Source organism: Methylobacterium sp. Leaf108 (assembly GCF_001423265.1).
Classification (GTDB): domain Bacteria; phylum Pseudomonadota; class Alphaproteobacteria; order Rhizobiales; family Beijerinckiaceae; genus Methylobacterium.
On record NZ_LMND01000023.1, the window covers coordinates 284,956 to 340,679 of the forward strand.

The following is a 55,724-nucleotide window of genomic DNA, read 5'->3' on the forward strand; positions in this document are numbered from 1 at the left end:
GGTGACCTTGGCGGCGTCGGCCTTGGCGGCCTTCTCGGCGGGGCGGTCGGCGCGCTCGACGATACGGGCCGACTTGCCGCGGCGATCGCGCAGGTAATACAGCTTGGCGCGCCGGACCTTGCCGCGGCGGACTACCGCGATCGAATCGATCAGCGGCGAGTAGATCGGGAACACGCGCTCCACGCCCTCGCCGTAGGAGATCTTGCGAACCGTGAAGCTCTCGTTGAGGCCGCCGCCCGAGCGCGCGATGCAGACGCCTTCGTAGGCCTGGACGCGGGTGCGCTCGCCTTCCTTCACCTTGACGTTCACGGTCACCGTGTCGCCGGGCTGAAAATCGGGAATGGTCTTGCCGAGCGCAGCGATCTGCTCCTGCTCGAGCTGTTGGATGATGTTCATGATATGCTCCGCCGCGTCGCGCCAGGCGCCCCGGCAAGGGGCACCCGCGTCAGGATTTCGGCATCCTGTTGTGAGTTGGCGCTGCCCATACAGGAGGAATCGCCCCTTGTCGATGTAGGCGCCGGCGAAATCGTCCCGCCCCGCTCGGTTGAGAAAATCCCCGGCACGGTCCACATGACCTGTGGCGGCGGGTCGTTCCCGCCGCCGTTCCCGGCCGGCCTTGAACCGGCGCAGCGGACGAGGATCGAAGAGCCCATGTTCATCCAGACCGAAGCCACCCCCAATCCGGCGACCCTGAAGTTCCTGCCCGGCCGCGTCGTGCTGCCCGAGGGCACCTTCGAGGCGCGCGATGCGGATGCCGCCGCCCGCTCGCCCCTGGCCCAGCGCCTGTTCGCGGTTCAAGGCGTCAGCGGCGTCTATTTCGGCCACGACTTCATCTCCGTGACCAAGGCCGAGGGTGACGACGCCTGGCCGCAGGTCAAGCCCGCCATCCTCGGTGCCATCATGGAGCATTTCCAGTCCGGCGCCCCGGTCATGGCGGAAGGAACGTCGACTGAAGACGACGAGGCCGAGGAGTTCTACGACGAGGCCGACCACGACACCGTCGTCACCATCAAGGACCTGCTCGAGACGCGGGTGCGGCCGGCGGTGGCCAGCGACGGCGGAGACATCACCTTCCGCGGCTTCAAGGAGGGGATCGTCTACCTGGAGATGAAGGGAGCCTGCTCGGGCTGCCCGTCCTCCACGGCGACCCTGCGCAACGGCGTCCAGAACCTGTTCCGGCACTTCCTGCCGGACGTGCGCGAGGTCCGCGCCGTCTGAACGTCAGGGGATCCGGCATCCGGTCTTCGCCGCAGGCCGCGGCGAAGCACCTGTGCAACACCCCGGCCATTAACGCCCGGCGCCGCCTCCTGCGGCGCTGACGCGGCGCCGGTTCTGGCCTACCCTTACGCTTGCCGCGGCGGGTCGACGTCATCGAGACCCGGTGCACCGTTGCCCGAGCGGGAGTCACGTTGCGTATCCTGGCCATCGACACGGCACTCGAATCCTGTTCCGCCTGCATCGCGACGGAGGAATCCGACGCGCTCCTGGCCGTCGAATCGATGGTCCTCGTCCGCGGACATGCCGAAGCCCTGCTCCCCCTGATCGAGCGGGTGGTGGCGCGCTGCGAGGGCGGCTTCGAGAGCCTCGACCGGGTCGCCGTGACCGTCGGGCCGGGCAGCTACACGGGCCTGCGGGTCGGCCTGTCCGCCGCCCGGGCCATCGGGCTCGCCACGGGTATTCCCGTCGTGGGCGTGACCACGCTCTCCGCCCTGCTGGCACCCGTTCTGGCGACCCATGGCGAGGGCCTGATCGCCGCCGCCATCGATGCCCGCCATGGGTCCATCTACCTCCAGGCGATGAACCCGGCCGACGGGATCATCGTGCCCCCGAGCCTCGTGCCGCTGGACGAGGCCGCCGCGATGATCGGCACCAGGGCCACGCTGGTGGGCTCCGGCGCGCCGATGCTGGCCGCCGCGATGTCCGCCCGCGGCGTCGAGACGACGATCGCCGGCACGGCCGCCCCCGACATCGCCTGGGTCGCCTCCCTCGGCTTCCTGGCCGATCCCGAACAGGCCCTGCCCCGTCCCCTCTACCTGCGCGGGCCCGACGCCACGCCCCAGGATCACGCCAGGATCGCCCGTCGATGAACCGGCCGCTGTCCCCGCTCTGGCCCCTCGACCTGTGGATGGCCTGGTGGTCGGCCTGGGGGGCCGAGCCCTACGTGGCGCCGCTGCGCGACTCCGGGCAGGCGCGCGCCCTCTCCCACCTCCACGCCACGGCCTTCGCCCGGCCGTGGGACGCGCACGAGTTCGAGCGCATGCTGTGCGAACGCGCGACCGAAGCGCATGCGCTCTGGCGCAACGGCGCCATCCAGGGCTTCGTCCTGTCGCGCAAGGTCGCCGACGAGGCCGAGATCCTGACCCTGGTGCTGTCGCCCTCGGTGCGGGGCGGCGGACTCAGCCATCGCCTCTTGCGCGATCACCTCGCGCATCTCGGGCAGGCCGGCGTGCGCAGCGTCCATCTCGAGGTCGACGAGGGCAACGTGCCCGCGCTTAAGCTCTACGCCCGCCACGGGTTCGAGCGGGTCGGCGAGCGGACCGGCTACTACGCCCGCAAGGACGGCAGCCGCGCCACCGCCATCACCATGAAGGCCTTCGTAGCGTGACCGGGACGAGGGGACGACCGGGCGGGCGATGACGCGGTTCGGCACCGCCCTGCGGCTCCTCGCCTGCGCCCTCGCCTTCGCGATCCTGGTGGGCCCGCAATGGCTGAGCCTGCGCTTGGGCCGCGGCCGGGTGGCGGCCCACCTGCCGACCTGGTTCCACCGGCTCTTCCTGGCGCTGTTCTCGGTGCGGGTCACCCAGAGCGGGACGCCGCCCGCCGTGGGCGAGCCGGCCCTGGTGCTCGCCAACCACGTCTCCTGGCTCGACATCCTGGTGCTCGGCAGCCTGCGGCCGCTGTCCTTCGTGGCGAAATCCGAGATCGCCGGCTGGCCGCTGGTCGGGCTTCTCGCCAGGCTTCAGCGCACGATCTTCATCGACCGGGCCCGGCGTGCGGCCACGGCCGACGTCAACGCCGCCCTGGCCGAGCGCCTGGCCGAGGGCGACCTCATCGTGCTGTTCGCCGAAGGCACCACCGGCGACGGTACCCGGCTGCTGCCGTTCCGCTCTTCCCTCGTCGGTGCGGCGCGCGCCGCCATCGACGCCGAGACCAACAGCCACACCCGCATCCGGCTGCAGCCCCTGGCGATCGCCTACCCGCGCCGCAACGGCATGGCCGTGACCCGCTCCGAGCGCCCCGACATCGCCTGGTACGGCGACATGGATCTCGCGCCCCACCTCTCGGTCTTCCTCTCGGGTGGGCCCATCGACGTCCACGTGGTCTGGGGCGAACCGATCCCGGTGGAGAGCGGCACCGATCGCAAGCGCGCCACCGCCATGGCCGAGGCCCGCGTCCGCGCCGCTCTCCGGCGGAACCGGAGCGGTCGACCCGAACACACCCAGCCGCAACACGCCGGGGGCCTGACGTCGGCGGCCGGCCTGCGATCCGAGCCGGCGTAGGCGGCGCGATCGGTCACAACGCGGGCGCGGGACGCGACCGTGCGGATGTGCTAACGCCCTGGTCATGAACGCCTGCGCGGGAGCGCGCGGCCTGCCGGTTCGGGACTCGCATCGTTTGAAGAAAGCCTTCGTCAAATCCTACGGCTGCCAGATGAACGCCTACGACGCCGGCCGCATGGCGGACGTGCTCGGCGCGGAGGGCTACGCCGCGACGGACACGGTGGAGGAGGCTGACGTCGTCATCCTCAACACCTGCCACATCCGCGAAAAGGCCGCCGACAAGGTCTATTCCGAACTCGGGCGCCTGCGCGTCCTCAAGGCCGAACGCCGCGAGGCCGGGCACGACACGCGGATCGTCGTGGCGGGCTGCGTCGCCCAGGCCGAGGGCGCCGAGATCCTGGCCCGCGCCCCGGCCGTCGACGTGGTGGTGGGCCCCCAGAGCTACCACAACCTGCCGGCCCTCCTGGCCGCCTCGCGCTCGAAGCGCGTCGTCGACACCGCCTTCCCGGTCGAGGACAAGTTCGACCACCTCCCCGCCCGCCGCACCAGCGCCGTGTCGAGCTTCCTCACCGTGCAGGAAGGCTGCGACAAGTTCTGCGCGTTCTGTGTCGTGCCCTACACCCGCGGTGCCGAGGTCTCGCGCACCGTGGCGGCGATCCGTGCCGAGGCCGAGGCCCTGGTGGCGGGCGGCACCCGCGAGATCACCCTGATCGGCCAGAACGTGAACGCCTATCACGGGCTCGGGCGGGACGGCACGCCCGCCACGTTGCCCGCGCTGATGCGCGACCTGGCCGGCATCCCCGGTCTGCTGCGCCTGCGCTACACCACCAGCCACCCCAACGACATGGCCGACGACCTGATCGCGGCCCATGCCGACATCCCGGCCTTGATGCCCTACCTGCACCTGCCGGTCCAATCGGGCTCCGACCGGGTCCTCAAGGCGATGAACCGCAAGCACGACGCGGATGCGTATCGCCACCTCATCGCGCGGGTTCGGCAGGCGCGGCCCGACATCGCGCTCTCGTCCGATTTCATCGTCGGCTTTCCCGGTGAGAGCGACGCGGATTTCGCCGAGACCCTGGGGCTGGTCACCGAGATCGGGTTTTCCAGCGCCTACACCTTCAAGTACAGCCCGCGCCCCGGCACGCCGGCGGCCGAGCGCGAGGACGCGGTGCCGGAGGCGGTCAAATCCGAGCGCCTCGCCGCCCTGCAGTCCCTCCTCGACGACCAGCGCCACGCCTACAACGCCGGCTTCGTCGGCACGACGGTGGAGGTGCTGGTGGAGAAGGCCGGCCGGATCGCCGGGCAGGTGGTCGGCAAGACCCCGCACCTCCTCACCGTGCAACTGGACGGACCGGCCGCGATCATCGGCACGGTCGTGCCGGTGCGAATCTCACGAACCGGAACGAACACGCTGTTCGGGGAGATGTCCGAGGCAGCGGCGGCGGCGTGAGCGTGGACCCCGATGGCTCCGATGAGGACGATGGCATGGCCGCACCAGACCCCATGACCGGACGCGGCGGTCCCTTGCGTGGGCGTGGGCCGGCCGCGCGGGGGGCGGAGGTCGCCGAACAGGTCGAGATCGCCCTGACCTTCGACGACAACCGCCTCGCGAGCCTCGTCTTCGGCCAATACGACCAGAACGTCGCCCACATCGAGCGCCGGATGGAGATCGTCGCCACCGCGCTCGGCAACCACCTCGTCGTCAAGGGCCCGGCCGATGCGGCCGAGAAGGCGCGGCGGGTGTTCGAACGGCTCTACGCCAGGGTCGGCGCCAGCGGGCAGCCCCTGACGCTCGGAGACGTCGACGGCGCCATCAAGGAGACGACGCAGCAGGGCATGCTGTTTCCGGCGGCCGAGATCAGCGCCGAGCCGGACCGGCCGGTGTTCGACCAGATCGCCACCCGCAAGCGCGGCGCCGTGCGCGCCCGCAACCCGGCGCAGGACGCCTACATCAAGGCCCTGCGCACCCACGAGCTCGTGTTCGCGGAAGGTCCGGCCGGCACCGGCAAGACCTGGCTCGCGGTCGGCCATGCGGTCTCCCTGCTGGAACAGGGGCACGCGGAGCGCCTGATCCTGTCGCGCCCGGCGGTGGAGGCCGGCGAGCGCCTCGGCTTCCTGCCGGGCGACATGCGCGAGAAGGTCGATCCCTACCTGCGCCCGATCTACGACGCCCTCTACGACTTCATGGAGGCGCGCCATGTCGACCGCGGCCTCCAGACCGGGCTCATCGAGATCGCGCCGCTCGCCTTCATGCGCGGACGCACGCTCACCAACGCCGTGGTCCTGCTCGACGAGGCCCAGAACACCACCTCGATGCAGATGAAGATGTTCCTCACGCGCCTGGGCGAGAACTCGCGCATGATCATCACCGGCGACCCGAGCCAGGTCGACCTTCCGCCCGGCCAGAAGTCCGGCCTCGTCGAAGCGGTCGGTATCCTCGACGGCGTCGAGGGTATCGGCCGCATCCGCTTCCGCGACGTCGACGTGGTACGCCACGACCTCGTGCGCCGGATCGTGACGGCCTACGAGGCGGCACAGGGAGCGAGCGCCGGCGACCGCGGGTCCCTGGCGCGGCGGTCGCCCCAGGCATGAGCGCCGTCGAGGTGGATGTCGCGATCGAGGACGAACGCTGGACAAGCGTCGTCGCCGACATCGAGTCCCATGTGATTCGCGCCGTCGAGGCCGGTCTTTCGGTGGCGCCCGAGCCGGTGACCGGCGAACGCGAGATCAGCGTGCTGCTGACCTCCGACGCGGCGGTACGCGAACTCAACCGCACCTGGCGCGGGCAGGACAAGCCCACCAACGTCCTGTCGTTTCCCGCGCCCCCGCAACCCGGCCATGCAGCGGGCCCGGCGCCGCTGGGCGACGTGGTTCTTGCGTATGACACGATGCTGCGCGAAAGTGAGGAGCAGGCCAAGCCGCTCGCCCATCACCTCGCGCATCTCCTCGTCCATGGTACCCTTCACCTCCTCGGCCAGGACCACGAGACCGGAGATGCCCAAGCCGATGCCATGGAAGCCCTGGAGATCGCGGCCCTGCGCGGCCTCGGCATTCCCGATCCCTATGCGGATTGAGCGGTACCCCGGACCGATCCGCCCACCGTCCCAGACCAGAGAGACATGACGAACGATCGAAGTCGCGGCGCGGCCCAGGCCGCGCTCGGTGCCACCGAGGGCGAATCCCCGGCGCGCGAGGTTCCGACCCGCGAACCCTGGTACGATCGCCTCCTCAACGTCTTCCACCTGCGTCCGCGCGACTCCCTGCGCGACGACATCGAGGGCGCGCTGGCGACGCCCGATTCCGGCGAGAACGCCTTCTCGCCGATCGAGCGGGCGATGCTGAAGAACGTGCTCGGGCTGCACAAGGTGCGGGTCGACGACGTGATGATCCCGCGGGCCGACATCATCGCGGTGTCCATCGAAACGAGCCTGAGCGACCTCCTGAAGCTCTTCCGTGCCGCCGGGCATTCGCGCCTGCCGGTCTACGGGGAAAGCCTCGACGACCCGCGCGGCATGGTCCACATCCGCGATCTCGTCGACCACCTCGTCGCCAGGGCCGAGGCGAGCCCGCGCCGGGCGGCCTCCGCGACGATGACGAGCGCGGAGGCGCCTCCGGCCGCTTCGCCGCGCCAGCGCCGCGGCACCCGTGCCCTGCGGGGCCTCGACCTCGCGAACGTCGACCTCTCCGCGAGCCTGGCCTCGACGCGCATCCAGCGCCCGGTCCTGTTCGTCCCGCCCTCGATGCCGGCCATCGACCTGCTGGTCCGGATGCAGGCCACGCGCACCCACATGGCCCTGGTCATCGACGAGTACGGCGGGACCGATGGCCTGATCTCGATCGAGGACCTGATCGAGATGGTGGTCGGCGACATCGAGGACGAGCACGACGTCGCCGAGGGCCGTCTGGTCCAGCGCGTCGACGGGGAGGCGGACATCTTCATCGCCGATGCCCGGGCCGGCCTCGCCGAAGTGTCGGCGGCCACGGGGATCGACCTCGACGCGGCACTCGGCCAGATGGCCGAGGACATCGACACCATCGGCGGCCTGATCGTGACCCTGGCCGGCCGCGTGCCGTTGCGGGGCGAGGTCATCGGCGGTCCCGGCGACCTCCAGTTCGAGGTCCTCGACGCCGACCCGCGCCGGGTCAAGCGCCTGCGCCTGCAGCACGGGCAGGCGCGCATCGGCAACGTGGTCCCCCTCGCCCTGCCGCCGCCCGGCCATCCCGCGTCCGCGCCGACGGACATCTCATCGCCGTGACGCCATCCCGATGATCCGTGACTCCGACGCCGCCGGTCCCGCGCTCCGCATCGGCCGGCCGGCGCCGGGACCGCTGGCCCCCCTCGCCCACCGCGTGATGCTGACCTCCGGCTGGCGCCGCCTCGCGCTCGCCTTTTCGGCCGGTGCGATCGGCGCCCTGGCGATGCCGCCGTTCGGGCTGTTGCCGGCCCTTTGCCTGTCCCTCGTCCTGGCCGTCTGGCTGATGGACGGAGCCGTCACCGGCCGGCGCGGAACCCTCGGCACCGTCATCGCCTCCGCCGGCATCGGCTGGGCCTGGGGCTTCGGTTATCTCACCGCCGGATTGTGGTGGCTCGGCTCCGCCTTTCTCGTCGAGGCGGAGGAGTTCGCCTGGGCCCTGCCGCTCGGCGTCATCGGGCTGCCGGCCGTCCTCGGGCTGTTCTACGGCGCCGGCTTCGCCCTCGCCCGGCTGGTCTGGTCGCCGGGGGGCGGGCGTATCCTCGCCCTCGGCGTCGGACTTGCCGCCAGCGAGTGGCTGCGCGGCCACCTCTTCACCGGATTCCCCTGGAACAGCCTCGGCATGGCGCTCGGTCAGAACCTCTGGCTCATGCAGGGGGCCGCCCTGTTCGGTCTCTACGGGCTGACCCTCCTGGCGGTCCTCATCGCCGCCGCACCCGCCACCCTCGCCGACGATGCCGGGGCCGGTGGGCGCTATGGCCCGAGTGCCACCGCGGCCGTCGGTCTGGCCGCCTTGGCGGCCTTCGGCGCCTGGCGCCTGCCCGCTGCCCCGGACCCCACCGTCCCCGGGGTGCGCCTGCGCCTGATGCAGCCGAACCTCCCCCAGGACGCCAAGTTCAGGCCCGAGAACCGCGAGGACATCCTCGACCGCTATATCGAGCTGAGCGACCGCGCCGCCGCGCCGGACCGGACCGGCCTCTCCGACGTCACCCATGTGATCTGGCCTGAATCGGCGTTCCCGTTCCTGATCCAGCGCGATCCCAGGGCACTCGCCCGCATCGCCGCCGCGCTGCCGCCGGGCAAGCACCTGATCACCGGTGCCGCGCGCGTCGAAGAGCCGTTGCCGGGCGAGAAGCCGCGCTTCTTCAATTCCATCCTGACGCTGTCGGCCGGGGCGACGCTGGGCGACGTCTACGACAAGGTGCACCTCGTTCCCTTCGGCGAATACCTGCCCGCTCCCCTCGACGCCGCGCTGCGGGCGGTGGGCCTGCGCCAGTTCGTGGCGATCCCGGGCGGATTCACCCCCGGCCCTCGCGCCAGCCAGCGCATCATGACCGTACCGGGCCTGCCGCCCATCGCCGCCACCATCTGCTACGAGGCGATCTTCCCCGGCGCGATCGTGCCGGTCGCCCCACCCGGTGCGCCGCCGGCGGTGCCCGGCTTCATCCTCAACCTCACCAACGACGCCTGGTTCGGCGACACGCCGGGGCCGCGCCAGCACTTCGCGCAGGCCCGCCTGCGCACCGTGGAGGAAGGGCTGCCCCTGGTCCGCGACGCCAACACCGGCCTGTCCGCGGTGGTCGACGGCCACGGCCGGATCACCGCCAGCCTGCCCCTCGGCGTCGAGGGCGTGCTCGACGCCGCCCTCCCTGCGAGGCTGTCGGGACGGACGCTCTACGCGGCGCTCGGCGACATTCCCTTCGCGGTCATGCTCGCGGGTTGCCTTGTGGCGGCCCTTGTCGCGGGGCGGCACCGCGCGTGACCGCTCACCACGCAAAGGCCACTCACCCCGTGCTGGTCGGGCTCGGGATCATGCTGATCGCGTTCAACATGCGCCCGGCACTCACCACCATCGGCCCGCTCCTCAACGACATCCGCGCCGAGACCGGGCTCACCGCGGCGGGGGCGGCCGTACTCACGACCCTTCCGGTGTTCTGCCTCGGGCTCGCCTGCGCGCTCGGCCCCTGGGTGATCCGCCGGTTCGGGCCCGACTGGGGCGTGCTCCTGGCGGTCGTCGTCGTCGCCCTCGGCTCGGTCCTGCGCGGCCTCGGCGGCCTCGCCGGCACCGGTGCCCTGGCGACGCTGTTCCTCGGTGCCTGCCTCGCCGCCGCCGGCATCGGCCTGTCGGGCGTGCTGCTGCCCGGCCTCGTGAAGCGGGATTTCCCCCGGCACGCCGGACCGATGACCGGCCTCTACACGATGATCCTGTGCCTGGGCGCGGCCACGGGCGCGGGCATCGTCGTGCCGATGGCGCATGGCCTCGGCGGCGGCTGGCCCCTGGCGCTCTCGCTCTGGGCCCTGCCGTGCCTCGTGGCGGCCCTCGTCTGGGCGCCCCTGGCGATGCGGGGCAGCGGCCTCCACCGCTCCACCACCGGGCGTCCGCCCTGGCGGGACCGGGTCGCCTGGCAGGTCACGGGCTTCATGGGCCTGCAATCGTCGCTGGCCTACATCGTGTTCGGATGGCTGCCGGCGGTGCTGCAGGCCCGTGGCCTGAGCGCCGTCGACGCCGGCTTCGTCACCTCGATCATGAGCCTCGGGCAGGCGCCGAGCGCCCTCCTGGTGCCGACCCTGGCGAGCCGCGCGCGCGACCAGCGCCCCTTCGTCGTCGGCCTCGTCGTCCTCTGTGCCGCCGTCTTCGCGGGCCTCGCCCTCGGGCCGAGGGGACTCGTGCCGGTCCTCGCGATCCTGCTCGGGGTCAGTCTCGGCGGCCTGTTCGGGCTCGGCCTCACCATCATCGTCCTGCGGGCGCGCAATGCGGAGGCCGCCGCCGGCCTCTCGATCCTGTCGCAGGGCGTGGGCTACACCTTCGCCTCCCTCGGGCCGTTGGGGTTCGGGCTCGCCCACGACGCCAGCGGGGGCTGGGAATGGCCCACCGCCCTCTTCGTCGCCATCGCGTCGGGAAGTCTCCTGTGCGGCCTGGGCGCGGGCCGCGACCGGCAGGTGGGGATCGCGCCCCGGCGGGCCGAGCGCGCCTGATCCCGGCGTCGCCGGTTGTGCAAGGGGACTTCCCGCACGCGATTCGTGCGGATAAGACCCGCGAACGCGCGGTGATCGTTGGCGTTTCCACGTCCCGGTGTGCTATGGCGTTCCGATCCCGCCCAAAGCCGATCCGCGCCAGGGTGTGTGGACTGCCTCGTTCCGCCTCGCGGGCCCTTTCGGGCACCCGGGTGGAACGGTCCTTCGACGTTCGGCCAGACATCGATCGGGGCGGCCATGCGCCCGCGGTCGCGCCGGAGACGGCGCACCGTCGCGTTTGACGAGAGGCATCGAGAGAGGATTGCAATGAGCGACGAGACCGACGCCCGGACCCGTTCCGAGGAGCGCGCCGAGCGCGCCGAACGCATGGCCAAGGAAGGCGCCCAGGCGATGGCCGAGCATCTGGCGTCCGTGAAGGCCGTCGACGAGCGCACCGTCAAGCTGCGCGCCCTGCGCCTGGCCCACGAAGCCGCGGAAGCCGAGGCCAAGGCCGCCGCGCCGCCGCCGGCCCCGAAGCGCAAGCGGTCCTGACGGGTCTGTAGGAGAACGCGATGGCATTCGATCGCACACGACGTCCCAGCGACCCGCGCCAGGCCGCCGAGGCCGCCTTCAAGGCCGCGACCACGAAATCCGTGGACACCCCGCGCCCGGCCGCCCCCGCCCCCTCGGCCGGTGCCGCCGTCCCCGGTGCCCGGGAGATGGTGACCCTGCGCATCGACCGCGCCGTCCTGGAGCATTTCCAGAAGGACGGGCCGGGCTGGCAGGACCGCGTCAACGCCGCCCTGAAGGTCGCCGCCGGCCTGTAGGCCCTGTCGGTCCCGCGCCGGCTCGCCGGATCCGGACCACGGGTCGCGCTTGATCGCGGTCGCCATCGGGGCGAAGGACGATGCCGCAATGCAGGATCCCGCCATGGCCGAGACCGCCCAGACCGACCGTCCCACACCCGCCGGGGATGCGTTCGACGTCGACCTCTTCGTGATCGGCGGCGGTTCCGGCGGTGTGCGTGCCGCCCGGATCGCGGCGGGCCACGGTGCCCGGGTGCAACTCGCCGAGGAATACCGGGTCGGGGGCACCTGCGTCATCCGTGGGTGCGTGCCCAAGAAGCTGATGGTCTACGCCGGCCGCTTCGCCGAGGAGTTCGAGGACGCCGCGGGATTCGGCTGGACGGTTCCCGAGCCGCGCTTCGACTGGAGCGTGATGAAGCGCCGCCGCGACGCCGAGGTGGCGCGCCTGGAGACGATCTACGACACCAACCTGATGCGCGCGGGCGTCGATGTGGAGCCCCAGCGCGCGGTGATCGAGGGGCCCCATGCGGTGCGCCTCGTCGACAGCGGCAAGGTGGTGCGAGCCCGGCACATCCTCGTCGCGGTGGGTGCGCGACCGGTCAAGCTCCCCGACGTGCCGGGCATGGATCTCGCCATCACCTCGAACGAGGTGTTCGAGCTGGAGACGCGGCCCGAGCGGATCCTCGTGATCGGCGGCGGCTACATCGCCGTGGAGTTCGCCGGCGTCTTCGCCGCGCTCGGCAGCCGCACCACCCTCCTGCACCGGGGCGACAAGCTGCTGCGCGGCTTCGACGACGAAGTCCGAGAGGGGCTCGCCGAGGCCTACGGCAAGCGGATGGACCTGCGCCTCGGCCGCACCCTGGCGCGCCTCGAGCGGCGCACGACAGGCATCCTCGCCACCCTCGACGACGGCGACACCCTGGAGGTCGATCAGGTCCTGGTCGCCACCGGCCGTCGTCCCAACGTCGACGGCCTCGGCCTCGATTCCGTCGGTATCGCTCCGAACAGGAGCGGCGCCATCCCGGTGGACGCTTTCTCGCAGACGGCGGTGCCGTCCATCTATGCCGTGGGCGACGTCACCGACCGGGCCAACCTCACGCCCATCGCCATCCGCGAGGGCCACGCCTTCGCCGACACGGTGTTCGGCGGCAAGGCGTGGTCGGTGGACCACGGGCTGATTCCCACCGCCGTGTTCTCGACGCCCGAGATCGGCACCGTCGGCCTCACCGAGGCGCAGGCCGGCGAGAGGTACGACGCCATCGACGTCTACCGGTCGAGCTTTCGCCCGATGAAGGCGACGCTGTCGGGCCGCGAGGACCGGATGCTGCTCAAGGTGATCGTGGACGTCGCCACCGACCGGGTGCTCGGCGTCCACATCCTCGGCCACGACGCCGGCGAGATGATCCAGGCGGTGGGGATCGCCGTCACCATGGGCGCCACCAAGGCCGATTTCGACCGCACCATCGCCGTGCATCCCACCGCCGGCGAGGAACTCGTCACCATGCGGGTGCCCGCCGTGACCAAGAGGCCGCAGAGCGTCGGGTAGGCGCGGCCGGAACACCCGGCTTTCCGGCTCCGTTGCCCTGGCGCAACCGCGAGCCGGAAAGTTCCCATGACCGACAAGATGGCCGAGCCGATCATCGCTCCCTACGACGGTCCCGCCGGCGGCTGGGGTTCCGCCGGGTCGCTCGCCGAGATCCTGACCCGCGAGCAGATCCCGCTCTCGGGCGCGGCGCTGCTCATGAAGCAGAACAAGCCCGACGGCTTCATGTGCACGTCCTGCGCCTGGGCCAAGCCGGCGAAGCCCGCGGCGTTCGAGTATTGCGAGAACGGCGCCAAGGCCACGGCCTGGGAGCAGACCGCCAAGCGCGTCGGCCCCGATTTCTTCGCCCGGCACTCGGTCACCGAACTCCTGACCTGGACCGACTACGCGCTGGAGGAGAAGGGCCGCCTCACCCATCCGATGCGCTACGACCCTGGAACCGACCACTACGTGCCGGTGACCTGGGCGGAGGCGTTCTCGCAGATCGGGACGGCCCTGCGCGGTCTCGATCCGGCCTCCGTCGTCCTCTACACTTCCGGCCGGGCCGCCCTCGAAACCTCGTACATGTACGGCCTGTTCGCGCGGCTCTACGGCACCAACAACCTGCCCGATTCCTCCAACATGTGCCACGAGCCGACCTCGGTTGGCCTCAAGGCGTCGATCGGGTCCCCGGTCGGCACCACGGTGCTGGAGGACTTCGAGTCCACCGACCTGATCCTGTTCTTCGGACAGAATGTCGGTTCGAACGCGCCAAGGATGCTGCATCCGCTCCAGGATGCCCGCAAGCGGCGCGTTCCGATCATCACCTTCAACCCCTTGCGCGAACGCGGGCTGGAGCGCTTCACCAACCCGCAGTCGGTGGTGGAGATGGCGACGCGGACCTCCACCGAGATCTCGACGCAGTATCTCCAGGTCAAGGCCGGCGGCGACATCGCGGCGATCACCGCGATGTGCAAGTGGCTGATCGAGGCCGATCGCGAGGCCGAACGGGTCGGGCGCCCGCGCCTCCTCGATGCGGCGTTCATCGCCGAGCACACCCACGGTTTTTCGGCCTTCGCGGCGTTCTGCGACGGCCAGGACTGGGCGACCCTGGAAGCGCGCTCCGGCCTCACGCGGTCGGCGCTCGAGGCGGCGGCGACGGTCTACGCCCGTGCGCGCGCCGTGATCGGCGTCTACGGCATGGGGCTGACCCAGCACCGCAAGGGCACCGAGGCGGTGCAGATGCTGGTGAACCTGATGCTGCTGCGCGGCAACGTCGGCCGTCCCGGTGCCGGCCTGTGCCCGGTGCGCGGGCATTCCAACGTGCAGGGCCAGCGCACGGTGGGGATCACCGAGAAGCCGGAGCTCGCGCCCCTCGACAGGCTGAAGGACCTCTACGGCTTCGAGCCGCCGCGGGAGAAGGGCCTCAACACCGTGGAGGCTTGCGAAGGCATCCTCGATCGTTCGGTGAAGGCCTTCATCGGGCTGGGCGGCAACTTCGTGCGCGCCATCCCCGACACGGTGCGGATGGAGGAGGCCTGGCGGCACATGGACCTCACCGTCCAGATCTCGACGAAGCTCAACCGCTCCCACCTCGTCAACGGTGCGGCCGCCTACATCCTCCCCTGCCTCGGGCGGATCGAGGTCGACGCCCAGGCGAGCGGGCCGCAGGCGGTGTCGATGGAGGATTCGACCTCCTGCTTCCACGGGTCTCGCGGCGTGACGCAGCCGGTGAGCGCCGAGGTCCGCTCCGAGCCCTGGATCGTGGCCGAACTCGCCAAGGCGACGCTGACCCCGAACCCGAAGGTCGATTGGGACGGATGGGTCGGCGACTATGCGAACGTCCGCGCGGCCATCGAGGCGACGTACCCCGACGTGTTCAAGGACCTCGAGGGCCGCATGTTCGACCCGGGCGGCCTGCGCAAGCCCGTTCCCGCCCGCGCCCGGCAATGGGAGACCCCGACGGGGAAGGCGACCTTCGTGGTGCCCGAGGGGCTGGACGAGAACCCGGACATGCCCAAGCGCCATGCCGACGTCCTCGACCTGATGACGCTGCGCTCCAACGACCAGTTCAACACCACCGTCTACGGTTACGACGACCGCTTCCGCGGCGTGAAGGGCACCCGTACGATCCTGTTCATGAACGCCGACGACATCGACCGCCTCGGGTTTCGCGACGGCGAGAGCGTCGATGTGCGCACCGAGGCGCACGACGGCATCGAGCGGGTCGTGCGCGGCTTGCGGATCGTCGCCTATGGGATCCCGCCGGGCAATTGCGGTGGCTATTATCCGGAACTGAACCCGCTCATTCCGCTTGGGCACCATGACGAACAGGCGATGACGCCGGCCGCCAAGGCGATCCCGGTCCGGATCGTGCGTGCGGGCCCCTGACAGCGACGTGATCTGGCGACAGGCTGAATGACCGAAGACGACGATGCGTACACGAGGCGGCAGGCGATCATCGACCGCCTGCTCGCTGAAGCCCTCGATCCCCTGCGCGCGTCGCGTCTGCCCAGCCACGACGCTCTATCCGACGACATGCGGCTCGCCCTCGACTCGCTGCTCCTGAAGGTCGACGCCATGAAGGTCCGGCGGCTGACCTACGAGGATCTCGAACAAGCCCTGCCGCCGCGCGACGTCACCGCGGAGGATCTCGAGGCGATCTTCTGGATCCTGTCCGAGCTCGGCATCGCCATCGAGGACGGCGATGCCATGGGATGAACGGCCCCTTCGGTCGGGAGCCGACGCGCTCAGCGGGCGTGTTCGTCGTCGCGATACCCGTTGTTCTCCCGCGCCGCCTCGACATTCCGAGGTTCGACGTTCCGGGGATCGCCATACGCCATGAACCGGCTACCGCCGCGCTCGCTCAGACGGGCATCGAAGGCGGGCGCCTGAACCTGTGAGGACGGGACGTCGACCTGGGCGCCCCAGACGGAGAGGGTCCGCGAACCGGCCAGGGCACCGCCGGTGGAAACGACCGCAAGAGCGGCGGCGACGACGATCGACTTGAACATGGCAATATTCCTTTCGTCTTCTAGCCTGCGACGATGGTTTCGCCGCATCTATCCAGTGTTTCGCATCGCCATCCCTCGACGTTACAAGTTATCTCGGTCGATTGTGCGTTGGCGCACGTCCGCCGTTCGATCGCGCCGGGCGTCGGGGTCGACCCATCCGAGGGGACCAAGGGCGGTTCGCGCTCGCATCCGGTCGCGAACCGCTCTATAAGCCGCGCTCCTCACACGAGATTCCCCTTCAGCGAAGCCGGCCGAGAGGTGGACGGGAGACGATCATGGGCGAGCGTTGGACACCGAAAACGTGGCGGCAGCTGCCGATCCAGCAGGTGCCGGCCTATCCGGATGCCGCCGCGCTCGAGAGCGTCGAGACGCAGCTCGCGAGCTTCCCGCCCCTGGTCTTCGCCGGTGAGGCGCGCAAGCTCAAGGCGTCCCTGGCGCGGGTCTCCACGGGCCAGGCGTTCCTGCTCCAGGGCGGCGATTGCGCCGAGAGCTTCGACGAGCATTCGGCCGACAACATCCGCGATTTCTTCCGCGTGTTCCTGCAGATGGCGCTGGTGCTCACCTTCGCCGGCGGCTCGCCGGTGGTGAAGGTCGGCCGTATCGCCGGTCAGTTCGCCAAGCCGCGCTCCTCGCCCACCGAGACGATGGATGGCGTGGTGCTGCCGAGCTACCGCGGCGACATCGTCAACGGCCTGACCTTCACGGAAGAAGCGCGCGTGCCCGATCCGCGCCGACAGCTGGAGGCCTATCGCCAATCGGCGGCGACGCTCAACCTGCTGCGTGCCTTCGCCACCGGCGGCTACGCCAACCTCGAGAATTCGCATCGCTGGATGCTCGGGTTCGTGAAGGATTCGCCGCAATCCTCGCGCTACGCCGATTGCGCGGAGCGGATGACGGAGGCCCTCGACTTCATGCGGGCGATCGGGATCAACCCCGAGACCCACCAGGAAGTGCGAACCACCGATTTCTACACGAGCCACGAGGCGCTGCTGCTCGGCTACGAGGAGGCGCTGACGCGCGTCGACTCCACCAGCGGCGACTACTACGCTACCTCGGGCCACATGCTCTGGATCGGGGACCGCACCCGCCAGCCCGATCACGCCCATGTGGAATACGCCCGCGGCATCAAGAACCCGGTCGGCCTCAAGTGCGGGCCGTCGATGACCGCCGAGGGTCTGATCCGCCTCGCCGACCAGCTCAACCCGGCCAACGAGGCGGGCCGGCTCACCCTCATCTGCCGGTTCGGTGCCGACAAGGTCGGCGAGCACCTGCCCGGCCTGATCCGCGCGGTGGAGCGCGAGGGCCGCAGTGTCGTCTGGGCCTGCGATCCGATGCACGGCAACACCATCTCGGCCGGCCGCTACAAGACGCGACCGTTCGAGCGGGTGATGCAGGAGATCGAGGGCTTCTTCGACGTCCACCGGGCCGAAGGCACCATTGCCGGCGGCATCCACCTGGAGATGACCGGCAAGGACGTCACCGAATGCACCGGCGGCGCCCGCGCGCTGACGGCCGACGACCTTCAGGATCGCTATCACACCTATTGCGACCCGCGCCTCAACGCGGAGCAGGCGCTCGAAGTGGCGTTCCGCACTGCCGAACTCGTCAAGCGGGAACGCAGCCACGTCGAGCGCCCGCGCCTCGACGCGGCCGAGTGATCCGTTTCCCGCGTGAATCGAGCGGGAACCGGATCACCGAGCCCGCGCGGCGCCTGAGCGAAGCCCATGTCCGCATCACGAAGTGATCACCCGGAAATGGTATAGGTCGAGCGGAGTTCCGGCACGGCATCCCCGGTCGCCTGACTGCGGATGCGGCGACACGAGCCTCTCCTCGATGCGGTCGGCCCGCACCTGTCCCCGGCCTGTTCCGAAGGACAGCCGAGGCACGGCCCTGCTCCTGGCGGCGCCATGACCCGACCTGCGGCCGTCATTCTGGTGCATGCGGCGACTCATCGGGATCGAACGCCGGATGAGCGGGAGGGCCGAGGTCCTTCCGGACTGCATCGACCGGACGGGCGGGCGCGGCCCGATGCATCGTGGTTATCGAGGACGACACCCGTGCGATCGCCGGCGTCTCTTCCGGGCGCGCTCCCGGCCAGCCGGACCTCGAACGGGGTCGCCGCTCTTTGTCCGACCGGCGAGCGCGGCGCGCCGGCCTAGAGGCGAAGGCGCTTGAAGATCGGCTCCGGGATGGCGCGGATGATCGCCATCACGAGGCGCCAGACCGGACGGACGTAGACGACGTCGGCCCGGCCCCGCTCGGCCGCCGCGTAGATGGCGGCGCCGACCTCCGCGGGCTCGGCGGTGAGAAGCGGCGGCAGCGACAGCGCCTGGGTCATGCGCGTGCGCACGAAGCCGGGCTTGACCGTCACGACCCGAACCGGCCCCCGGGCGAGCCGGTTGCGCAGGCCCGACAGGAAGGCGGTGAACCCGGCCTTGGCCGAGCCGTAGACGTAGTTCGATCCTCGGCCGCGGTCGCCCGCCACCGAGCTCACCCCGACGATCGTGCCGTGGCCCCGCGCCGCGAAGCGGTCGGCCAGGATGCCGAGGAGCAGCGATGGCCCGAGGTAATTCGTGGCCATGACCCGTGCGGCATGCTCCGGGTCGGCCTCGGCACGGTTCTGGTCGCCGAGTTCCCCGACGACGCAGACCACGGTGTCCGGAAGGACCGGCAGCGCGTCGACGAAGGCGGCGAGGGTATCGAGGGCGAGGACGTCGAGGGGCAGGACCGCGACGGGCTCGCCGGTGCGGACGCTGAGATCGTCGGTGTCGCGACGGGCCGCGCTCGGATCGCGCGCCGTGAGCACGATCGCCCAGCCCTCGCGGGCATAACGGGACGCCACCGCCCGACCGATGTCCGATGTGGCGCCTACCAGGAGGAGCGTCTTGCGGCCGGCCATCGTCGAGCACCTTGCAAGGGAGATGATGAGGAGCGCGGATCGAGGCCCGACGCCGAACCTTCTACACTCCGAGCCTTCTACAATCCGGGCCTTCTACACGCCGAGCCTTGCGGAAAGATGCGAGGTCAGGCGACGCTCGGCGCCGATCGCGTGCCGCAGGCGTCGAAACTCGCCGAGGCCGGGATAGCCGGCCTCGAAGGTGGCGCGGGTCTGCCTGGAATCCTTGGCGAGGTAGAGCCGTCCGCCGGCCGGGACCACCAGACGGTCGATCTCGTCGAGGAGAGCCAGGGCGGCGGCGTTGGCCGGCAGGTCGAGGGCGAGGGTGTAGCCATCCATCGGGAACGACAGGAGGCCGCTGCCCGGCCCGAGCCGCTTGAGCACGGCCAGGGGTGAGGCGCTCCCCAGGCGCGCCACGCGCTCGAGGATCTCGGCCAGGACGGGTTGGGCGGAGCCCGGCGGGATGACGCATTGATGCTGCACGAAGCCCCGCCGGCCATAGAGCCTGTTCCAATCGGAGAGGCCGTCGAGGGGGAAGAAGTACTGCCGCCAGGGCACGTAGGCCGGCCGTCGCGCCGCCGCCGCGCCGCGGCGATGGTAGAGCGCGTTGAAGGCACCGACCGTGAGCGGGTTGAGCGTCCAAGACGGCATGTCGACGGGAACCGGCACGGCGGCCCGGCCGGCCGCCCGGGGCGGCGCGAGGCCCGCGCATTCGGCGGCCGACGCATGCTCGCCGCGAAACACGAGGCCGCGCCCGAGGTGCCCTCCCCGGCTCTGGCAGTCGATCCAGGCGACGCAATAGGTCGCCTCGGCGCTGCGATCGAGCGCGGCGACGAGGCCGGACAGATTGGTGGCGACCTCGGTTTCCTGGCGAATCCAGCCGCTCTCGATCGGGCGCAGCCGAAAGGTCGCGTCCACGATGAGGCCGGTGAGGCCCATGCCGCCGACGGTGGCCGTGAACAGTTCGGGATTGTCCTCCCGCGAGCAGCGAAGCGGGCGCCCGTCGGGCAGGAGCAGGGTGAGCGCGTCGAGATGGTCGCCGAAACCGCCTTCGCGGTGGTGGTTCTTGCCGTGTACGTCGGCGGCGATCATCCCGCCCACGGTGACGAGGCGGGTCCCCGGCACCACGAACGGAAAGAAGCCGCGGGGCACGACCACGTCGAGGATGTCGGCCAGCAGCACGCCCGCCTCCACGGTGAGGCGGCCGCTGTCGGGATCGAAGCCGCGGAAGCGATCGAGGCGCCGCATCAGCACGGTCTGGTGGAGGCCGATGGCGGCATCGCCGTAGGCACGCCCGTTGCCACGCGCGACGTAGTCGGTGCCCGCGGCCACGAGCCCCGGCAGACGGTCGGGGGCCTCCGCCCGCAGGATGCGCGATTCGGCGCGCGGATAGCGGCCCCACCCGGAGAGGGTGCCGAGTGGTCCGGCAATGTCGCGGGGCCGGTCCGTCACCGCAAGCCGCCGGCGAGGGGCAGGCCATCGCCAAGCCGGGCCGGTGCCGCTACCGGACCCGCCGCACGGCTGAGGATGCGCCAGACCAGGACGACGATGGCCAGTAGGGCGAAACCGGCGAGGCTCGGCGGCCACGCCGCCGTTCCGGGATACGGAATGTCCTGCCCGACCATCCTGTCGTGCCAGACCGAGGCGAGGAGGCCGTAGCCGCAGGTGAAGAGGCTCAAGCCGAGGAGGGCGATCTGCTCGCGTGGGCTCGCACGCCGGATCAGGCCCGGCATTAGGAAGGCCAGGGCGATGCCGTAGAGCGTCAGGTCGTAATCGTAGGCGTAGGGGCTGACGAACAGGCCGGCCAGGGCCGTGGCGCCCAGCGCCGTCGCCGTGTCCCGCCGGCCCCGGATCGTGGCAACGACCACGGACAGGGCGAGGAAGGCGATGCCGGCCTGGACGGCGAGCGCGACGCCCGCCGGCACCGCGAGGCTGCGCAGCGCCGCGTAGACCGAGATCATCCGGTGCAGGGGATAGTAACCGGCGACCAGGAAGGCCTTCGCCTCGGCGACGGCGGAGACGAACGCCGGCCAGACCGTTATGCCGAGGGCGAGGGTGGCGGCCGCGCAGGCGAGCGCGACCACGCAGGCGGCGAGCCCGACGCAGCGCCAGTGCCGGGCCGCCACCGCATGCAGCGCGAAGGCGACGGCCAGATGGGGTTTGACGACCATCAACCCGAGGGGCAGCCCGGCGAGCGCTCGGCCCCCGGCGAAGGCCAGGGCGGCAAGACCGATCAGCGTGCCGCTCAGGAAGCCGTTCTGGCCGCAGCCGATGGTCACGACGATCGCCGGGAAGATCGCCAGCAGCACCGCCGGGAAGGCCTCGTCGGCGATGCGCTTGAGGACGAGCAGGAAGGCCGCGAGGGTCGCCCCGGTGAACAGGAGATAGGCGAGGCTCACGGGAAGGAGCGCGAGGCCGGCCACCACGAGATCGAACGGCGGCGGGTAGGTCCAGGGCATGAACGTGTCGCTGCCGCTCACGACCCGCTGCACCTCCCGCATCGTCCCGGCGTGATAGGCCTCCGCCGCTCGCCCCTGCCAGATCATGCGCCCGACGATATGGAAGGTCTCGAAATCCGTGAGCTCCGTCTTCTCGATCCGTGTGAGCCCGGCGAGGGTGGCCGCCTTGGCCAGCACCACCGCCGGCATGAGCAGGAGCAGGACGCGGGTGACCAGCGGTGTCGCGAAGCGTGTGATGATCACGAAGGGGAGCCCAATGCGCCGGTGACGCCGTTCGTCCGAGCCTTGACGCTTTCACGGGCGGTTTAAGGAAGGGTTAGGCGCGATCGCCGATAAAATCCGCCGAATGTCCCTCCATCGGGAGTGCCGGGCGTGGGTGGACGAACAGCGGTCGTCGGCGACGATGTCTTCGCGATGCCGGGGTGGGCCGAGCCCGTGCCGGTGCTGCGCGTCGAGCGCCCCCTCCCCCTCGTGATCGATCTCGACGGTGCCGGGCTGTCCCCGGCCTTCGTGGCGGAGGCGGCGATCCGTGCGCTGCGCGGGGGGCCGTCCGGCGTCCTCTCGCTCCTGTCCGTGGCGCTGCCGGGCCGCGGTTCGTTCGACCACGCGTTCGACCGAAGCGGCGCGGTCGACCCCGGCCCCGGCCTCTTCGACGCGCGCATGCTGGCCGCGGCCACCCGGGCCGATGCCGAGGGGCGTGAAGTCCTCATCCTGACGAGCGCCTTCCCCGCCCTTGCGCGGCGCCTGTGCGCCACGACGGCCTGGGCCGACGACGTCATCGTGGCGCCGCGCGGCGACGACATCGCCGAACTCGCCCGCCTGGCCGCCGTCAGGACGCGCTGCCCCGGCGGCTTCGTCGCGTTCTCCGGCGCCGACGAGGGCGCCTTGTGGGTCCGCGCCGCCGGCAGGCAGGCGGCCGAACCGGGGCTTGTCGACGCGGTGGCGCCGCCGGTCCGGTCCCGCTTACGCGTGTGGGTCAAGGCGGCCCGCCTGCACCAATGGACGAAGAACCTGCTGGTCTTCCTGCCCCTCGTCCTGGCCGGGCGCGCCTTCGACGCCTCCGCTTGGCTGATGGCGGCGATGGGATTCCTGGCCTTCGGGCTCGTCGCCTCGGCGACTTATCTCCTCAACGACCTGCACGACCTCGACCACGATCGCGCCCATCGCTCGAAGCGGCACAGGCCGCTGGCCTCCGGGGCGCTGTCGATCCCCGCGGCCCTCGTCGGAATCGTGTCCGGCCTCGGCCTCGGCTTGGGGCTCGCCGCCGCCAGCGGCCCGGCGAGCCTCGCCATCCTGTCCGTCTACCTCGCGGCGACCCTGGCCTACACCTTCCGGATCAAGCGTGTCGCCCTGCTCGATGCGGTGACGCTGGCGGGCCTGTTCACCTCGCGGCTGGTGGCCGGCGTGGTGTTCTGCGGGGTCGCCGGTTCGGCCTGGTTGTTCGTGCTCTCGATGTTCCTGTTCACGTCCCTGGCGCTGGCCAAGCGCTACGGCGAGATCAGGCACCTCGCCCCGTCCGGTGCGATTCCCGGCCGCGGCTACGTCGCCGAGGACGGGCCGGTGGTGCTGGCGTTCGGGACGGCCACCGCGGCTGCGGCGGTGCTGATGGTCTCGCTCTACATCGTCGAGGCCGCCACCCGGCAGGCCTTCTACGTGAACCCGGAGTTCCTGTGGCTGGCGCCGGTGGCGGTCTTCGTCTGGCTCGGCCGGATCTGGCTCCTGTGCGGGCGCGGCGCGCTGAACGACGATCCCGTCGAATTCGCGATCACGGACGGCCCCAGCCTCGCCCTCGGCCTCGCCGTGCTCACCGGCTTCTGTCTCGCTTGCATGCGGTTCTGACGTTGCGCCCGCAGGCGCCCGCCTACGGAGCGGGGCGTTCGCCTTCGGGCGGTGACGAACGCGCGGCGGGCACCGGCGAACGGCGCACCTCGCGCAAGGTGGTCCCATCCGCGAAGGCCGCGCCGGCCGACTTCGCCACGGCGATGCGCTGCGACAGGTAGATGCCGTGGTGGCCCGAGGCGAGATAGGCCATGACGCAGGCCGTCGCGATATAGACGCCGTGGGTGGCCCCGAACAATTCGATGCCCATCAGCGTGCATGCCAGCGGCGTGTTGGCAGCGCCTGCGAACACCGCCACGAAGCCGAGGGCCGCGAACAGGTCGAGGGGTGCGCCGAGCCCTCCCGCCACCGCGTTGCCCAGCGCCGCGCCGATGAAGAACAGCGGCGTGACCTCGCCGCCCTTGAAGCCCGCGCTCAGGGTCACGACGGTGAAGAGGATCTTGAGGGCCCAGCTCCAGGGATGGACATCGGGACCGAAAAAGCTCGCGATGGTGAGTCCGTCGGGACCGGCGGCCGACACCCCGAGCCCGAGGTAGTCGCGGGTGCCGACCGCGTAGACGAGGCCGATCACGGCCAGGCCGCCGACGAAAGGACGCAGCGGGCCGTAGGGCACGAACCGCTTGAACAGGCCCGACAGGCGATGGTTGGCCTCCGCGAAGACAAGCGCGGCGAGGCCGAAGGCGACACCGGCCAGGGCCACCTTGGCGAGCAGGACGGGCTCGACCACCAGGGCCTTGGCCGGGCCGGCGAGGTAGTCGATGCGGTAGTCGCCGTGATGGATGCCCCAGGCCTGGCAGACCCAGTCGCCGACCACGGCGGCCAGGAGGCACGGCGCCAGGGCGCCGTATTCGATCCGCCCGAGGGCGAGCACTTCGAGCGCGAAGACCGCCCCGGCGACGGGAGTGCCGAAGACGGCGCCGAACCCCGCCGCGATCCCGGCCATCAGGAGGATCCTGATCCCGGGCGGGTCCAGCCCCAGCAGCCTGCCGAAGGTGGCGGCGAGGCTGCCGCCGAGTTGCACGGCCGTCCCCTCGCGCCCGGCCGACCCGCCGAACAGGTGGGTGACGAGGGTGCCCAGCACGATGAGGGGCGCCATCCGCGCCGGAACGCCGGCGTTGGGCGCATGGATCTCGTCGACGATGAGGTTGTTGCCGCCTTCCACGCTCGCGCCGAAGCGATGGTAGAGCCACCCGACCGCGAACCCGCCCACCGGCAGCAGGAACAGCAGCCACGGATGATCGAACCGCGTCTTCGTCGCGGCGTCGAGGCTCCAGAGGAAGGCGGCGCACAGGGATCCGACCGTCGCCGCCATCGCCGCGAGAATCATCCACCAGCGAACCATGGCCAGCGCGTCGAGCAGCCGGCGACGGACGACGGCTCTCATGTCGTTGAACGAGGAGGAGCGATGGAGGATTTCGCGCACGGGCCTACCTTGGTTGCGAAGCCGCAAAAGGTAGGAATCATCAGCCCGAAGGGCGGTTCGGCCATGTGGCCCGGCAGAATCCATTGCCGTGGTGCATCATCCCGAACCGCCGGTTGGCCGTCAAGGCTGGGGCCGGCGTCAATAGGTATGCTCGTCGGCCGGGAAGCGGCCGGTCCTGACCTCCTCGGCGTAGCCGCGCACGGCCTCCTCGATCTGGTCGCGCAGGCTGCCGAATCGTTTGACGAACTTCGGCGCCCGTTCGCTCAAGCCCAGCATGTCCTCCAGCACCAGGATCTGCCCGTCGCAACTGGACGAGGCGCCGATGCCGATGGTCACCGTGGTGACGGCCGGATCGGTGGCGATGGCCCGCGCCACCGGTTCGACGATGCCCTCGAGCACGATGGCGAAGGCGCCGGCTTCGCTGATCGCCCGTGCGTCCTCCCGCAACCGGCGCTCGGCCGCCTCGCCCCGGCCCTGCACCTTGAAGCCGCCCATGGTGTTCACCGATTGGGGGGTGAGGCCGATGTGGCCCATCACCGGCACGCCGCGTTCCACGAGGAAGGACACGGTCTCGGCGAAACGCGCGCCGCCCTCCATCTTGATGGCCCCTGCGCCGGTCTCCTTGAGCACGCGCACGGCGCTCATGAAGGCCTGCTCGCGGCTGGCCTCGTAGGAGCCGAACGGCATGTCGACGACCACGAGGGCGCGGCTGGTGCCCCGCATCACGGCCTGGGCCTGGACGATCATCATCTCGAGGGTGACCGGCAGTGTGGTCTCCATCCCGTGCATCACCATGCCGAGCGAATCGCCCACCAGGATGAAATCGCAGTGCGGATCGAGAATGCCGGCGGTGTGGGCGTGGTAGGCGGTGAGCGCGATGATCTTGCGACCTTCGGCCTTGCGCGCGGCCAGATCGACGGCCCTCAGGCGCCGTGACGTGACAAGCTGCGACATCGGTCACTCACTCGATTGTCCCGCAATGGTCGTCTTGCGGCGTTACATCTTCGGCATCCGTCGCCGACCGGCAGGGCCGGCGCGATGGCCGGGATCTCCACAGGTGGTACGCCGTGAGGGTGGGACCCGCGAGGCCGGCCGGCGAACCCGTCCCGCCGGCTCGGCCTCCGATGCGGACGTCGCGATGGCGTCGCGCGTCCGCGCCCTTCAACCGGGCGTTTGCTCCCTAGACATCGTTCTGCCTCAAGCGCGCTGTTGTTCCGCCATAATCGCGAGGATGTCAACCGGTTCGGTCCGGCGGAGCCCGTTGAGGTCGTTGAGCAAAGTCGCACCTGTCGCAGGTCGTGGACGGCTCAGCGCAGCGGCTCGCCTGGCCGGTCCAGCCTGGGCCTCGCCTCCCACGCGGGATCGGGCTTCGTCGCCGTGGTGGGATGCCTGTCCTGCCAGCCCTCGATACCGTCGGGATACCAATAGACGTTGGCGTATCCGGCCGACAGGAGGCGCTTGCCGGCGTTCCAGCTTCCCCAGCATTCGGGCCGGCAGAACGTGACCACCGCCCGGGTCCTGTCGCCCCCGGTCAGCGCCTCGACGCGGGAGAGGAAGACGGCCTCCTGGCGGGGGTCGAGGGGGGCCGCACCGGCGTTCGGCATCCAGACACTGCCGGGGATCGAGCGGTGGGTCGGCAGCCACGGCCGGTCCGCGGGAAAGTTCGTCGGGCGCTGGTCGGCCAGGGCCACGTCGATGAGGACCGGCTTGTCCCTGGCGATGAGGGCGTCGAGCCCGTCGAGGTCGACGACCCTGGCCCCCTGCAGGGTCGCCGGCGTGTAGCCGCGTGCCGGACCGGTCCAGAGTCCGTCCGGCTCGGGCACGTTGACGGGCGAGTCGGCCGGCCCTGCCGCGATGATGGCGAAGGATGCGGCCAGCACCGCGAGTGCCCGGCCCCGCCGTTTCCACATGGCGTGCGCCATCCCGTTCAGTTGCTGGCCGTCGGCGCCGTGAAGCTGTGCTCCCACCGTCCGTTCTGGTTGTCGACGGCCACCACCCGGATCGGCTCCTGGCCCTCGGGGATGAAGGAAAACCCGATCACCGGGTTCGAGGCGATCGAGATGTCGCCGTCGAGGGTGAAGATGCGCGACGACCCGCGGCTGACCTCGACCTTCGTGATGTAGCGCGCCGGCGTGTAGTCGCGGGTGACCTGGTTCATCTGCATGCCGCTGAAGTTCGGGTGGCGGATCATGAGGGTCGCCTCCAGGGACTTTCCGGGGTTCGCCTCACCGGCGAACTTCATGCGCATGTCGCCCATGCCCTTCATCGCCTCCTCGTCGCTCATGCCCATCGGCGCCGAGCAGCCGCCGGAGGCCTTCACGAAACGGACCGCCTCCATCAGCTTGCCGTCCTTGGTCTCGGCCACCGCGTGGACGTTGGTGTAGTTGTTCACCCGCACCCGCAGCTTGATCTCGCTCGGATCCGCGGCGGGTCCGAAGGTGAACTTCGCCGCGTAGGGCGATGGGTTGTCGTCGATCACCAGGTGAAGACCCGCGATCTTATCCTTCTGCGGCATGCTCAGGGTGATCGGCACGAGGGAGGCGTCCATCGCGCGGCCGGGGGCGTCGATCGACACCAGCGTGTCCGTCGATTCCACCTTGCGGTCGCCGAAGATCGTGGTCTGGATCTCCTTCCAGCGGGCGAGCCGCTCGGAATCGTCGTCGCCCGCCCCGAGCGCGAGGACCGGCCCGGCGGCGGCGATGCCGGCGAGGACCGGGACGGACAGGCCGATGGCGAGGGCCAGACGGCGAGCGGCAAGATGTTTCATGGTTCGTCTCCTCGAAGAGAGATGTAGCGCATCATCATTCCCACTCAAGCTCCTTGTAGGCCTGGGTGACGTTGCGGCCGTGATAGGTGTCGAACAACGCCCATTTCCCGCGCTCGGACTGGCCGATGCTGGCGACCGCCCGCTCGATCGGCACGTCCCCCGCCACCGCCTTGCGGGTCTCGTCGCGCAGGGTCGCCAGGTAGCGGGTCAGGTCGGCCATGGCGGGGGTGACATCCACGAGGGTCGGCCCGTGCCCCGGAACGGCACGGGCGGCGCCGGTTGCCTTGAGGCGCTCGGCCTCCTTCAGCCAGCCGACGAGGCTGCCGTCGAGGGATGGGATGCGGGTCACGAACAGGAGGTCGGCGGGAAACAGGATGCCGCTGCGGGTGTCGAGCATGGAGAGGTCGCAGTTGGTGTGCGCCACCCCATGAGCGGTGAGCCGCAGGGTACGTCCGCCGAGGTCGATCTCGGCGGTGTCGGCCACCGTCATCGTCGGTTGGACGACCGGACCGGTCTTCTCGGCGCCCAGGATCTCGACGAGGCGCCCGCGATAGAACTCGCCGCGCGATTCGAGCGCGCTCGTCAGGGCGTGGTGGCCGACGAAGGTCGGGCGATCCTGCAGGAAGGCGCCGGCTCCGAAGCAATGGTCGGGGTGCACGTGGGTGAGCACGACGTAGCGGATCGGCTTGTCCGTGCGCTGGACGATCTGCGAGCGCAGCCAGGCTCCGTCCGCGAGGCTGCCGCCGCTCTCGGTCACCAGGACGGCGTCGTCACCGACGATGAAGCCGGTGTTGGCGATGGCATCGTCGTTGTCGGCGGTCGCCTCGGTGTCGGGGCCGCGCCGGACGAAGATTCCGGGGCCGACCTCGTCCATCGAAAAACCCTCGGCCGACCGCCCGAGGGTCGGCAGGCAGCACAGGCACAAGCCCGCCCACAGGGCCTGCCGGCGGGTCGAAGCGGCCCCCGTCGCGGCACGGCCGTCCCGTCCCACATGCTGCGTCCCGATGGAACCTGTCGGCAATCCCGTCCTCCCTCGCAATTTTTGAAGCGTACCAGACCCGGATATCCGCGAGCGGGCAAGGGGGCGTCCGCTCGCACACGAAGTGTTGCATCGGCAGCGTTGCACGCTGGCGGGCCAGGCATTCACGGCCGTGCGGTTCCGGCCCCGTTCATCGACCGATCAGTACGGTTCGGTATTCGCCGATGCGGCGCCCTTCCAGCCCGTCTCGTCGATGTGGCAGTTTCGGCGACTCCACGAATCACAGAGATCAGAGGACGAACCACCCGATGCAGGCCGCCGCCTTTCTCGCCGCCGCAACGGCCCTGCCCTTCGGCGACCTGCCGACGCTCCTGGGCGATGGCGGGCTCGTGGTGGTGGCCCCGCACGCCGACGACGAGAGCCTGGGCTGCGGCGGCCTCATCGCCGAAGCGGTGCGCGAGGGGCGCGACGTGCGGGTGGTGATCGTCAGCGACGGCGCCGGCTCGCACACCCATTCCGTGACCCATCCGCCCGATCGCCTGCGCGCCCTGCGCGAGACGGAGGCGCAGGACGCCGTCGCGATCCTCGGGTTGCCGCGCGAGGCCGTGAGCTTCCTGCGCCTGCCCGATGCCGGGGTTCCGAGCACGGGGCCGGAGGCGCAGGCGGCGGCGGATGCCATCGCGGCGCTGGCGCGCGACTGCGATGCCGGCGCGATCTGCGTCACCTGGGCCCACGACCCCCATTGCGATCACACGGCCGCGGCGGCCATCGCCACCCTGGCGCAGCGGCAGCTTCCCGAGGTCGGCCTCTACGCCTATCCCGTCTGGGGCTGGACCCTGCCGGCCGACCGCGAGGTCGGGGCGGCTCCGCAGGGATGGCGCCTCGACGTCAGCGCCCATTCCGCTGCCAAGCGGCGGGCCATCCTCGCCCATCGCTCGCAGACCAGCGATCTCATCGCCGACGACCCCAGCGGGTTTCGCCTCGCGCCCGAGATGATCGACCGGTTCTGCGGTCCCTTCGAGATCTTCATCCTCCTGTCGCCGAGGATCGAGGCATGAGGGCCCGCGCCACGGTCGTCACCCTGAACAAGGGACGCGACGACCACCTCGCACGGCTGCTGGAGGGCCTGTCGCGCGGAGCCCACCCGGCCGAATGCGTGGTGGTGGAGATGGGGGACGCGCCCGCGCCCTTGCCCGACCCCGGCTTCCCGGTCCGCCGCATCGTCCTGGCGAGCGACGGCCTTCCCCTGGCGCGCGCCCGCAACGCCGGTGCCGGGGCGGCGCGGACCGAGCACCTCGTCTTCCTCGACGTCGACTGCATTCCCTCGCAGGATCTCGTGGCGAGCCTCGACGAGGACCTCACCGAGGTCGACGGCCTGATCTGCTGCGAGATCCGCTATCTCCCGGCCGGAGCCGTCCAGGACGGTTGGACCGAGCCGGGACTGCGCGGCGCGGGGTTCACCCATCCCGTCAGACACTTCCCGTCATCGGGCCTCGCCCGTACCGACAATCCCGGCCTGTTCTGGTCCCTCGCGTTCGGTGTGCGCAAGGAGACGTTCGACCGGCTCGGCGGCTTCGACGAGAGTTTCGACGGCTACGGCGCCGAGGATACCGACCTCGCGTTCCGGGCGGACGCGGCAGGGCTTCCGATCGTCTTCAGTGCGCGCGGCGGCGCTTTCCACCAATACCACCAAGCCTACGACCCGCCGCTGCAGCACTTCGGCGATATCGTCCGCAACGCCCGCCGCTTCCATGCGCGGCACGGCCTCTGGCCGATGGACGGCTGGCTCGACGCCTTCGCCCGAATGGGCCTGTCGACCCCGCGCGGCGACGACATCGCGATCCTGCGCTCGCCGACGCCCGAGGAAATCGCGGCAGCGCGCTCGCCGACCGATCGGCCGTTCTGACCGACCGGTCGGGCGTTACCGTCCGGCCCCCGTCAGAGCGCTTGAGACGGAATGATCGTCCGACCTCGGGCGTATGGATCAGGCCGCGTTGTGGGTCTTGCCCGGCTCGGCACCGGGTACGGGCAGCACCACCGGCGTCGCCGTGCCGGATGCCATCGGCCCGACGTTTTTCATGGGAGCGGGAGAGGTCGAAGCGGGCGGGACGGCGATCGGCTCCGGCGCGGCCTCGGGCGCCGACGAGGAGAGTTCCGCCAGCCCGTCCTCGTCCGCGCCGGACGGAGGAGCCAGGACGTCGGTGGGCGTCTTCCAGACGAAGGCGTCGAGACGGCCGGTCACCGGCGACACCGGACCCCAGGTCTCCGAGGCGACCCCGTCTGCGATCCACAGGGGGTCGCGGCGGGCACGCGTAGCGCGCGCCAGCCATTCCCTGGCGCGACCGGAGGCGGGACCGTGCTCGACCTCCTCGATCCGCGCCATGGCGAGGCAGGCGCGAACCGTCGGCTGGTCGGACAGCAGCGGCGCCAGCGTCTCGCGCGCCTTGGCGAAATCCTTCGCGTCGAACGCGGCCTGGACCATGGCGAGGCGGGCCTCCGCATCCCACGACGAGATCCGGGCGAGCGTCTCGGCACGGGCCATCCGGTCGCGCACCGAATCGCCGGTGCGCAGGTTCATGTAGGTCTTGGCCAGATCCGGATGCGGGTTGGCACGCCAGGCCGCCTCGACGATCTTGGCGGCTTTCTTCAGGTCGCCGCGCCGTGCCAGCAGACGCCCGGCCAGCGCCGCGGCCGGCACCAGTTCCGGCGCGAGCTTGACGGCCTGGAGCACCCGCTCGGTCGCCGCTTCCGGTTCACCGGCTTCCCGGGTCTGGGCGGCCGCCGTGAGAAGGACGGCACGCTGGCGCCGCGACACGGATTTGTCGACGAGTCCAAGGGCGGCGCGACGCTCCACGGTCTCGGTGGCCGCACCCCAGTCGCCATCGGCACATTGGGCTTCGAGGACGGCCTCGTTGGCCCAGGTCACGCTGGGCGCCAGCCGCGCGGCCTCGGTGGCGTAGGCCCGGGCCGCGGTCTCGTCCGACCGGCGACGCGCTTCGACGAACAGCCCCCGCAGGCCGAGGACCCGCGTCTCGGGATCGTTGACCATCCGCTGGAAGGCATGCTCGGCCGCCTCGCGGTCACCGGAGATCTGCGCCGCCTGGGCCTTCAACAGGAGGGCCAGTGGCTCGGCGCCGAGCAGGCGCTCGGCGTCGCCGGCATGGCGCTTGGCCGCCAGGGGATCGCCGGATCCCACCGCGACCATCCCGCGCGACAGGGCCGAGAAGCCCTTGGCCCTGCGCCGGTCGCGCGAGCCGCGCACCAGGGCGTCCGGCAGGGTGATGAGCCCCCGCACGATCGCCCAGACGAAGCCGATCGCGATGGACGCGACGAGAACGCCGATGAGGGCGATGGCGAGGCTGGTGGCCACCTCGTAGCCGTTCCAGACGATCGTGACCGACCCGGGTCGGTCGGCGATCCAGACGGCGCCGAAGGCGGCAAGGGCGAGAAGGGCCAGGAAGGCGAGGGCACGCCACATGGGATCAGATACTCCTGGGAGCGGTGCCGCTGGCGCAGGCCACGCTGAAATCGGATGCCGGGGGTGCGAGCACCCCTTTGTGGCAAGGCGAACGACCGGGTGAGGCCTGGGTCAACGGGGTGACGGCGCGGATAGTCCCTTGAAGGCGTCCGACAGCAGGGCCTGGGCGGCCTCGCCGGCCGCGGCACGGGAAGCGAGCTTGGTGCCGAAATCGCCGGCTGAGGCCCTCGCCGCCTCGGGCATCGCGGCAAAGGCTTTGGCCGCTTCCGCGATGGCGCCACGGTCGAGGGCGGCCTGGACGGCCACGGTCGGATCGGTGTCCTGCGCGGCCTCGCTCGCCGGCGTGTCGACCTTGCGAACCTGCACGATCGACCCGGCCATGCTCATCAGACGCTGGCTGATGTCGCCGGTCTCGGCCACCGACTTCGCCTGGGCGGCCTTGCGGGCGGCCGACATCCTGTCGGCGATGGCGCGGAACTCGGTCGCCAGGGTGCGCGCGGTGGGAGCGCCCTTGTCGGCGAACACCGCCACGGCGGTGAGCTTGGCCGGATCGCCCGGCTCGAAGTTGCGCAGCGACGCCAGCGCGTCGGCATAGGGAGCGCCCGTGGACAGCGCGGTGGCGATCCTGTCGGCGGAGACGACCCGCAACGCCGCCTGGACGGTGCCGGCATCGGCGCGTTCCGACACCGCCTTGTCGAGGCCGGCGAGACGGTCCGATTGGGCCTGGAGCTGGCGTGCCACCGCCTTGGCGGCCTCCTCGGCCTGGGCCTTGTTGGCGTCCACGGCCTTCTGGCTCGCCTCCGTCACGGACTGGACGGCTTCGGTGGCCGCCTTCACGCGCTCGTCCAGGCTCGACTGCAGGGCCGCGAGCTTCTGGCCGAGAGCCTGCGCGGCTTCGGCGTTCGCCTTGGTCCGGCTGTCGACGTCGCCCTGGAGCGTGGTGATCCTGGCATTCAGGTCCGCCTGCCCGGTCGGCGCCTTGGCGACGCCGTCGATCTTGCCTTCCACCGCCTTGAGGCGCTCGTCGAGCTTGGTCACCTGTTCGGGGGCCACGCCGGGTGCGGTCAGCGCGGCCCTGGCATCCATGGACTGGTCGCGGCCCGGCTCCTCCTGCAGGGCGGCGAGGCGCTGGTCGAGGCTGTCGATCCGCGCGGTGAGTTCGGGCGGGATCGTGGCGGTTGCCGGGGATCCCTCCGCCGCCGGAGCGGTCGGCGACGCACTCGCCTTCTGGAGCGCTTCGCGGGCGGCGGTTTCGGCATTGCGAACCGCATCGGGCAGCGGCTTGAGCGCGGCTTCGTTGCCGGCGATGCGCTTGTCGAGGCTCGCCAAGGCATCGCGCGACGCGAGCGTGCCCACCGTCTGGTCGAGGGCTGCCAGACGGCCGGCGAGGTCGCCGTTCGCGGTGGGAAGGATGCCCGCGCGCTCGACGCCGAACAGCAGTCCGGCCCCGATCACGCCGCCGATCAGCCCCGCAGCCGCCATAGAGCCGAAACCGGCGCCGCCGCTGCGAACCGGGACGGGCTTGGGTTCGGATGCCGACGCGGTCCGCTGTCCGGCCTCCGACGACGGCGGCTTGGTCCCGGACGACGTGGCGCCGCTCGAGGCAGACGCGCTCGGAGTGGAGGCGCTCGACGTCGCACCGGCGACGGATGCCGCGGTCTTCGGTCCGGTCGCAGACGTCTTGTCGGTGGTCTCGCGCCGGGTCGCATCGCCCGCGTCCGGAACGCGTCGCGCCTTCAGATCGATGATCGGTCCATCCGCAGCGTCACCACCGGCACGTCCGGTGGTGCCGAAAGCGGACGGCTTGGCCGGATCGGGTTTCGCACCATCGGCCTTGGCGGCGTCCACTTTCGAGGGGTCGGGCTTGGTGGGGTCGGACTTGGCGGGATCGGACTTCGCGGGATCGGACTTGGCGGGATCGGACTTCGCGGCGTCTGCCTTCGACGTACCCATCTTGGCTGCATCGGCCGTGGCCGATGTCGAAGCACCTGGCTTGGTATCCGGCTTCGCCGGCTCCGACGGCAGGACACCGGGCTTCTGCGTGGCGCCGGGCGCCGGCGAGGCGGTGGATCCCGACGGGCCGCCGCTGCCGGTCGACGAAGCTCCCGTCGGTCCCGAGGCGCCGGCCGGGCCGGCCTGCGTCGCCGATTTCGGGCCATCGGCGTTCACGGGTTCGACCTTGCCGGGTCCGGTGGGCGACGAGGCTCCGGTGGGTGCGGCACCCGAAACCGTGGGGCCGGGCCGTCCCAGGTCCGGCTTGCCGGCTTCGGACTTGCCGGCTTCCAACTTGCTGGCTTCAGATCTGCCCACTTCCGTCTTGCCGGCGTCCGGTCGGGTCGGGTCGGGCCGCGATGAAAAGCCGGTCGCACCCGCACCGGTTGTCCCCTGCTGCGCCGAGGAGCCGGGTGAGGTCCGGTTCGAATCGTTGATGGGTGGCTTCACGAGACCCTGCTCCCTTCCCGATGCCTGCTCCCCGACCGGGCACGGCGCGAGATCCTCGCTGCGCGGCCCGGCGCGGGCAGTCTTGATTCTGTTGCCCGTCCTAGCACCACGAGGCTTGCCGGAGCGAGACCGTATCTCAAACGTCGTTCGCCAAACCTGCCAGGAGGTCGTCTTCGCTCGGCCGGGCCGCGATGAAATGGATGCGCCCGCCGGCCGCAACCAGGGGCGCGGCCACGTCCGCCGACAGGCAGTAATGCTTGAGCGCCCGGAAGGCTCCCCCGCGACCCGCAGAGATCGCCAGCGCCAGCGCCACCTCCGCACTCCGGCGCGAGTAATGCAGTGCCGCCGCGACGGGCTCACCCTGCCCTTCCGCCAGGGCCGTGGCGACCGGGGCCGGCAGGGCGGCAGCGGCGGTCATGCCGTAGGACACGTGGATCGCGACCACGTAGCCCGCCCGCTCCAGCGAGAGGCCGGGCTCGGCCTTGCGCTCCGCTCCGGCGAGGTGGAGCAGGCGGCAGGGCGGCCTCAGCGTCGCCGCGACGAGCCGCACGAGGTCGGCGGCATCCCCGCCCGCGTCGAGGACGGATCGGAAGCCGCGATCCCTGGCGGCCTGCGCGGTGCGGCCGCCGACGCAGAAGACGGGGGTCGTCCCGTCGCCGGGCAGGGCCGGCCCGGGCAGGGCGAGGATCGCGCTCGCGCTCGTCACCACCAGTCCGTCGAACCGCCCGTCCGGCGGCGCGTCGCCGGTGGTCGCCAGCATCAGCACCGGCGCGACGAGCGGATCGTGCCCGAGCGCGCTGACGCGCGCGGCCGTGCGGGACGCGCCGGGCTCCGGCCGCGCGATCCAGACCCTCATGCTCCCTGACCCCGGTGCGACCCCTCGGACCGGGAGACCCTGTGCGACCGCCCGGCCGATGGCAAGGCGACCCACCGGCGTCGATTCCGGCTGCGTTGCCCTGCGGCATGCTCGGGCGATAGAACGGGGGCCGGCCAGACCCAGCCGCAGCGGACACCACGCATCCATGATCGTCCTCGGCATCGAGACCACCTGCGACGAGACGGCGGTCGCCGTCGTCAGCCCCGGCGAGGGCGGGCGCGGGCGCATCCTCGCCAACGAGATCCTCAGCCAGATCGCCGAGCACGCGGCCTATGGCGGCGTCGTGCCCGAGATCGCGGCCCGCGCCCATGTGGAGGTGCTCGACCGGCTGATCCTGCGCGCCCTCGACCGGGCCGGGCTCAGCCTGGCGCAGATGGACGGCATCGCCGTGGCCGCGGGACCCGGCCTGATCGGCGGCGTCCTGATCGGCCTCGTCACCGCCAAGACCCTGGCCCTCGTGACCCGCAAGCCGCTGCTGGCGGTCAACCACCTCGAGGCGCACGCGCTCACCGCGCGCCTCACCGACGGCATCGGCTTCCCCTACCTGCTGCTGCTCGCCTCGGGCGGCCATACCCAGCTCGTGGCGGTGAGGGGGGTCGGCGACTACGTGCGCCTCGGCACCACCATCGACGACGCCATCGGCGAGGCCTTCGACAAGGTCGCCAAGCTTTTGGGCCTCGGCTACCCCGGCGGGCCCGAAGTCGAGCGACTGGCCGAGACCGGCGACCCCGAGCGGTTCGCCCTGCCGCGGCCGATGCTGGGACGGCGCGAGGCCAACTTCTCCCTGTCCGGCCTCAAGACCGCCCTGCGGATCGAGGCCGAGCGCATCGCCCCGTTGGCGCAAAACGACATCGCCGATCTCTGCGCGAGCTTCCAGGCGGCGGTGGTCGACGTCACCGTCGACCGCCTCCGGGTGGCGCTGCGGGACTTCGGGGCCGTCGCCGGCCATCCCACCGCCCTGGTGGCGGCCGGGGGGGTCGCCGCCAACGGCGCGATCCGGCGGGCGCTGGCGACCCAGGCCGGCGAGGCCGGACTCGCCTTCGTGGCACCGCCCCTGGCCCTCTGCGGCGACAACGGCGCCATGATCGCCTGGGCCGGCATCGAACGCCTGCGCCTCGGGCTCGTCGACGACCTCACCGCGCCGGCCCGCGCCCGCTGGCCCTTCGCCGAGGCGGCGGTGGCCTCGGCGTGAGCCCGGGGGGGGACGAGCCCGGCCTCCGGTCGCGCTGGCGCGACCTCGTCGAGCGGCGCCTGCCCGAGGCCGCGCCCCGGCGGCCGGACTGGCCGGTGGACCGCGATCACTGCTTCGCCCGCATCCTCCTCGACAACGCCTGCGGCGGACCGTGGCGGGCGTTCGTGGCGGCACCGGCCTGGGCCAACACGCCGGCCGACGACCTCTCGCGCGCCGTGGACCTCGGCGAGGCCGTGCTGGCGGGCAAGGCCGATCTCGCGCTCCTGAACCGGCGCTCGCTGGGCTTTCGCGGCAAGCTGAGAACGAAGCCCGTGCCGGCCTGCCTGCACGAGGGCGACCTCACCCTGCGCCGCTGGTCCCCCGCCGACGATGACGCCTTCGCCGCCCTCAACGCCGATGCCGAGGTGATGCGCTTCTTCCCCGCCCCGCGATCGCGCGGCGACAGCCTCGCCGAGGCCCGTGCCCACGACCGGCGGTTCGCGGCCGACGGCTTCGGCCCTTGGGTCCTCGACTGCGCGGACGAGGGCGTCGTCGGTTTCGTCGGCGGCCTGCGCCTCATGCGGCCGATGCCCTTTTCCGGTGCCGAGCGGCCCGGCAACGTCGTGGAGGTCGTCTGGCGGCTGGCACGGTCCGCCTGGGGCCGGGGGCTCGCCACCCGAGCGGCGCGGCTGGCCCTCGCCGACCTGTTCGGCCGCTGCGGTGTCGCTGCCGCCGTGGCCTTCACGGCCGCCGGCAACGCGCCGTCGCGACGGGTGATGGAGCGGCTCGGCATGGTGCCGGCGGGCGAGTTCGCCCATCCGGCCCTGCCGCCGGATGACCGCCTGGCGCCGCACGTGCTCTACCGCGTGTCGGCGGCCGACTTTTCGGCGGGGAGCATGCGCCCATGAACCATGAACCCATGAGCGACGAGGTGGCGGTCATCGGCGGCGGTGCCTGGGGAACGGCGCTGGCCAACGCGGCGGCGGTGGCGGGCCGGCCCGTGACCCTGTGGTTGCGCGACGGCGAGGCCGCCGCGCGCCTCCAGGAAACCCGCGAGAACGCCCGCTACCTGCCGGGCGTGCCCTTGCACGACCGCATCCGCGCCACCGCCGATGAGCGGGCCCTGGGCGGCGCCGGTATCGTCCTCGCCGTCGTCCCCGCCCAGACCCTGCGCGGGGTGCTGGCCGGCCTGGCACCGGCGCTGGACCCCGGCGCGGCCGTCGTGCTCTGCGCCAAGGGAATCGAGCGCGGCAGCGACGCCTTCATGAGCGCGGTCGCCGCCGAGGTCCTCGGCGACGGGGCCGCCGTGGCGGTGCTCTCGGGTCCGAGCTTTGCGGCCGACGTCGCCCGCGGATTGCCCACCGCCGTCACCCTGGCGGCCCGCGACGCGGCGCTCGCGGCGCGGTTGTCCGGTTCCCTGTCGGGGCCGACCCTTCGCCTCTACCACACCGACGACGTGCGCGGCGTCGAGATCGGCGGGGCCGGCAAGAACGTGCTCGCCATCGCGTCCGGCATCGTCGCCGGGCGTGGCCTCGGTGAGAGCGCGCGCGCGGCCCTGATCGCCCGCGCCTTCGCCGAACTGATGCGGTTCGCCCGCAGCTTCGGCGCTCGCCCCGAGACCCTGATGGGCCTGTCGGGCCTCGGCGACCTCGTGCTCACCGCCTCCTCCTCGCAGTCGCGCAACTTCGCCTTCGGCGAGCGCCTGGGGCGCGGCGCCTCGCCGCAAGAGGCCTCCGGCGGCAAGCTCGCGGAGGGGGCCTTCACGGCGGCCGCCCTCGTCGGCCTGGCGCGCCGAAACGGGATCGAGATGCCGGTGGCCGAGGCCGTGGCGGGCATCGTCGCGGGCAGCGCCAGCGTCGACCGGGTGGTCGCGGCCCTGCTCGCCCGGCCGCTGCGGGGGGAAGCGGAATGACCGCCGGCCCGCTCCACGCCTTCCTCGCGCGATCCGGCCGCGACGGCGCGGGCCGGCCGCTCGACGCGGTGGTCGCCTTCGACGACGCCCATATCGAAGGCGTCCACGATTTCATCCAATGGTGCTTTCCCCTGCCGGAGGCGAGCCGCGCCGTCCCCGGCGCGCCGGTGCTCACCGCCGCCGAGGCCGAGGCGATCCGCGCCGACCCCGCTGCCCGAGCCGGGCTGCTGGTCGCCCTCGACCGGATGACGCGGTTCTACGCCGGGACCGATGGATGGCTTCGCGCCTGCGATCACAACCACCTGCGCATCAGCCGGATCATCGCGGCCACCCGCGATCTCGTCGGCCAGGAAGCGGCGGCGGCCTTCCATGCCTTCGTTCTCGACCGCAACCGCGACGCCGGATCGCCGATCAACCGCGACAGCCTGCGCTACTGGGATCGGGCCCTCGCGGGGGCCTGACGGCCACGCTGCGCCGCGCTAGGAAAGTGCGACCGTTTCGAGGACACCGATGGCGTACTGGCTCTTCAAATCCGAACCCGCGACTTGGTCCTGGGAGCAGCAGGTGGCGGCCGGCGAGGCCGGGACGCATTGGAACGGGGTGCGCAACCACGGCGCCAAGCTGCATCTCCAGGCGATGAAGGTCGGCGACCGGGGCTTCTTCTATCATTCCAACGAGGGCAAGGCGGTGGTGGGGATCGTGTCGGTCGTCCGCCCCTACTACCCGGACGATTCCGATCCCACCGGCCGCTTCGGCATGGTCGACGTCAAGGCCGTGGAGGCGCTGCCCAAACCCGTCACCCTGCAGGCGATCAAGGTCGAGCCGCGTCTGGCCGCCATGGTGCTCGTCAACAACTCGCGGCTGTCGGTGCAGCCGGTCAGCGAGGAGGAATGGGAGATCGTGTGCGGGATGGGGGGCCTATGACACCCCCGGTCTTCACGACCCCAAAAGCTTCATGAAGGCTGCGGCGGCTCCGAAAATAGCGGCGCCGGCGGCCATTCCGGCAAATCCGATCGAGACGGGTGCCAAGGCGCGATCGCGCAAAAGCTTGTCGGATTCCGTTGCCAGCTTGATCCGCTCGGCCATGAGCTTGTCGGCCTCGGCAGCGAGCTTGGCCTGTTCCGCCATCAGTTTACGCTGTTCGGCGACGAACTTTTCCGTCTCGGTATTCGACCGCAGCACGCGTGCGACCTGCTCGGCCATGTCGAGTGGATCGTTTGGAGAAGCCGTACTAGCCATCGCATTCGTCCCTCGATCGGACGACGATCATCCTTTGGACAGGGTCTGAGGATGATAGATCGAGTACGGCCCAGCAAGGCTTGTCGGGTGTGGCCTTCGACGCCTCGCCGACTCCGTTTGGCTCGTCCACAGCGTAGGCGCGCCCTCACCCCTGACGCTGCGCCTGGGTCACCGCGATGTGGATCAGTTCCGCCAGCGTCCGCACGCCGAGCTTCTGGCGCATCTGGGAGCAGGCGTTCGTGATCGTCTTGTAGCTCACCGAGAGTTCGCTCGCGATGGTGCCGTAGGCCTTGCCCTGCGCCAGCCGGGACAGGATCTCGCGCTCGCGCGGGGTGAGCTGGGCTTCGGGGGTGCGGCGGGGCGCCATGCGCAGCATCGCGACCTCGGTGGCGAGGCGCCGGTCGAGGTGCGGTTCGCCCGCCCGCACCCGCGCGAAGGCCTCGAACAGTTCGGCCGAGGCGTGGTCCTTCAGGACGTAGCCCAACGCTCCCGCTTCCAGGGCGCGGGCGACGATCACGGGATCGTTGTGCATGCTGAAGACCAGGATGCGCACCTGCGGCGAGGCCCGGCGCATCCGGCGGATCAGGTCGAGGCCGGCGAGGCCGCTGCCCTGGAAGGTGAGGTCGCAGATCACCGCCGCCGGCCGCAGGCGGTGGAACAGGCGGTAGCCGGCCAGCACGCTGGTCGCCTCGGCGATCGCCTCGATCCCTGCATCCTCCAGCACGCGCCGGCAGCCCTGCAGGACGATGGGATGGTCGTCGATGACGAGGACGCGCTCGTGGGTCGTGGTGATGGCGTTCATGCGGGCGTTGCCGAAACCGTCTCCTCGCCCCGCTCGGGATCGATCGGGATCGAGATCCGCACAACCGCTCCCGGTGTGGCCGTGTCAAGCCGAAAGTCGCCGCCGAGTGCCTCGACCCGCTCGCGCATCCCCGACAAACCGAACCCGATGCGATGATCCGAGGGCACGCCGGCGCCGTCGTCGGTGACGGTGACGCGCAGCCGCCCGTCGTCCTCGCCGGCCTGCGCAAACACATGGCGGGCGTCGCCGTGGCGCACGGCGTTGGTCATGCTCTCCTGGATGCAGCGGAACACGGTGAGGTCGACGAGATCGCCGTAACCCTGCCCCAGAGCCGCGAACTCGCCCGAGAACCGCGTTTCGGGATGGCGGCGGGAGAAGTCGCTCAGGAGCAGGTCGAGGCAATTGGGCAGCGGGACCTGCCCGAGGCCGTGCGGGCGCAGGCGGTTGAGGAGGTCGCGGTTCAGGGCCTGGACCTGGCCGACGATGGCGCTGATGTCGTGGGCGCGGGCGGCCAGACGCGGCCGGTCGGGCTCGCCGGCGCCTTCCGCGATCCGGCTCACCGAGGCGGCGTTGGCCTCCAGGGCGAACAGGCAGGGGCCGAACTCGTCGTGCAGTTCGAGCGCGGTGCGGCGGCGCTCGTCGTCCTGCGCGGTGAGGAGCTGGCGGTTGAGGCGGCCGTTGGCGGCCCGCACCTCCTCCAGGGCCTGCGCGACGCGGTTGAAGCGGTCGGTGATAACCGCGACCTCCCGCGAGCCGGATGGAGCGAGGCGCACGGCGTAATCCTGCCGCTCGAGCTGGGTGAGGCCGTCGGCCAGCCGCCCGAGGGGGGCCAGCACCCGCCCGAGCGCCACGTAGAGGGCGGCCAGGAGGGCGAGGTTGAGGCACAGGCTGGCCAGCGACAGGGACGTGGCATAGCCCCAGATCTCGTCGATCTCGTCGCGGGGCTCCGTGGTGATCCGCGCGGTGCCGATCCGCTCGGTCCCCACGACGATCGGCAGTTCGTGGCGCTGCACCGGCGGCGCGATCAGGGCCGCGAACCACGCCGGGGCCGCATAGCGGTCGCGCCGCACCGACGGCCCGGTGGCCAGGCTTCGGCCCTGCGCGTCGAACAGGCCGACGCGGACATGGCGCAGGGCCTGGAAGCGCAGGTCGAGGGTGCGCAGCAGGCTGCCCGGGGCCTCGGCCTGGGCGAGGCCGACCGTATCGCTCACGAGCGGCTCCACGGTGGCGAGGGACGCCTCCATCTCCACCGTGACCGCGGAGCGGGCGTTGACGACGACGATGCCGATGGAGACGAGGGCGGCGATGGCGTCGATCGCCAGGACCACGGCGATCATTCGCGTGCGCGTGGCCCAGGTGGTCCAGAAGCGCGGCGCGGCCGGCGTCGCCGGATGCGACGCGTCGGCGGGACCGGGGGAGGACATGGCGTTCATCGGGGATGCTTGTACCCCAGTGCCGACGGTACGAAAGTCCGTGATGCGGGAGGGCGAGACATGACGACGGAGCGCCGCGACGTCGCCGACCTGCTGGCCACGGCCCTGGCCGACCCCGCCGTGACCTGGAGCCTCGGCGGCTTCGGCGCGCTGGCGACGTTTTCGCGAGGGTCCTGCGATCCTGTCGCATGGCTCGACGACGGCCGCCTCGGCCTCGTCACGGCCCGTGGCGGCATCGCTCTCGTGCCGGACCGCATCGTGCCCGTCGCCTACGAAACCGCCTTCGGTACCGCCTGGAGCCACACGGTCGCCCTGTGCCTGCCCGAGGCGTCCTGCCCCGCTTCCCCCCGGTCGAGGGTCACGGAATGCGGCCCCGACCGCGAGGCGCTGAGGCCCCAGGACCGCGGCGCCATCCTGTTCGACGGCGGGCTCGGGCTCAGGCAGGCGGCGATCGGCCTGCGCAGCGACATCCCGGCCGCGGTGGCGGCCCTGCGCCTGGCCTGCGGCGAGCCCCTCGCCCTCTCGAACCTGCGGCAATCGCCGGCACCCACGCATCGGGTCGCGACATCCCCCGGCGGTCGCATCGAGATCTTCTGCGCGGGGGACGGGCCGCGCCTGTTCGCCGACGAAACCGTCCTGAGGGCCGCGCGGACCCATGCCGCGACGGCGCCGATCCCGCCCGGCCTCGTGCCCTTCGCGCATCTGCATCCGCCCGCCAGCCTGGATCGGAGCGGGCCCGATCCAGGCGTCCATCGCGACCGTCACGAGGCGTTTCAAGCCCTTCTCCGGCGCTGGGGCGTGCCCGAACTGGTGGACCTGAAGGATGCCCTGGCGCGCGGGGCGCCGATGCCCGCGGCCGCAGGACGCCATGCCCGCATGGTCGCCAAGGTCGTGGCGGCCCAGAGTGCAGCCCGTCTCCCTTGAGCCGAATCGCTCCGACCGCGCGGATTCGATCGCGATTCGGCCGGACAAGTCGTGGTTGGTGATCCCTCGTTAAACCTGTGGACGTAATTCAGATTCGTGGCGCGCCGGTCGCGGCGGTGACTGTGTGATCCCGGCTCGACATCTTGACGCCCCATTGAGCGTGGCACGAATGCCAGTCCCGTTTCTGGACGGCGAGCGTTCGAGCGATGGGTTCCGCATCCGCGCGTTTTCGTGGTCGGCCGGTATCGGTCAAGCACGTTGGGTTGGTTCGAGGGTGATCCCGATGATGTCCGTGACGATCGACCCTTCCGAGACACGCCGGCCGTCCGAGACACGCCGCGTCGCGCCGGCCCGTGGGGCGAGGCCGTCGCCCGCGCTTCGCACGATCGTCCTGGCCGGCCTTGGAGGCCTCGGGCTGATCGGGTTCTCGGTGGCGGCCTATTCGACGCTCGGGCAACTCGCCGGACCGCAGCTCGCCAAGGCCACGATCGGGCGGCAGGCCTCGGCGTGGCCCGATCTCAAGGACGGGCTTCCCGCCGTGGTTCCGCCGGCCGGGCAGGCCCAGCCGGTCACTGTCCCCCCGGTTCCCGCCCCTCCGGTTGCAGGTCCTCCGGTTTCCGTCCCTCGCGAAGAGCCCGCGGCACGCGCCGCCGCGCCGGCGGCACCGCCGCGTCGGGCCTTGCCGCAGATGGAGGTCGCCGGCGTGGTCGACGTGTTGCGCGTCGCGCCGCTGGTGACGACCGCCCGGACCGCGGCCCTCGTCGCCCCGCGACCGGGCGAGACGGTACGGGCTCGGTCGGCCGAGGCGACGTCCCCGGCCCCCGAGCCCGCCGCATCCCCGGCACCACGGCCCGCGAAGAAGGTCGCCGTGGCGAGCCCGCGTCCGAAGCCGGCGGCGGGTGTGGCCGCGGCGCCCGCCGCCGAGGCCCCTCCCCCGCCGGTGGCGCCCGAGGCGGAGGAGACCGAGGTGTTCGGCCTCAAGGTGCCGACCCTCGCCGCGAGCGGACGCAAGCTCGTCGAAGGCGTGCAGTCCCTCGGCGACGCGGTCGCCAAGCAGTTCTGAGCCGACGCCGTACGGCTCGGCGAGGCCCAACCTTCAGCGCGGCTTTGCCCTCAGCGGGGCTTGCGCGGCGCCTTGGCGGCGACCCGCTCGTGGCGGGCGGCACGCGGGCTCTTGAAGCCCTTGGGGCCCTCGTGCCTCGGGCCGTCGGCCCGTGGCCCCCTCGCCTCGGCGGCAGGCTCCCCGTCGAGGAGCGCTTCCACCTGGATCTCGGGCGAGCCGTTCTTGGAAAACGCCGCGGCGAAACGCGAGGCCGCGCCGCCCCGGACCTCGAACTTGGTCTCGCGCTCGAAGATGCGGATGGCGCCGATCTCCTGGCGGCCGATGCCGCCGCGGCGGGTCAGCATCGGCAGGAGGCGGCGGGGGTCGGCGTTGTCGCGCCGGCCGAGGTTGAGCCGGAACCAGACCGAGGGCCCCTCGGCGTCGATCCGGGCGGTGTCGGCGGGATCGTAGACCGGCCGTTCGGAGCGCCGCGCGGGGCCGGCACCGGGATCGGTGACGTCCTCGGGGGCCGGCAGGCGCGAGCGGTAGATGCGGGCCAGCGCCGCCGCCAGCTCCTGCGGCGTGCGCTGGGCGAGCAGGGCCTCGCCCATGGCGACGTCCTCCTCGCTGGCAGCCTCCGTGAAGATCGGGTCCTGCCACATGCGTTCGCCGTCGAGGCGCCGGATCTCGTCGGCCGTCGGCGGCGCGTCCCATTCGGCGGTGATCTTGGCGATCATCAGCATCTGCTCGGCCCGCCGGCGCTTCGAGGCCGGGACCAGGAGCACGCTGGTGCCCTTGCGCCCGGCCCGGCCGGTGCGGCCGGAGCGGTGCTGCAGCACCTCCGCGTCGTTGGGCAGGTCGGCGTGCACCACCAGGGTGACGGTGGGCAGGTCGATGCCGCGTGCTGCGACGTCGGTGGCGACGCAGACCCTGGCGCGGCCGTCGCGCAGGGCCTGGAGGGCGGCGTTGCGCTCGCCCTGGCCGAGTTCGCCCGACAGGGCCACCGCCGAGAAGCCGCGCTCGGTCAGCCCGGCCTGGAGGTGGCGCACCGCATTGCGGGTGTTGCAGAAGACGATGGCGGTGGGCGCATCGACCACGCGCAGCGTGTTGACGACGACGTGCTCGATCTCGCGCGGCAGCACCCGGATCGCCCGGTAGGCGATGTCGGCGTGGCCGCGCTCCTGGCCCTTCACGGCGATGCGCAGGGCGTCGCGCTGGTAGCGCTCGGCCAGGGTGGCGATGGCCTTGGGCAGGGTCGCGGAAAACAGGAGGGTGCGCCGCTCCTTCGGGGTCACCGACAGGATGAACTCGAGGTCCTCGCGAAATCCGAGATCGAGCATCTCGTCGGCCTCGTCGAGGACGACCGCGCGCAGGGCGTCGGTGGCGAGGTTGCGGCGCTCCAGGTGATCGCGCAGGCGGCCCGGCGTGCCGACGACGATGTGCGCACCCTCCTGCAGGGCGCGGCGCTCGCGCTGCGGGTCCATGCCGCCGACGCAGGCGATCACCCGCGCGTTGGTCTCGGCGTAGAGCCAGGAGAGTTCGCGCTGCACCTGCAGGGCGAGTTCGCGGGTCGGCGCGATCACAAGGGCGAGGGGCGCGCCGGCGGCGCCGAGCGTCTCGGCATCGTCGAGGAGGTCGGCGGCAAAGGCGAGGCCGTAGGCGACGGTCTTGCCGGAGCCGGTCTGGGCCGAGACCAGGAGGTCGCGGCCGGCGGCCGCCGCTTCGATCACGGCGCTCTGGACGGGCGTCGGGTCCTCGTAGTCGCGCGAGGTCAGGGCGCGCGCGAGCGGGGCCGGCATGGTCGGAAAGGACACGGGGCAGAAGCCTTCAGGGGCTGACGAGGTCGGACCACGCCCTGACGACGGTGGGCCCGGATCGTGGCACCACGCATCCATCGGGCCGGCGATCCGGACGCAAACGGTTGCAGAAGCGTCAGCTTCTAGCCGGAACCGGCGTGTTGCGCTATCTCCCGCGGCGCATGGCTCGACGGTCCCCGTTTTTGCACGTGCTCAGTTTTGCCTGTGCTCACGTGGCCGCGGTGGTATTGCCCGGCGGCCGAAGCGGCATCTCAACACAAGGTCGGCCGATGACGGACATTCTGCGGCTCGTGGTCGCCTGGGCGAGCGTGGCCGCCTTCTTCGTGTTCGGCTCCGGCTGGCTCGGCGACCTGTCCTCGCCGCTCTGGGCGACCGGCCTGTTCGTCTGGCTGTTCGCCGTCATCCTGTGGGCGGCGTTCGGGGTCGTGCACGAGGCCGAGGAGATCGCCTATCGGCTGGGCGAACCGTTGGGCACCCTGGTGCTCACCTTGTCCATCGTCATCATCGAGGTGGTGCTGGTCTCCGCCGTGATGCTCTCGGCCAAGGCCGCCCCGACGCTCGGGCGCGATACGATGTTCGCGGTGCTGATGATTGTCATGAACGGCCTCGTCGGCCTCGGCCTCCTCATCGGCGGGTTCCGCTACCACCAGCAGTCCTACAATCTCCAGGGCGCCTCGGCCTTCCTGTCGGTGATCATCCCGCTCACCACCATCGCGCTGATCATTCCCAATTTCACCACCTCGACCAGCGGCGGCACCCTGACGGTCATGCAGGCGGTCGCCTTCTCGGTCTTCACGGTGGCGCTCTACGGAATCTTCCTGCTCATCCAGACCGGGCGGCACAGCAGCTTCTTCGTCCACGCCGAGACGGCCGCGGCCGGGGCCGCACCGGAAACGGAGATCGAGACGCCGAAGGCCACCGCGCCCAAATCGGGCGGCTCGGCGCTGACGCACACCGCCCTCCTCATCGCCAACATCCTGCCGATCGTGCTCCTGTCCAAGAGCCTGGCGGCGATCCTCGACCACGGCATCGAGGCGCTGGGCGCTCCCTCGGCGCTCGGCGGCGTGCTCATCGCGGCCATCGTGTTCACGCCCGAGGGCATCAGCGCCCTCAAGGCGATCGCCCGCAACCAGCTGCAGAAGGCGATCAACCTGTGCCTCGGCGCCGCGACCTCCACGGTGGGGCTCACCGTGCCGGCGATCCTCGTCGTCGGCATGGTGTCCGGCCAGACCGTGGTGCTGGGCCTCGCCCCCACCGAGATGACGCTGCTGGTGGTGACGCTGATCCTGAGCACCATCACCTTCTCTGGCCTGCGCACCACCATGCTTGAGGGCGCGGTGCACCTGGTGATGTTCTTCGTCTACCTGGTGCTGATCTTCAGCCCGTGATCAGGCGCCGAACCGCTCGGTGCGGATGACGCCGGGCGGCACGCCGGCGTCGAGGAGAAGGTTCGCGACCGCTTCCACGAACGCGTTCGAGCCGCACAGGAAGGCGTGGCGCGGCGCGCCCAGGCGCGACAGTGCCCGCTCGACGGTCGTGGCATCGACGCGCCGGCCGGTGTCGTCCCGTGTCAGGTTCACGATCAGGTCGAACCCCGGCTCGCTCCGTGCCCTGGCCGTCAGTTCGTCCGCGACGATGACGTCGTCGGCGGTGGCCACGGAGTAGAGCAGCAGCGCCGGCACGTCCGGCGCGGCCACGGCGCGGTGGCGCAGCATCGACAGGAGCGGCACCACCCCCGATCCGCCGCCGACCAGCAGCACCGGACCATCGTCCGCCGCCTGCCAGACGAACGAGCCGCCGATGGGACCGCGCAATGCGATGACGTCCCCGACCTCGGCCACCGTGTCGAAGAACACCGAGACCTCGCCGTCGCCGACGCTCTCGATCATCAACTCGACGCCGTCGCCGGGGGCGGAGGCGATCGAATAGCTGCGGCGGGCCTGGTAGCCGTCGGGTGCGGTCAGGCGCAGTTCCACGTGCTGGCCCGCCAGCACCGGCCGGTCGAACGAGACCGCGAGGCGGAAGGCCTTCACCCGTCGCGCGACGGGCGTGATCGAAACGATCCGGGCCTCGTGCCAGGGAAGCGGGCGGGCGGGGGCCGGCTCAATCACCGGTGAAACGCTGTTCGCGCCAGGGATCGCCGTACATGTGGTAGCCGCGCAATTCCCAGAATCCGCCCTCGTCCGCCCTCGTGAAGCGCAGGCCCTTCAGCCATTTCGCGCTTTTCCAGAAGTAGAGGTGCGGCACCAGCAGCCGGGCCGGGCCGCCGTGGTCGGGCGTGATCGGCCGGCCGTCGTAGCGTGTCGCCACCATGGCCTTGCCGCCGGTGAGATCGGCCACGGGCACGTTGGTGGTGTAGTCGTCGTACCCCTCGGCCAGAAGGAACGGCGTCGGCGCCGCGAGGCCGGCGTCGGCCAGGAGGTCGTCGATGGTGACGCCCTCCCAGGCGGTGTCGAACTTGGACCATTTGGTCACACAATGGATGTCGCCGGTCCAGGGGCTGCGCGGCAGCGCCTCGAACTCGGGCCAGGTCCAGCTCTTGAGTGGCCTCGACCCCTCCCTCAGGGTGAAGCGCCACCCGTCCGGATTGATGCGCGGCGTCGCCCCGATCTGGAGGACGGGAAAATCCTGCGTCAGGTACTGGCCCGGCGGCAGGCGGGCGGCCGCCTCGTCGCCCGGCCTGCGCCCGGTGAATCCGCGTGTCGCCATGTGTGCCGGTTCCGCCCCTCGTTGACCGTCGACCCGCTCCTACACCGATCCGGCCGGGACGGGCATCCCCTGCGGCGACGTCTCCGCCTCGATCGAGGGCAGCGGAGCCCGGGCGACGAACACGACGCCCTCGGGCCGGTACGCGATCTCGGCCTGACCGTTGAGCTCCTGCGACAGGGCCCGCTCGATCATCCTGGAGCCGAAGCCGGTGCGGGTCGGCGGGACGACGGGGGGGCCGCCTGTCTCTTCCCATCGCAGGTCGAGCTGCTCGGTGCCGCCCTGGTCGGTCAGGGTCCAGGTCAGGCGAACCCGGCCGTCCTCGTTGGAGAGGGCACCGTATTTGACGGCGTTGGTCGCCAGTTCGTGAAGCGCCATCGAGAAGGCGAGCGAGATCCTGGGCGGCAGGCGCACCGTGGGTCCCTCGACGAGGAAGCGCGAGCCGGATCCCGTCTGGAACGGGCCGGTCGCCTTGGCGACGATCTCGCCCAGGGTCGTCCCCTCCCACGCGTCCTGCGTCAGCATGTCATGGGCCGCGGCCAGGGAAACGAGACGGGACTCGAGGGTCTTGCGGGCGCCTTCCACCGAATCGGCGGACCGCAGCGTCTGGTTCACGATCGACTGGATGGTGGCGAAGGTGTTCTTCACCCTGTGCGTCAACTCGTTGGCCAGCAGCACCCGATGTTCCTCGACGCGCTTGCGCTCGGTGACGTCCATCGTGATGCCGGCGAGGGTCTCGGGCCGGCCGTCGGGGCCGGTGAAAGGCTGGCCGCGGGCATGGATCCATCGGTTCTCGCCGTTCGGCAGCAGGATGCGGTACTCGATGTCGTAGTCGATACCGTTGGCCAGGCTGAGATTGACCGCTTCGGCAACGCGGCCGCGGTCTCCAGGCACGACGCACGCCAGGAACGCCTCGTAGGTGAAGGACTCGTCGGCCGCCCGGCCGAAGTTCGCCTTGCAATCCTCGGACGTCACGAGATGCAGGCTCGGCAATGCCAGGGTCCAGGAGCCGAGGCGTCCGGCCTTCAGAGCGAAGCGCAGCAGGTTCTCGCTGCGGGTGAGGTCGGCCGAGCGGCGGGCCACCTCGCTTTCGAGATCGTCGCGGTCCCGCTCGAGGCTGACGAGGCGGTCCTTCTCGAGGCTCACGTCGAACTGCGACGCGAAGTAGAAGCTCAACGCGCCGTCCTCGTCCAGGACCGGCGAGATCAGCACCCTGTTCCAGAAGACGCTGCCGTCCTTGCGATGGTTGAGGAGGTCGATCTCGATCGGAACCCGGTCGGCGATCGCCTCGCGGATCGCGGCGACGGCGCTCGGGTCGGTGGCCGGCCCCTGGAGGAAGCGGCAGTTGCGCCCAAGGATCTCATGGCGCGCGTAGCCCGTCAGCCGAAGGAAGGCATCGTTCACGAACACGATCGGATTGTCGGGCAGGCGCGGGTTCGAAATGACCATCGGCATGCGGGTCGCGCGGGTCGCCGCGGCGAAGGGATCGCTCCCGTCGTGCGTCCGCAGGATCTCGCTGGCGATCCGGTTTTGCTCGTCGACGACCGTCATGATCCGCCAAGAACCGATGCGCCGGGGCCGATGCAGGCCGACGATTGCCCGCCGCGGAGACCGCGCGAAGTCGGTGCGAGAACCGGCCCGTGCGCTCGCGGAACGATGGCCTGTCGGGACGAACGCTGACGCGACGGTCGCGCATCGGAAATTCGTGGGTGTCGATCCGGCACGCTCGGTCTCTCGCTCGGAAGTCTCAGCGTCCTAGCGCAACCGCGACGCGACTCCAATTCTCGCGACGATCAAATGATCGACGAGGACCGAACGCCACGGCGCTCGCCGCTTCGTCGTCTTTGTCGTTGTAAAAATGACACACTAAATAGTAACCTGGTTTAACCCGCTTCTGTCGTCGATGCGGGTGTTCGCCCACATCACGAAGAAGGCCCGCCGATACGTTGTATCGACGGGCCTCCGTCAGAATCCTATGGCCGGCACGTGGGTCGCCGGCAGGCGATCAGCAGCCGTCCTGCTGAGCGGCGGTCGGCTTGCCTTCCTGCTGCTTGGCGACATCGGCTGCGGAGGTCGCGGTGTTGGCGCCGACGTTGTTCATCGCACCGACCGTTCCGGGCGACTCGGCCTTGGCGCCGGGGGTGACCTTGGCGGTCGAGCTCGGCTCGACGTTCGAGCTCTTGTCTTGAGCGGCCTTCTGGCCGGCGGTGCCGGTGGCGCAGGGAGCGGCGAAAGACGCGGTCGCCGACATGGCGACGATGACACCGGCGCCGATGAGGCTGGTAAGCTTAGACATGTTTCCTCCAAGAATTCTTGATCCGGTCAACAAACGGCTCCGAAATAGATCGGTTCCGATCGGCTTTTCCAAAAACGGATCTTGGCAAGCCCGCACGCTCGTCAGACATGTCGATATTCCAATGCTGCAATGCGACATGGATTCGAGGCCTTACGCAGCGACGATCGAGTTGCTTTCGGGACGATTCGTCTTGGCGCGTGCGGTCCCGCCGGTTTTTTGCCGCCGCGCAATGGCTTGACCGGTGATGCCGTTCAGCAGCGGTAAAGGCGAGACGCGGCATGAGGGTGGCACACGAGGGCTGTGACGTTCGACCCTCGTTCCGACCATCCGGTCCACAGCCGGATCAACCTCCGCCGTTCCTGCGCGATCCCGCACTGTGTTCTTGCGTGTCGCCCTCTCGTCCGGTGTTCCGGCCGGGTCGGGAATGGGGATCATCATGCCGGGTGTGCCGTGAAGATCGCGCTGATTGCCCATCTGAAGTATCCCATTGCCCAGCCGTTTTCGGGGGGGCTGGAAATGCATACGCATTTCCTCGCCTGTGCCCTTCAGGCGCGCGGTCACGCCGTCACGCTGTTCGCCTCGCAGGGCTCGCAGGCGACGTGTCGGGTGGAGGCGGTGTGCCCGCCCACGGGCAGTGCGGTCGACGACGCCTCGGCGATCCGGATCGATGCCGAGGAGGAGGCGGCCTACGTCGCAATCATCGATGCCATCGCCCGGGGCGGTTTCGACCTCGTCCACAACAACAGCCTCCATCCCATCCCCCTGCTGCGGGCGCCGGACCTGCGCATCCCCATGGTGACGGCCCTGCACACGCCGCCGTTCGAGCCCTTCGTGCAGGGTGTGAGGGCGCGCGCCGAGGACATGACCTTCGCCGTCGTCTCCGAGACCCTCGCCACCGAGTGGAAGCCGACCCTGCGCGACACGCTGGTGATCGGAAACGGCATCGATCTCGACGCCTTCGCGTATCGGCCCAAGGCGCTGGGCCAGCCCCATGCGATCTGGACCGGGCGGCTCGTGCCGGAAAAGGGGCCCCATCTCGCCATCGACGCGGCGCGCGCCGCCGGCCTGCCGCTGGTCTTCGCCGGCCCGGTCAGCAACATTCCCTATTGGACCGACGAGATCCTGCCGAGGCTCGGCCCCGACGTGACCTATCTCGGTCACCTCTCCCACAAGGAACTGGCCCAGCGGGTCGGCGAGGCCCACGTCGCCATCTGTACGCCGCGCTGGGAGGAGCCGTTCGGCCTCGTGGTGGCGGAGGCGATCGCCTGCGGCACTCCCGTGGCCGCTTTCGCCCGCGGCGCCATCCCCGACATCCTGGACGGCTCCTGCGGCGCGCTCGCCCTGCCCGACGACGTGGCCGACCTCGGCCGTGCGATCCGCGTGGCGGTGGACCTCGACCGGCACGCCTGCCGGCGGCGGGCCGAGCATCTGTTCGACGCCGACACGATGACCGACCGCTACGAGGCCCTCTATCGGGCGGAGATGATCCGCCCAACGGCGGGGCGCGCCCTCGCGCCCTCGCGCCCGGCCGGCGTCGAGACCGGCCTGCATGCGGAGCTCTTCGACAATGCGTAACCTCGGACCCGCCCTCGCGCGCGCCGTCGTCTGCGTGCCCGCCCGCAACGAGGCGCAGGTGCTGCCCCATCTGCTACGCTCCCTGAACGGCCAGCAGGGTGCGGGCCCCCAGGCCCGGCTGCGGGTGCTGGTGCTCGCCAACAACGGCACCGACGACATGCTCGATGTGGTCGAGCGGATGCGCGGCGACGGCGAGATCGCCAACCTCGACCTGCGCGTCGTGGAAGCGACCCTGCCCCGCGAGGTCGCCCATGTCGGTACCGCCCGCCGGATGGCCCTCGACGCTGGCGCCGCCTGGCTCGGTGAGGACGGCGTCACCGACGGCGTCCTTCTCAGCACCGATGCCGACGCCGTGGCGCCGCCGAACTGGGTCATGGCCAACCTGCGCGCCCTCGACAAGGCGGAACTCGTGGGCGGACGCCTCATCATCGACGAGGAGGGGCAGACCGGCGACGCCGGCCTCGCGGCCCTGCACGCCACCATCGAACGCTACTGGGCCGGTGTCCGGCGGATCGAGGACACCCTCGACCCGCCGCCGCACGATCCCGCTCCGCGGCACGGCGACCACGTCGCCGCGAGCCTTGCGCTCGGGGCGGACCTCTACGTCGCCGTCGGCGGGCTGCCGCCGCTGGCCTGCGGCGAGGACAACGCCCTCGTCTCCGCCGTCCGCCTGCACGGCGGCCGGGTCCGGCACTGCCCGGAGGTGTCCATCACGGTGTCGGCCCGCCGCGCCGGCCGTGTCGAGGGCGGCATGGCCACGGAGATGGCCCGCCGCGCCCGCGTCCTGAGCGACGGCGACGCCTATTGCCTGCCGCCGGCCCGCCACTGGCAGGCCCTGGTCGAGCGCCGCCGCGCGTGGCGGCGGGCGTGGTGGGCCGGCACGCCGGCCGCCTTTCGCGCGGCGGGCCTGTCGCCCGAGGACATCGCCGCCGCGCAGGTCGAGGCCTGCGTCAACGACATCGCCTTCGTCGAACGTCTCGAGGCCAGGATCGGCGATTCCGGTCTGCCGGCCTTCCGCGACGTTCCCCTCGATGCGGCGCTCGCCGGCATCGACGACCTGCTCGCCGCTCTCCACGCACCCGTCGAGGCGCTGTCGGCGTGAGCGTGCGGCCGATCGGGTACTACTGCCACCACCAGGGCGCCGGCCACTGGCAGCGGGCGACCCTGCTGGCCGACGCCCTCGACCGGCCCGTGACGCTGATCGGCACCGAGACGGGGCGTTCAGCCCATCAGCGCCTCGCCCTGCCTGACGACCGCCTCGACGGTTTCGATGGACGCGACGGCGAGGCCGGACGGCCGGAGGCCTTCCACTACGCTCCCCTGCGGGTCCCGGCGATCCGGGAGCGAATGACGCGCATCGCCGCCTGGGTCGCGCAGGCCGATCCGGTCCTGATGATCGTCGACGTCTCTGTCGAAGTGGCGCTGTTCGCGCGCCTGCTGTCGGTACCGACCCTGGTGGTGCGTCTGGCCGGGCTCCGTACCGACACGCCGCATCTCGAGGCCTTCCGCTCGGCCGAGGCGCTGCTCGCGCCGTTTCCGGCAGCGCTCGACGATACCGGAATGCCGGAGTGGGTCCGCGCCAAGACCATCCATGCCGGCTTCCTCGGGCTGCCCGCGCAGGCGGCCGCCGCCGAGGACGGCTCCATCCTCGTGATCTATGGGCGCGGCGGCGAGGGCGGGACCCTGTCCGACCTCGTGGCGGCCGCCCGTGCCGTCCCCGAGCGCGCCTGGCACGTCCTCGGCCCGGTCTCGCGCGAGGTGACGCCGGCGGAGGCACCGGCCAACCTCCATCTGCACGGCTGGGTGCCGGAGGTCGGGCCCTTCCTGGGGCGGGCCTCCCTGGTGGTCGGCGGCGGCGGCGACGGTGTCGTTGCGGCGGTGGCGGCCCGGGCCAAGCGTTTCGTCTGCCTCCCGGAAGCTCGCCCGTTCGAGGAGCAGACCGCCAAGGCGCGCCGCCTCTCGGCCCTGGGCGCCGCGGTGGTGTGCGAGGCTTGGCCGACGCCACACTGCTGGCCGGAGGTGGTGCGGGACGGCCTCGCCCTCGATCCCGGGCGCATCGCCGCCCTCGCCAGCCCCGACGCGGTGGCCGTGACGGCGGCGCGCATCGCGGCCCTGGCCGACCGCCTCGACCGGCACCGCGACTGAGAAGGCCGGCGGCGCCCTGTGGACGAGGGTGGACGACCGCTCTCGATCCCCGGTTCGGTCCCGCCCTTAAAGGTCGATTCACGTTACCCGTCCATAAGCATGACGGTGCGTCATCCGCGTGATCGAAGTCCTATGTCCTCATCCCTCGACGATGCGCCGGACCTCTCCGGTCTGATCGAACTGGCCCGGGTCGAGCATCTCGATCTGAAGCCGGTGATCCTGCGCGTGCAGACCGATCTCTTCGTGTCGACGGAGACCCGCGACCCGCGCACCGTGGCCGCCTTCGAAGCCCTGGCCGGCGGTCTGATTCCCACCGTCGACGACGCCACCGCCGAGACCGTCGCCCGCAAGCTCGCCCCCTTTCCCGGAACCCCGTCCTCGGTCCTGGCCAGGCTCGCCGCCCGCGGCGGCGCGATCCGGGACATCGTCATCGCCCAAGCGGCCGTGCTCAACGCGGAGATCCTCGACGCCGCGGTCGCCGATCGCGCCGACCTCGGTCCGGCCATCGCCGCCCGGCCGGATCTCAGCCGACACGTGCTCGCCGACCTCGCGACGCGGGCGGTGCCGGGGATCGACAAGGCCCTGGCGGCCAACACCCGGGTCGCCCTCCAGGGCGAGGTGCTGCGTCGCCTCGTCGACCGCGCCCGCCATGACGCGGACCTCGCCGCCGAAATCCTGCAGCGCCCCGACCTGTCGCCCGCCGATCTCGCGCCGTTGTTCCTGTTCGCGTCGCCCGAGGTGCGGGAGGAGATCGCCTCGGCTGTGGCCAGCACCGCGGCCCTGCGGCCGTGCCCGCCGGCACCGCGCGAGGCGGGCGCCATCCTCACGGGCTTCTCGGGCCGCCGGGACATCGCCGGGTTCGTCGGGGCGCTGAGCGACCTGCTCGGATTGCCCAAAGGCTTCCTCGCCTCGGTCCCCGACCCGTCGCGACGCTACGAACTCCTCACCCTGGCCCTGCGCGCTGCCGGCCTGCACGAGGAGGAGGCGGTCTACGTCTTCCTCACCCTCAACGAGTCAGTCGCCCGGTCGGTGGACCGGGTCTACGATCTCGTCAGGTTGTTTCGCACCACCGGCCGCCCGGCGGCCCGCGACCTCATCGCCGCCATCATCGATGCGCCGGTGGCCGAGCGCACCGGGGCGGCGGAGGCCCATCAGGCCTATCATGCGCCGGACGCCGCGCGGTCCCGCTCCGCCGCCGTCGAGCGGCCGTCGATCCGTCCGGTGCTGCCGAGCCGGGTGCGTAAGCAGTCCTGAGGGCTGCGCACGGACGGCTCCCGGTCGGGACCGGACCACTCACCGTTCGATCGCGTCGTGGTGCGGAGAATGGGCTTCGCGCGGGCTCGGTGAGACGGCGTCCGCCCGATTCGAGTGGGAGCCTTATCACTCGGCCAGGTCGAGCCGGTGGCGTCCGTCCCGATCGTCGATCTCGACGATCCAGAGATCGCCGTCGAAACGCAGCTCCTTGGCGATCCTGTCCTCGACATCGGCGGGTGAGGCGGCCGCCATCAG

Annotated in this window: 54 protein-coding genes and 1 riboswitch (2 of these 55 only partly in view); of the genes, 31 read left to right on the plus strand and 23 right to left on the minus strand. The window is 71.3% G+C overall.

Annotation, left to right across the window (positions count from 1 at the left end):
* Positions 1-396 carry the 5' portion of a 50S ribosomal protein L19 gene (rplS, locus tag ASF39_RS12395; protein WP_055885924.1) on the minus strand. It extends 63 nt beyond the left edge of the window, so the window shows 396 of its 459 coding nt (coding positions 1-396); it begins with the start codon at positions 394-396; the stop codon falls past the left edge of the window.
* A gap of 255 nt (positions 397-651) precedes the next feature.
* Here rplS and ASF39_RS12400 point away from each other — a divergent pair, with 255 nt between their 5' ends.
* The 15 genes from ASF39_RS12400 (at position 652) to ASF39_RS12470 (ending at position 15,700) form a co-directional block, all read left to right on the plus strand.
* Entirely contained in the window at positions 652-1,218 is a 567-nt protein-coding gene (locus ASF39_RS12400; RefSeq protein ID WP_055885927.1) for a NifU family protein, read from the plus strand.
* A 191-nt stretch (positions 1,219-1,409) separates the two neighbouring features.
* On the plus strand, positions 1,410-2,087 hold the full coding sequence (gene tsaB, locus ASF39_RS12405) for a tRNA (adenosine(37)-N6)-threonylcarbamoyltransferase complex dimerization subunit type 1 TsaB (RefSeq protein ID WP_056284274.1): 678 nt from the start codon (positions 1,410-1,412) through the stop codon (positions 2,085-2,087).
* Positions 2,084-2,605, plus strand: a complete 522-nt coding sequence (locus ASF39_RS12410; protein ID WP_055885933.1) for a GNAT family N-acetyltransferase — start codon at positions 2,084-2,086, stop codon at positions 2,603-2,605. The genes tsaB and ASF39_RS12410 overlap by 4 nt, the downstream gene beginning before the upstream one ends.
* A gap of 28 nt (positions 2,606-2,633) precedes the next feature.
* Complete coding sequence (locus ASF39_RS12415) at positions 2,634-3,500, plus strand: lysophospholipid acyltransferase family protein (RefSeq protein WP_082494536.1); 867 nt, start codon at positions 2,634-2,636, stop codon at positions 3,498-3,500.
* A gap of 115 nt (positions 3,501-3,615) precedes the next feature.
* Positions 3,616-4,953 (plus strand): tRNA (N6-isopentenyl adenosine(37)-C2)-methylthiotransferase MiaB, encoded by a 1,338-nt coding sequence (gene miaB, locus ASF39_RS12420; RefSeq protein WP_056284483.1) that lies wholly within the window; start codon positions 3,616-3,618, stop codon positions 4,951-4,953.
* A gap of 53 nt (positions 4,954-5,006) precedes the next feature.
* Positions 5,007-6,095, plus strand: a complete 1,089-nt coding sequence (locus tag ASF39_RS12425) for a PhoH family protein (protein WP_055885936.1) — start codon at positions 5,007-5,009, stop codon at positions 6,093-6,095.
* Positions 6,092-6,577 carry an rRNA maturation RNase YbeY gene (gene ybeY, locus ASF39_RS12430; protein ID WP_055885939.1) on the plus strand — a complete coding sequence of 162 codons (486 nt, stop codon included), beginning with the start codon at positions 6,092-6,094 and terminating at the stop codon, positions 6,575-6,577. Before ASF39_RS12425 ends, ybeY begins: the two co-directional genes overlap by 4 nt.
* Positions 6,578-6,622: 45 nt before the next feature.
* Positions 6,623-7,759 (plus strand): hemolysin family protein, encoded by a 1,137-nt coding sequence (locus ASF39_RS12435; protein ID WP_056284278.1) that lies wholly within the window; start codon positions 6,623-6,625, stop codon positions 7,757-7,759.
* A 97-nt stretch (positions 7,760-7,856) separates the two neighbouring features.
* Positions 7,857-9,458 carry an apolipoprotein N-acyltransferase gene (gene lnt, locus ASF39_RS12440; RefSeq protein ID WP_244472398.1) on the plus strand — a complete coding sequence of 534 codons (1,602 nt, stop codon included), beginning with the start codon at positions 7,857-7,859 and terminating at the stop codon, positions 9,456-9,458.
* On the plus strand, positions 9,455-10,672 hold the full coding sequence (locus tag ASF39_RS12445; RefSeq protein ID WP_056284281.1) for an MFS transporter: 1,218 nt from the start codon (positions 9,455-9,457) through the stop codon (positions 10,670-10,672). Before lnt ends, ASF39_RS12445 begins: the two co-directional genes overlap by 4 nt.
* Before the next feature lie 306 nt (positions 10,673-10,978).
* Positions 10,979-11,203: a hypothetical protein gene (locus tag ASF39_RS12450; RefSeq protein WP_055885946.1), complete on the plus strand. Its 225-nt coding sequence runs from the start codon at positions 10,979-10,981 to the stop codon at positions 11,201-11,203.
* Positions 11,204-11,223: 20 nt separating this feature from the next.
* Positions 11,224-11,478, plus strand: a complete 255-nt coding sequence (locus ASF39_RS12455; protein WP_055885949.1) for a BrnA antitoxin family protein — start codon at positions 11,224-11,226, stop codon at positions 11,476-11,478.
* A gap of 103 nt (positions 11,479-11,581) precedes the next feature.
* Complete coding sequence (gene gor / locus ASF39_RS12460) at positions 11,582-13,003, plus strand: glutathione-disulfide reductase (RefSeq protein WP_056284489.1); 1,422 nt, start codon at positions 11,582-11,584, stop codon at positions 13,001-13,003.
* A 66-nt stretch (positions 13,004-13,069) separates the two neighbouring features.
* Positions 13,070-15,370 carry an FdhF/YdeP family oxidoreductase gene (locus ASF39_RS12465; RefSeq protein WP_156648478.1) on the plus strand — a complete coding sequence of 767 codons (2,301 nt, stop codon included), beginning with the start codon at positions 13,070-13,072 and terminating at the stop codon, positions 15,368-15,370.
* A gap of 27 nt (positions 15,371-15,397) precedes the next feature.
* Positions 15,398-15,700, plus strand: coding sequence for an RNA polymerase sigma factor region1.1 domain-containing protein (locus ASF39_RS12470; RefSeq protein WP_055885952.1), 303 nt, complete (start codon positions 15,398-15,400; stop codon positions 15,698-15,700).
* Between the two features lie 29 nt (positions 15,701-15,729).
* Here ASF39_RS12470 and ASF39_RS12475 read toward each other — a convergent pair whose 3' ends face one another.
* Entirely contained in the window at positions 15,730-15,993 is a 264-nt protein-coding gene (locus tag ASF39_RS12475) for a hypothetical protein (RefSeq protein WP_055885955.1), read from the minus strand.
* 275 nt (positions 15,994-16,268) lie between these two features.
* Here ASF39_RS12475 and ASF39_RS12480 point away from each other — a divergent pair, with 275 nt between their 5' ends.
* Positions 16,269-17,651 carry a 3-deoxy-7-phosphoheptulonate synthase class II gene (locus ASF39_RS12480; protein WP_055885958.1) on the plus strand — a complete coding sequence of 461 codons (1,383 nt, stop codon included), beginning with the start codon at positions 16,269-16,271 and terminating at the stop codon, positions 17,649-17,651.
* 497 nt (positions 17,652-18,148) lie between these two features.
* Here the strand turns inward: ASF39_RS12480 and ASF39_RS12485 are convergent, their stop codons facing one another.
* From ASF39_RS12485 to ASF39_RS12495, 3 genes are all read right to left on the minus strand, one after another.
* Complete coding sequence (locus ASF39_RS12485; RefSeq protein WP_056284283.1) at positions 18,149-18,892, minus strand: SDR family oxidoreductase; 744 nt, start codon at positions 18,890-18,892, stop codon at positions 18,149-18,151.
* Positions 18,893-18,985: 93 nt separating this feature from the next.
* Positions 18,986-20,341, minus strand: a complete 1,356-nt coding sequence (locus ASF39_RS12490; RefSeq protein ID WP_082494539.1) for an FAD-binding oxidoreductase — start codon at positions 20,339-20,341, stop codon at positions 18,986-18,988.
* Positions 20,338-21,591: a glycosyltransferase family 87 protein gene (locus ASF39_RS12495; protein ID WP_156648479.1), complete on the minus strand. Its 1,254-nt coding sequence runs from the start codon at positions 21,589-21,591 to the stop codon at positions 20,338-20,340. Before ASF39_RS12495 ends, ASF39_RS12490 begins: the two co-directional genes overlap by 4 nt.
* A 129-nt stretch (positions 21,592-21,720) precedes the next feature.
* Here ASF39_RS12495 and ASF39_RS12500 point away from each other — a divergent pair, with 129 nt between their 5' ends.
* Positions 21,721-23,187, plus strand: coding sequence for a UbiA family prenyltransferase (locus ASF39_RS12500; RefSeq protein ID WP_156648480.1), 1,467 nt, complete (start codon positions 21,721-21,723; stop codon positions 23,185-23,187).
* Positions 23,188-23,209: 22 nt separating this feature from the next.
* Here the strand turns inward: ASF39_RS12500 and ASF39_RS12505 are convergent, their stop codons facing one another.
* From ASF39_RS12505 to ASF39_RS12525, 5 genes are all read right to left on the minus strand, one after another.
* Positions 23,210-24,571, minus strand: coding sequence for a voltage-gated chloride channel family protein (locus tag ASF39_RS12505; protein ID WP_056284498.1), 1,362 nt, complete (start codon positions 24,569-24,571; stop codon positions 23,210-23,212).
* A 63-nt stretch (positions 24,572-24,634) separates the two neighbouring features.
* Positions 24,635-24,707, minus strand: a riboswitch (Fluoride riboswitch).
* Between the two features lie 41 nt (positions 24,708-24,748).
* Positions 24,749-25,564, minus strand: coding sequence for a 3-methyl-2-oxobutanoate hydroxymethyltransferase (panB, locus tag ASF39_RS12510; protein ID WP_055885971.1), 816 nt, complete (start codon positions 25,562-25,564; stop codon positions 24,749-24,751).
* Positions 25,565-25,917: 353 nt separating this feature from the next.
* Positions 25,918-26,520, minus strand: coding sequence for a rhodanese-like domain-containing protein (locus ASF39_RS12515; RefSeq protein WP_056284501.1), 603 nt, complete (start codon positions 26,518-26,520; stop codon positions 25,918-25,920).
* Positions 26,521-26,537: 17 nt separating this feature from the next.
* A complete protein-coding gene (locus ASF39_RS12520) occupies positions 26,538-27,377 on the minus strand; it encodes a quinoprotein dehydrogenase-associated SoxYZ-like carrier (RefSeq protein ID WP_055885975.1) in 840 nt (279 codons plus the stop codon).
* 34 nt (positions 27,378-27,411) lie between these two features.
* Positions 27,412-28,368 (minus strand): quinoprotein relay system zinc metallohydrolase 2, encoded by a 957-nt coding sequence (locus ASF39_RS12525; RefSeq protein WP_056284290.1) that lies wholly within the window; start codon positions 28,366-28,368, stop codon positions 27,412-27,414.
* A gap of 296 nt (positions 28,369-28,664) precedes the next feature.
* Between ASF39_RS12525 and ASF39_RS12530 the strand changes: the two genes are divergently transcribed.
* Entirely contained in the window at positions 28,665-29,414 is a 750-nt protein-coding gene (locus ASF39_RS12530; protein ID WP_055885982.1) for a PIG-L family deacetylase, read from the plus strand.
* Positions 29,411-30,262 (plus strand): galactosyltransferase-related protein, encoded by an 852-nt coding sequence (locus ASF39_RS12535; protein ID WP_056284294.1) that lies wholly within the window; start codon positions 29,411-29,413, stop codon positions 30,260-30,262. Before ASF39_RS12530 ends, ASF39_RS12535 begins: the two co-directional genes overlap by 4 nt.
* Positions 30,263-30,340: 78 nt before the next feature.
* On the opposite strand, the gene ASF39_RS12540 is transcribed toward ASF39_RS12535, so the two are convergent.
* The 3 genes from ASF39_RS12540 to ASF39_RS12550 form a co-directional block, all read right to left on the minus strand.
* Positions 30,341-31,834: a heme biosynthesis HemY N-terminal domain-containing protein gene (locus ASF39_RS12540; protein ID WP_056284296.1), complete on the minus strand. Its 1,494-nt coding sequence runs from the start codon at positions 31,832-31,834 to the stop codon at positions 30,341-30,343.
* Positions 31,835-31,945: 111 nt separating this feature from the next.
* Positions 31,946-33,787 (minus strand): hypothetical protein, encoded by a 1,842-nt coding sequence (locus ASF39_RS12545; RefSeq protein ID WP_156648481.1) that lies wholly within the window; start codon positions 33,785-33,787, stop codon positions 31,946-31,948.
* 625 nt (positions 33,788-34,412) lie between these two features.
* Positions 34,413-35,132, minus strand: coding sequence for a uroporphyrinogen-III synthase (locus ASF39_RS12550; RefSeq protein WP_056284304.1), 720 nt, complete (start codon positions 35,130-35,132; stop codon positions 34,413-34,415).
* 166 nt (positions 35,133-35,298) lie between these two features.
* On the opposite strand from ASF39_RS12550, the gene tsaD reads away from it, so the two are divergent.
* The 5 genes from tsaD to ASF39_RS12575 are packed head-to-tail and all read left to right on the plus strand — an operon-like array spanning position 35,299 to position 39,160.
* Entirely contained in the window at positions 35,299-36,345 is a 1,047-nt protein-coding gene (gene tsaD, locus ASF39_RS12555; RefSeq protein ID WP_055885994.1) for a tRNA (adenosine(37)-N6)-threonylcarbamoyltransferase complex transferase subunit TsaD, read from the plus strand.
* Positions 36,342-37,232 (plus strand): GNAT family N-acetyltransferase, encoded by an 891-nt coding sequence (locus ASF39_RS12560; RefSeq protein ID WP_056284307.1) that lies wholly within the window; start codon positions 36,342-36,344, stop codon positions 37,230-37,232. The genes tsaD and ASF39_RS12560 overlap by 4 nt, the downstream gene beginning before the upstream one ends.
* Before the next feature lie 11 nt (positions 37,233-37,243).
* Positions 37,244-38,236: an NAD(P)H-dependent glycerol-3-phosphate dehydrogenase gene (locus ASF39_RS12565; protein ID WP_056284505.1), complete on the plus strand. Its 993-nt coding sequence runs from the start codon at positions 37,244-37,246 to the stop codon at positions 38,234-38,236.
* Positions 38,233-38,697, plus strand: a complete 465-nt coding sequence (locus ASF39_RS12570) for an opioid growth factor receptor-related protein (RefSeq protein WP_056284310.1) — start codon at positions 38,233-38,235, stop codon at positions 38,695-38,697. The genes ASF39_RS12565 and ASF39_RS12570 overlap by 4 nt, the downstream gene beginning before the upstream one ends.
* A gap of 49 nt (positions 38,698-38,746) precedes the next feature.
* Positions 38,747-39,160, plus strand: coding sequence for an EVE domain-containing protein (locus ASF39_RS12575; protein ID WP_056284313.1), 414 nt, complete (start codon positions 38,747-38,749; stop codon positions 39,158-39,160).
* Positions 39,161-39,172: 12 nt separating this feature from the next.
* Here the strand turns inward: ASF39_RS12575 and ASF39_RS12580 are convergent, their stop codons facing one another.
* The 3 genes from ASF39_RS12580 to ASF39_RS12590 form a co-directional block, all read right to left on the minus strand.
* The gene (locus ASF39_RS12580; RefSeq protein WP_244472390.1) at positions 39,173-39,439 is read right to left on the minus strand and encodes a hypothetical protein; all 267 of its coding nucleotides are present in this window, start codon (positions 39,437-39,439) and stop codon (positions 39,173-39,175) included.
* A gap of 181 nt (positions 39,440-39,620) precedes the next feature.
* Positions 39,621-40,277, minus strand: coding sequence for a response regulator transcription factor (locus ASF39_RS12585; RefSeq protein WP_055886011.1), 657 nt, complete (start codon positions 40,275-40,277; stop codon positions 39,621-39,623).
* The gene (locus ASF39_RS12590) at positions 40,274-41,701 is read right to left on the minus strand and encodes an ATP-binding protein (protein ID WP_244472399.1); all 1,428 of its coding nucleotides are present in this window, start codon (positions 41,699-41,701) and stop codon (positions 40,274-40,276) included. The genes ASF39_RS12585 and ASF39_RS12590 overlap by 4 nt, the downstream gene beginning before the upstream one ends.
* A gap of 69 nt (positions 41,702-41,770) precedes the next feature.
* Between ASF39_RS12590 and ASF39_RS12595 the strand changes: the two genes are divergently transcribed.
* A complete protein-coding gene (locus tag ASF39_RS12595; protein ID WP_056284319.1) occupies positions 41,771-42,634 on the plus strand; it encodes a hypothetical protein in 864 nt (287 codons plus the stop codon).
* 283 nt (positions 42,635-42,917) lie between these two features.
* Positions 42,918-43,697: a hypothetical protein gene (locus tag ASF39_RS12600; protein WP_056284323.1), complete on the plus strand. Its 780-nt coding sequence runs from the start codon at positions 42,918-42,920 to the stop codon at positions 43,695-43,697.
* 50 nt (positions 43,698-43,747) lie between these two features.
* Here ASF39_RS12600 and ASF39_RS12605 read toward each other — a convergent pair whose 3' ends face one another.
* The gene (locus tag ASF39_RS12605) at positions 43,748-45,490 is read right to left on the minus strand and encodes a DEAD/DEAH box helicase (RefSeq protein WP_055886017.1); all 1,743 of its coding nucleotides are present in this window, start codon (positions 45,488-45,490) and stop codon (positions 43,748-43,750) included.
* 272 nt (positions 45,491-45,762) lie between these two features.
* Between ASF39_RS12605 and ASF39_RS12610 the strand changes: the two genes are divergently transcribed.
* The gene (locus ASF39_RS12610; RefSeq protein WP_056284326.1) at positions 45,763-46,881 is read left to right on the plus strand and encodes a calcium:proton antiporter; all 1,119 of its coding nucleotides are present in this window, start codon (positions 45,763-45,765) and stop codon (positions 46,879-46,881) included.
* Here ASF39_RS12610 and ASF39_RS12615 read toward each other — a convergent pair whose 3' ends face one another.
* The 5 genes from ASF39_RS12615 to ASF39_RS21360 form a co-directional block, all read right to left on the minus strand.
* Positions 46,882-47,604, minus strand: coding sequence for an FAD-binding oxidoreductase (locus ASF39_RS12615; RefSeq protein WP_082494543.1), 723 nt, complete (start codon positions 47,602-47,604; stop codon positions 46,882-46,884).
* A complete protein-coding gene (locus ASF39_RS12620) occupies positions 47,597-48,202 on the minus strand; it encodes a sulfite oxidase-like oxidoreductase (RefSeq protein ID WP_056284329.1) in 606 nt (201 codons plus the stop codon). Before ASF39_RS12620 ends, ASF39_RS12615 begins: the two co-directional genes overlap by 8 nt.
* 39 nt (positions 48,203-48,241) lie before the next feature.
* A complete protein-coding gene (locus tag ASF39_RS12625) occupies positions 48,242-49,750 on the minus strand; it encodes an HWE histidine kinase domain-containing protein (protein WP_056284333.1) in 1,509 nt (502 codons plus the stop codon).
* Between the two features lie 454 nt (positions 49,751-50,204).
* Positions 50,205-50,567: a hypothetical protein gene (locus tag ASF39_RS12630; protein WP_244472391.1), complete on the minus strand. Its 363-nt coding sequence runs from the start codon at positions 50,565-50,567 to the stop codon at positions 50,205-50,207.
* A gap of 78 nt (positions 50,568-50,645) precedes the next feature.
* Positions 50,646-51,017, minus strand: a complete 372-nt coding sequence (locus tag ASF39_RS21360; RefSeq protein WP_210168672.1) for a hypothetical protein — start codon at positions 51,015-51,017, stop codon at positions 50,646-50,648.
* On the opposite strand from ASF39_RS21360, the gene ASF39_RS12635 reads away from it, so the two are divergent.
* The 4 genes from ASF39_RS12635 to ASF39_RS12650 all read left to right on the plus strand — a co-directional run bounded on the left by ASF39_RS12635 (position 51,012) and on the right by ASF39_RS12650 (position 55,469).
* Positions 51,012-52,070, plus strand: a complete 1,059-nt coding sequence (locus tag ASF39_RS12635; RefSeq protein ID WP_244472392.1) for a glycosyltransferase — start codon at positions 51,012-51,014, stop codon at positions 52,068-52,070. The genes ASF39_RS21360 and ASF39_RS12635 overlap by 6 nt on opposite strands.
* On the plus strand, positions 52,063-53,172 hold the full coding sequence (locus ASF39_RS12640; protein WP_056284336.1) for a glycosyltransferase: 1,110 nt from the start codon (positions 52,063-52,065) through the stop codon (positions 53,170-53,172). Before ASF39_RS12635 ends, ASF39_RS12640 begins: the two co-directional genes overlap by 8 nt.
* Positions 53,169-54,215, plus strand: coding sequence for a glycosyltransferase (locus ASF39_RS12645; RefSeq protein ID WP_244472393.1), 1,047 nt, complete (start codon positions 53,169-53,171; stop codon positions 54,213-54,215). Before ASF39_RS12640 ends, ASF39_RS12645 begins: the two co-directional genes overlap by 4 nt.
* A 132-nt stretch (positions 54,216-54,347) precedes the next feature.
* Entirely contained in the window at positions 54,348-55,469 is a 1,122-nt protein-coding gene (locus tag ASF39_RS12650) for a DUF2336 domain-containing protein (RefSeq protein WP_056284339.1), read from the plus strand.
* Positions 55,470-55,595: 126 nt separating this feature from the next.
* On the opposite strand, the gene ASF39_RS12655 is transcribed toward ASF39_RS12650, so the two are convergent.
* A protein-coding gene (locus ASF39_RS12655; RefSeq protein WP_056284342.1) for a DUF1491 family protein crosses the window boundary here: on the minus strand, positions 55,596-55,724 show its end. Its footprint extends 213 nt past the window's final position; 129 of the gene's 342 nt are visible here — the last part of the coding sequence; its start codon lies beyond the right edge, outside the window; it ends in the stop codon at positions 55,596-55,598.

Excerpts from the sequence above, each read along its gene's own strand:
- ASF39_RS12580 (WP_244472390.1), bottom strand. The coding sequence starts at position 39,439 with ATGGCCGAGCAGGTCGCACGCGTGCTGCGGTCGAATACCGAGACGGAA.
- ASF39_RS12435 (WP_056284278.1), top strand. The coding sequence starts at position 6,623 with ATGACGAACGATCGAAGTCGCGGCGCGGCCCAGGCCGCGCTCGGTGCC.
- ASF39_RS12590 (WP_244472399.1), bottom strand. The coding sequence starts at position 41,701 with ATGTCCTCCCCCGGTCCCGCCGACGCGTCGCATCCGGCGACGCCGGCC.
- ASF39_RS12410 (WP_055885933.1), top strand. The coding sequence starts at position 2,084 with ATGAACCGGCCGCTGTCCCCGCTCTGGCCCCTCGACCTGTGGATGGCC.
- ASF39_RS12565 (WP_056284505.1), top strand. The coding sequence starts at position 37,244 with ATGAGCGACGAGGTGGCGGTCATCGGCGGCGGTGCCTGGGGAACGGCG.
- ASF39_RS12600 (WP_056284323.1), top strand. The coding sequence starts at position 42,918 with ATGATGTCCGTGACGATCGACCCTTCCGAGACACGCCGGCCGTCCGAG.
- ASF39_RS12575 (WP_056284313.1), top strand. The coding sequence starts at position 38,747 with ATGGCGTACTGGCTCTTCAAATCCGAACCCGCGACTTGGTCCTGGGAG.
- ASF39_RS12545 (WP_156648481.1), bottom strand. The coding sequence starts at position 33,787 with ATGGGTACGTCGAAGGCAGACGCCGCGAAGTCCGATCCCGCCAAGTCC.
- ASF39_RS12610 (WP_056284326.1), top strand. The coding sequence starts at position 45,763 with ATGACGGACATTCTGCGGCTCGTGGTCGCCTGGGCGAGCGTGGCCGCC.
- ASF39_RS21360 (WP_210168672.1), bottom strand. The coding sequence starts at position 51,017 with ATGCATTTCCAGCCCCCCCGAAAACGGCTGGGCAATGGGATACTTCAG.
- ASF39_RS12620 (WP_056284329.1), bottom strand. The coding sequence starts at position 48,202 with ATGGCGACACGCGGATTCACCGGGCGCAGGCCGGGCGACGAGGCGGCC.
- lnt (WP_244472398.1), top strand. The coding sequence starts at position 7,857 with ATGCTGACCTCCGGCTGGCGCCGCCTCGCGCTCGCCTTTTCGGCCGGT.
- ASF39_RS12425 (WP_055885936.1), top strand. The coding sequence starts at position 5,007 with ATGACCGGACGCGGCGGTCCCTTGCGTGGGCGTGGGCCGGCCGCGCGG.
- ASF39_RS12550 (WP_056284304.1), bottom strand. The coding sequence starts at position 35,132 with ATGAGGGTCTGGATCGCGCGGCCGGAGCCCGGCGCGTCCCGCACGGCC.
- ASF39_RS12535 (WP_056284294.1), top strand. The coding sequence starts at position 29,411 with ATGAGGGCCCGCGCCACGGTCGTCACCCTGAACAAGGGACGCGACGAC.
- ASF39_RS12635 (WP_244472392.1), top strand. The coding sequence starts at position 51,012 with ATGCATACGCATTTCCTCGCCTGTGCCCTTCAGGCGCGCGGTCACGCC.
- ASF39_RS12485 (WP_056284283.1), bottom strand. The coding sequence starts at position 18,892 with ATGGCCGGCCGCAAGACGCTCCTCCTGGTAGGCGCCACATCGGACATC.
- ASF39_RS12505 (WP_056284498.1), bottom strand. The coding sequence starts at position 24,571 with ATGAGAGCCGTCGTCCGTCGCCGGCTGCTCGACGCGCTGGCCATGGTT.
- tsaD (WP_055885994.1), top strand. The coding sequence starts at position 35,299 with ATGATCGTCCTCGGCATCGAGACCACCTGCGACGAGACGGCGGTCGCC.
- ASF39_RS12465 (WP_156648478.1), top strand. The coding sequence starts at position 13,070 with ATGACCGACAAGATGGCCGAGCCGATCATCGCTCCCTACGACGGTCCC.
- panB (WP_055885971.1), bottom strand. The coding sequence starts at position 25,564 with ATGTCGCAGCTTGTCACGTCACGGCGCCTGAGGGCCGTCGATCTGGCC.
- ASF39_RS12530 (WP_055885982.1), top strand. The coding sequence starts at position 28,665 with ATGCAGGCCGCCGCCTTTCTCGCCGCCGCAACGGCCCTGCCCTTCGGC.
- ASF39_RS12640 (WP_056284336.1), top strand. The coding sequence starts at position 52,063 with ATGCGTAACCTCGGACCCGCCCTCGCGCGCGCCGTCGTCTGCGTGCCC.
- ASF39_RS12520 (WP_055885975.1), bottom strand. The coding sequence starts at position 27,377 with ATGAAACATCTTGCCGCTCGCCGTCTGGCCCTCGCCATCGGCCTGTCC.
- ybeY (WP_055885939.1), top strand. The coding sequence starts at position 6,092 with ATGAGCGCCGTCGAGGTGGATGTCGCGATCGAGGACGAACGCTGGACA.
- ASF39_RS12625 (WP_056284333.1), bottom strand. The coding sequence starts at position 49,750 with ATGACGGTCGTCGACGAGCAAAACCGGATCGCCAGCGAGATCCTGCGG.
- ASF39_RS12585 (WP_055886011.1), bottom strand. The coding sequence starts at position 40,277 with ATGAACGCCATCACCACGACCCACGAGCGCGTCCTCGTCATCGACGAC.
- ASF39_RS12455 (WP_055885949.1), top strand. The coding sequence starts at position 11,224 with ATGGCATTCGATCGCACACGACGTCCCAGCGACCCGCGCCAGGCCGCC.
- ASF39_RS12595 (WP_056284319.1), top strand. The coding sequence starts at position 41,771 with ATGACGACGGAGCGCCGCGACGTCGCCGACCTGCTGGCCACGGCCCTG.
- ASF39_RS12470 (WP_055885952.1), top strand. The coding sequence starts at position 15,398 with ATGACCGAAGACGACGATGCGTACACGAGGCGGCAGGCGATCATCGAC.
- gor (WP_056284489.1), top strand. The coding sequence starts at position 11,582 with ATGGCCGAGACCGCCCAGACCGACCGTCCCACACCCGCCGGGGATGCG.
- ASF39_RS12515 (WP_056284501.1), bottom strand. The coding sequence starts at position 26,520 with ATGTGGAAACGGCGGGGCCGGGCACTCGCGGTGCTGGCCGCATCCTTC.
- ASF39_RS12540 (WP_056284296.1), bottom strand. The coding sequence starts at position 31,834 with ATGTGGCGTGCCCTCGCCTTCCTGGCCCTTCTCGCCCTTGCCGCCTTC.
- ASF39_RS12475 (WP_055885955.1), bottom strand. The coding sequence starts at position 15,993 with ATGTTCAAGTCGATCGTCGTCGCCGCCGCTCTTGCGGTCGTTTCCACC.
- ASF39_RS12480 (WP_055885958.1), top strand. The coding sequence starts at position 16,269 with ATGGGCGAGCGTTGGACACCGAAAACGTGGCGGCAGCTGCCGATCCAG.
- ASF39_RS12450 (WP_055885946.1), top strand. The coding sequence starts at position 10,979 with ATGAGCGACGAGACCGACGCCCGGACCCGTTCCGAGGAGCGCGCCGAG.
- ASF39_RS12650 (WP_056284339.1), top strand. The coding sequence starts at position 54,348 with ATGTCCTCATCCCTCGACGATGCGCCGGACCTCTCCGGTCTGATCGAA.
- ASF39_RS12415 (WP_082494536.1), top strand. The coding sequence starts at position 2,634 with ATGACGCGGTTCGGCACCGCCCTGCGGCTCCTCGCCTGCGCCCTCGCC.
- ASF39_RS12400 (WP_055885927.1), top strand. The coding sequence starts at position 652 with ATGTTCATCCAGACCGAAGCCACCCCCAATCCGGCGACCCTGAAGTTC.
- ASF39_RS12570 (WP_056284310.1), top strand. The coding sequence starts at position 38,233 with ATGACCGCCGGCCCGCTCCACGCCTTCCTCGCGCGATCCGGCCGCGAC.